General features: G+C 61.0%; 33 protein-coding genes, 3 rRNA genes and 2 pseudogenes (2 of these 38 cut by a window edge). 10 read left to right on the top strand and 28 right to left on the bottom strand.

Annotated elements, in window-relative coordinates; translation table 11 throughout:
• The 5 genes from AB5975_11000 to AB5975_10980 all read right to left on the bottom strand — a co-directional run.
• A protein-coding gene (locus tag AB5975_11000; protein XDR22284.1) for a heme biosynthesis protein HemY crosses the window boundary here: on the bottom strand, nt 1-561 show its beginning. The gene continues 678 nt to the left of window position 1, outside the view; the window shows 561 of its 1,239 coding nt (coding positions 1-561); it begins with the start codon at nt 559-561; the stop codon falls past the left edge of the window.
• Nucleotides 558-1,658, bottom strand: a complete 1,101-nt coding sequence (locus AB5975_10995) for a uroporphyrinogen-III C-methyltransferase (protein XDR22283.1) — start codon at nt 1,656-1,658, stop codon at nt 558-560. Before AB5975_10995 ends, AB5975_11000 begins: the two co-directional genes overlap by 4 nt.
• A 45-nt stretch (nt 1,659-1,703) precedes the next feature.
• Nucleotides 1,704-2,471 (bottom strand): uroporphyrinogen-III synthase, encoded by a 768-nt coding sequence (locus tag AB5975_10990; protein ID XDR22282.1) that lies wholly within the window; start codon nt 2,469-2,471, stop codon nt 1,704-1,706.
• A complete protein-coding gene (hemC, locus tag AB5975_10985; GenBank protein ID XDR22281.1) occupies nt 2,468-3,409 on the bottom strand; it encodes a hydroxymethylbilane synthase in 942 nt (313 codons plus the stop codon). Before hemC ends, AB5975_10990 begins: the two co-directional genes overlap by 4 nt.
• 175 nt (nt 3,410-3,584) lie before the next feature.
• The gene (locus tag AB5975_10980) at nt 3,585-4,328 is read right to left on the bottom strand and encodes a LytR/AlgR family response regulator transcription factor (protein ID XDR22280.1); all 744 of its coding nucleotides are present in this window, start codon (nt 4,326-4,328) and stop codon (nt 3,585-3,587) included.
• A gap of 296 nt (nt 4,329-4,624) precedes the next feature.
• On the opposite strand from AB5975_10980, the gene argH reads away from it, so the two are divergent.
• Nucleotides 4,625-6,019, top strand: coding sequence for an argininosuccinate lyase (gene argH / locus AB5975_10975; protein ID XDR22279.1), 1,395 nt, complete (start codon nt 4,625-4,627; stop codon nt 6,017-6,019).
• A gap of 34 nt (nt 6,020-6,053) precedes the next feature.
• Here argH and AB5975_10970 read toward each other — a convergent pair whose 3' ends face one another.
• Nucleotides 6,054-6,716, bottom strand: a complete 663-nt coding sequence (locus tag AB5975_10970) for a glutathione S-transferase (GenBank protein ID XDR22278.1) — start codon at nt 6,714-6,716, stop codon at nt 6,054-6,056.
• A 148-nt stretch (nt 6,717-6,864) separates the two neighbouring features.
• On the opposite strand from AB5975_10970, the gene AB5975_10965 reads away from it, so the two are divergent.
• On the top strand, nt 6,865-7,164 hold the full coding sequence (locus AB5975_10965) for a hypothetical protein (GenBank protein XDR22277.1): 300 nt from the start codon (nt 6,865-6,867) through the stop codon (nt 7,162-7,164).
• A gap of 69 nt (nt 7,165-7,233) precedes the next feature.
• Nucleotides 7,234-7,479, top strand: coding sequence for a TIGR02647 family protein (locus tag AB5975_10960; GenBank protein XDR22276.1), 246 nt, complete (start codon nt 7,234-7,236; stop codon nt 7,477-7,479).
• A 37-nt stretch (nt 7,480-7,516) separates the two neighbouring features.
• Here AB5975_10960 and AB5975_10955 read toward each other — a convergent pair whose 3' ends face one another.
• From AB5975_10955 to AB5975_10925, 7 genes are all read right to left on the bottom strand, one after another.
• The gene (locus AB5975_10955) at nt 7,517-9,460 is read right to left on the bottom strand and encodes an FTR1 family protein (protein ID XDR22275.1); all 1,944 of its coding nucleotides are present in this window, start codon (nt 9,458-9,460) and stop codon (nt 7,517-7,519) included.
• A 108-nt stretch (nt 9,461-9,568) separates the two neighbouring features.
• The gene (locus tag AB5975_10950) at nt 9,569-10,987 is read right to left on the bottom strand and encodes an efflux transporter outer membrane subunit (protein XDR22274.1); all 1,419 of its coding nucleotides are present in this window, start codon (nt 10,985-10,987) and stop codon (nt 9,569-9,571) included.
• Nucleotides 10,984-11,859, bottom strand: a complete 876-nt coding sequence (locus AB5975_10945) for an efflux RND transporter periplasmic adaptor subunit (protein XDR22273.1) — start codon at nt 11,857-11,859, stop codon at nt 10,984-10,986. Before AB5975_10945 ends, AB5975_10950 begins: the two co-directional genes overlap by 4 nt.
• Nucleotides 11,856-12,068, bottom strand: coding sequence for a DUF1656 domain-containing protein (locus AB5975_10940; protein XDR22272.1), 213 nt, complete (start codon nt 12,066-12,068; stop codon nt 11,856-11,858). Before AB5975_10940 ends, AB5975_10945 begins: the two co-directional genes overlap by 4 nt.
• Nucleotides 12,065-14,152 carry an FUSC family protein gene (locus tag AB5975_10935; GenBank protein XDR22271.1) on the bottom strand — a complete coding sequence of 696 codons (2,088 nt, stop codon included), beginning with the start codon at nt 14,150-14,152 and terminating at the stop codon, nt 12,065-12,067. The genes AB5975_10940 and AB5975_10935 overlap by 4 nt, the downstream gene beginning before the upstream one ends.
• Nucleotides 14,149-14,601 (bottom strand): MarR family winged helix-turn-helix transcriptional regulator, encoded by a 453-nt coding sequence (locus AB5975_10930; protein ID XDR22270.1) that lies wholly within the window; start codon nt 14,599-14,601, stop codon nt 14,149-14,151. Before AB5975_10930 ends, AB5975_10935 begins: the two co-directional genes overlap by 4 nt.
• Nucleotides 14,602-14,745: 144 nt before the next feature.
• Nucleotides 14,746-15,540, bottom strand: a complete 795-nt coding sequence (locus AB5975_10925; protein XDR22269.1) for a tetratricopeptide repeat protein — start codon at nt 15,538-15,540, stop codon at nt 14,746-14,748.
• A 206-nt stretch (nt 15,541-15,746) separates the two neighbouring features.
• On the opposite strand from AB5975_10925, the gene AB5975_10920 reads away from it, so the two are divergent.
• A complete protein-coding gene (locus AB5975_10920) occupies nt 15,747-16,310 on the top strand; it encodes a WYL domain-containing protein (GenBank protein XDR22268.1) in 564 nt (187 codons plus the stop codon).
• A 291-nt stretch (nt 16,311-16,601) separates the two neighbouring features.
• Here AB5975_10920 and AB5975_10915 read toward each other — a convergent pair whose 3' ends face one another.
• From AB5975_10915 to AB5975_10870, 10 genes and pseudogenes are all read right to left on the bottom strand, one after another.
• Nucleotides 16,602-16,961: a hypothetical protein gene (locus AB5975_10915; GenBank protein ID XDR22267.1), complete on the bottom strand. Its 360-nt coding sequence runs from the start codon at nt 16,959-16,961 to the stop codon at nt 16,602-16,604.
• Nucleotides 16,958-17,581, bottom strand: a complete 624-nt coding sequence (locus AB5975_10910) for a hypothetical protein (GenBank protein XDR22266.1) — start codon at nt 17,579-17,581, stop codon at nt 16,958-16,960. The genes AB5975_10915 and AB5975_10910 overlap by 4 nt, the downstream gene beginning before the upstream one ends.
• Before the next feature lie 448 nt (nt 17,582-18,029).
• Nucleotides 18,030-19,013: a hypothetical protein gene (locus tag AB5975_10905; protein XDR22265.1), complete on the bottom strand. Its 984-nt coding sequence runs from the start codon at nt 19,011-19,013 to the stop codon at nt 18,030-18,032.
• A gap of 9 nt (nt 19,014-19,022) precedes the next feature.
• Nucleotides 19,023-19,511 (bottom strand): Hcp family type VI secretion system effector, encoded by a 489-nt coding sequence (locus AB5975_10900; GenBank protein XDR22264.1) that lies wholly within the window; start codon nt 19,509-19,511, stop codon nt 19,023-19,025.
• Nucleotides 19,512-19,721: 210 nt separating this feature from the next.
• Complete coding sequence (locus AB5975_10895; protein ID XDR22263.1) at nt 19,722-20,585, bottom strand: ABC transporter permease; 864 nt, start codon at nt 20,583-20,585, stop codon at nt 19,722-19,724.
• Nucleotides 20,586-20,599: 14 nt separating this feature from the next.
• Nucleotides 20,600-21,463: an ABC transporter ATP-binding protein gene (locus AB5975_10890; protein XDR22262.1), complete on the bottom strand. Its 864-nt coding sequence runs from the start codon at nt 21,461-21,463 to the stop codon at nt 20,600-20,602.
• 6 nt (nt 21,464-21,469) lie between these two features.
• Nucleotides 21,470-22,489 (bottom strand): ABC transporter substrate-binding protein, encoded by a 1,020-nt coding sequence (locus AB5975_10885; protein ID XDR22261.1) that lies wholly within the window; start codon nt 22,487-22,489, stop codon nt 21,470-21,472.
• An 18-nt stretch (nt 22,490-22,507) separates the two neighbouring features.
• Entirely contained in the window at nt 22,508-23,407 is a 900-nt protein-coding gene (locus AB5975_10880) for a TauD/TfdA dioxygenase family protein (protein XDR22260.1), read from the bottom strand.
• A gap of 198 nt (nt 23,408-23,605) precedes the next feature.
• Entirely contained in the window at nt 23,606-23,947 is a 342-nt protein-coding gene (locus AB5975_10875) for a tryptophan synthase subunit beta (GenBank protein ID XDR22958.1), read from the bottom strand.
• A gap of 143 nt (nt 23,948-24,090) precedes the next feature.
• A pseudogene (locus AB5975_10870) lies at nt 24,091-44,374 on the bottom strand (retention module-containing protein).
• A gap of 1,004 nt (nt 44,375-45,378) precedes the next feature.
• On the opposite strand from AB5975_10870, the gene AB5975_10865 reads away from it, so the two are divergent.
• Nucleotides 45,379-47,535 (top strand): type I secretion system permease/ATPase, encoded by a 2,157-nt coding sequence (locus tag AB5975_10865; GenBank protein ID XDR22259.1) that lies wholly within the window; start codon nt 45,379-45,381, stop codon nt 47,533-47,535.
• Between the two features lie 7 nt (nt 47,536-47,542).
• Nucleotides 47,543-48,901, top strand: a complete 1,359-nt coding sequence (locus tag AB5975_10860) for an HlyD family type I secretion periplasmic adaptor subunit (GenBank protein ID XDR22957.1) — start codon at nt 47,543-47,545, stop codon at nt 48,899-48,901.
• A gap of 198 nt (nt 48,902-49,099) precedes the next feature.
• On the opposite strand, the gene lapD is transcribed toward AB5975_10860, so the two are convergent.
• Together lapD and lapG are read right to left on the bottom strand one after the other, a co-directional pair.
• Nucleotides 49,100-51,046, bottom strand: coding sequence for a cyclic di-GMP receptor LapD (gene lapD / locus AB5975_10855; GenBank protein ID XDR22258.1), 1,947 nt, complete (start codon nt 51,044-51,046; stop codon nt 49,100-49,102).
• A 10-nt stretch (nt 51,047-51,056) separates the two neighbouring features.
• Nucleotides 51,057-51,818 carry a cysteine protease LapG gene (lapG, locus tag AB5975_10850; GenBank protein XDR22257.1) on the bottom strand — a complete coding sequence of 254 codons (762 nt, stop codon included), beginning with the start codon at nt 51,816-51,818 and terminating at the stop codon, nt 51,057-51,059.
• 204 nt (nt 51,819-52,022) lie between these two features.
• Here lapG and AB5975_10845 point away from each other — a divergent pair, with 204 nt between their 5' ends.
• The 4 genes and pseudogenes from AB5975_10845 to AB5975_10830 all read left to right on the top strand — a co-directional run bounded on the left by AB5975_10845 (nt 52,023) and on the right by AB5975_10830 (nt 56,867).
• Nucleotides 52,023-52,712, top strand: coding sequence for a GntR family transcriptional regulator (locus tag AB5975_10845; GenBank protein XDR22256.1), 690 nt, complete (start codon nt 52,023-52,025; stop codon nt 52,710-52,712).
• Between the two features lie 111 nt (nt 52,713-52,823).
• Entirely contained in the window at nt 52,824-53,327 is a 504-nt protein-coding gene (locus AB5975_10840) for a sigma-70 family RNA polymerase sigma factor (protein XDR22255.1), read from the top strand.
• A gap of 4 nt (nt 53,328-53,331) precedes the next feature.
• Nucleotides 53,332-54,288: a FecR domain-containing protein gene (locus tag AB5975_10835; GenBank protein XDR22254.1), complete on the top strand. Its 957-nt coding sequence runs from the start codon at nt 53,332-53,334 to the stop codon at nt 54,286-54,288.
• Between the two features lie 205 nt (nt 54,289-54,493).
• Nucleotides 54,494-56,867: pseudogene (locus AB5975_10830) on the top strand (TonB-dependent siderophore receptor).
• Between the two features lie 66 nt (nt 56,868-56,933).
• Here the strand turns inward: AB5975_10830 and rrf (AB5975_10825) are convergent.
• The 3 genes from rrf (AB5975_10825) to AB5975_10815 all read right to left on the bottom strand — a co-directional run.
• Nucleotides 56,934-57,049, bottom strand: a 5S ribosomal RNA gene (gene rrf, locus AB5975_10825).
• 109 nt (nt 57,050-57,158) lie between these two features.
• A 5S ribosomal RNA gene (gene rrf / locus AB5975_10820) occupies nt 57,159-57,274 on the bottom strand.
• A 136-nt stretch (nt 57,275-57,410) separates the two neighbouring features.
• Nucleotides 57,411-57,671: ribosomal RNA gene (locus AB5975_10815) — 23S ribosomal RNA — on the bottom strand; it runs 2,631 nt beyond the window's last position.

Raw genomic sequence — 57,671 nt, 5'->3', positions numbered from 1 at the left:
GTTGTGCGGGTGGCGCTCCTGCATGGCCAGCAGGGTTTCCAGAGCCCCATCGGTTTCACCACGGTCCATCTGCAACTGGGCATGGGTCAGGGCAATGGCCAGTTCCGCTTGCGGCTGGCGCTCCAAGGCACGCTCCAGCAGGTTGTCGCTGTCTTCGGTGCGGCCTTGCTCGTTGGCAGCACGCGCGGCACCGAGGTAATACAGCAGCGGTTGGCGCTCGGCCTCGGCGGCGCGGTGCAGGTGACGCTGAGCGCTGGCCCAGCGACCCTCGGCGAGATCGAGCTGGCCCTGCTCGATGGCTACGCGGATGCGCCGGCTGCGGTTACGCCGCGACCACGGGTTGACCACACCGCTGGAGGTCAGCACCAGGCCGACCAGGTAGCGCAACAGCCACAACAGCGCGACCACGGCCAGCAAGCCGGCCAGGGCCGCCCACAGCCCCGATTGATAGCGGAAACCACCATAGGAAATCAGCACGTAACCGCTGTGCTTGGCGACTGCGATGCCCAGCGCGGCGGCAACCACGATTGCCAGCACGGCCAGCAGGTAGACACGCTTCATGGCTTGCCCCCTTCAGCCTCGGCCGGCAGATGACGCCGCTGAATGTAGGCCTGCACTGCCGCCAGGCTTTCGCTGAGGTCGGGGGTAACCACGGACACGGGCTGATCGGCCAACGCATTGAGGCTGTCGAGCATGGCCTTGCTTTGCGGGTTGTCGGCGTTGAAGTTCGCCAGCAGCACGCTGCGGGCATCATCCAGCGCCTGTGTGTAGACCTTGGCGTCACCATTGAGCGCCGCCCACTGGGCCTGTTCGATGGTCAGGCTCAGGGCCAGGCGCAGCTGGTTCAGCTGCTGCCCGGCCAGCAGTGGCCGCACGTTTTCATCGGCGTTGAAGTCGATCTGGAAGTACTTGGAAATTTCTGCCCACCACTGCGACAGCCGGCTGGCACCATCACCATCGGCGGTCAGGGCGCCAAGCGCATCGGCATTGGTGTCGAATTCGGGCGACTGGGCGCTTAGCTGCTGTACCAGCTCACGCTGTGCTGCCAGTTTCAGGAACAGGCCAGTACGGTCCGGTTGCTGGGTGCTGCCGAGCGTGGCCAGGCTGCGTGCCAGTTGCTCCCGGGCGGCGAAAGCACCCGGGTCGCTCTGCTCGCGCAGAATTTCGTCGGCGCCTTCGACCAAGGCTTTGGCACTGGTGATGTCCTGCAAGGCCGAAAGGCGCAGGGTAGCCAGGCGCAAGAGGTGCTCGGCTTCTGCCAGGCGCCACTCCTTGCGGCTTTCTCCCAGCACGGTTTCCAGGCGCTGGCTGAGGCGCTGCTGGTCGCCCTGCAATTGCGCCACCAGGCGTCGGCGGTCTTCCAGCTCGCTGGCTGCAGGCAAGCTGGCCAGTTGCGCGCTGATCTGCTGTTCGCGCTGCTGCAGGGCTTCGGCGCGCTGGGTCAGCGCCTCGATGTGCTGGCCCTGGTTGAACTCGCTGCCTTGCAGTTGACGCACCTGCCAGACACCCCAGCCACCTACCGCCACCCCGGCCGCGCCAAGCAACAGGGCCAGCGCTGCCAGGCCACTGCCGGAGCGCTTGGCAGGTGGGGCGGTAACGGGTTCCGCCGGCGTCTGTGCCGACGGCTGATCGTTATTGGACAAGACAGTCTCGCTCACGTATCCATCCTTTGCATGGGGGCGCATCGCGTACAGCTTAGCGCCTTAAGAGGCAGGTGCAGCGCTACGCTGCACGGCTGCCAGCAAGGCCGTGGCACTGGCGCCACGGCAATCCACAACCTGTTGGGCCCCGGCGGCCCTGGCCTGCTCGGCGACCCGTGGGCTGGGCACGAACAGCGGCAGGCGTGCCAGCTGCGGCCAATCCGCACCGGCCAGCTGCTGCAAATGTTCAAAACCCTGCCCACTGCTGACCACCAGGCCATTGAGGCGTTCCGCTTCGATGCGGCGCATCAGCGTACCCGCCGGGTATACCGGCAGGCAGCGACGATACAGTTCCAGATATTCGACACTAGCACCTTGCTCTGCAAGACGCTCTGCCAGCAGTTCGCGACCTCCGACGCCGCGAACGATCAACACACGCGGTGCCGGCGCGGCAACTGCCTGGCGCAGGGCCGGCAGCGCCAGCAAGGCTTCGCTGTCATCGCCACGCGGCGGAGCGCTCACCTCCAACCCCGCCCCCTGCAGCACCGCAGCGGTTGCCTCGCCCACCGTGAACCAGCCTTGGCGTGGCGGCTGAAGGCTGGCCTTGGCCAGTTGCTCAAGCAACAGGCGGGCGGCCGGCTTGCTAACCACGATGATTGCCTGGAAGCCGTGCAGGCCTTCCAGTAACAATCGCTGCGGGGTCTCTAACGTAACGGGCTCAATCGCCAGCAGTGGCAGGCAACTGCTGCCCACGCCCTCCTCCGCCAGGCTTTGCGCCAGTGCCGCGCAGTCCTCGGCAGGCCGGGTCAGCAACAGGCGCCATTGGCTCACGGGTGGCCGGCCTCGCCATAGACTTCCTTGAGGATGGCCTCGGCGCCCTGGCTCAGTAAGTCCTCGGCTACCTGTACGCCCAAGGTTTCGGCAGCAGTGCGAGGGGCGCGGGCATCGGCCACCAGCAGCGTTCCGCCACTCGGCTGGCCGACCAGGCCACGCAGCCACAGCTGGTCGCCTTCAAGCACCGCATAGCAGGCGATCGGCACCTGGCAGCCGCCATTCAGGTGCTTGTTCAGGGCACGTTCGGCCACCACCCGGTCGGCGGTATCGGCATGGTGCAGTGGCGCCAGCAATGCATGAGTCTCAACGTCGGCACTGCGGCACTCGATACCCACGGCGCCCTGGCCGCCAGCCGGCAGGCTGTCATCGACGCTGATGGTGAAGGTGATGCGGTCTTCGAAGCCCAGACGGATCAGGCCTGCGGCGGCGAGGATGATGGCGTCGTACTCGCCGGCATCCAGCTTGGCCAGGCGGGTGTTGACGTTGCCCCGCAGAAAGCGGATTTGCAGGTCTGGCCGGCGCGCCAGCAGCTGGGCCTGGCGGCGCAGGCTGGAGGTGCCGACGATGCTGCCGGCAGGTAGTGCTTCGAGGCTGTCGAACGTATTGGAAACGAAGGCGTCACGCGGGTCTTCACGCTCGCAGATGCAGTACAGGCCCAGGCCTTCGGGGAAGTCCATTGGCACGTCCTTCATCGAATGCACGGCGATGTCGGCTTCGTTGTCCAGCAGGGCGGTTTCCAGCTCCTTGACGAACAGGCCTTTGCCGCCGATTTTCGCCAGCGGCGCGTCGAGTAGCTTGTCACCACGGCTGACCATGGGCACCAAGGTCACCAGCAGACCCGGGTGAGCCTGCTCGAGACGGGCTTTGACGTATTCGGCCTGCCACAGGGCCAAGGCACTTTTACGGGTGGCAATGCGGATTTCGCGAGTGGACATGGAACGCCCCGATCCAGAGAAATACCACCGATGATAACAGCATCGCCGGTATCGCTTGCAGATACGGATCAACAGGTCATGTGCGGCTTTGTGTGAAAGCGGCCTTGCGGCCCTTTCGCGACACAAGGCCGCTCCCACAAGGGCAGAACCAGGCCACAGGTTTGCGCAGACGGCCTCAGAGCGTCTGCATCATCTTGCGCACCCCAGCCACATGCCGGCGGCTGACGGTCAGGGCGTCGCCGTCCAGGCCTTTCAGGTACAGCTGAAAGTGCCCCAGCGGGGTTCGCTGCAGGCGTTCGATGCGCTCGCGGGCGACCAACGCATTGCGGTGGATGCGCACGAAGCGTTCGCCAAACTCGTCTTCCAGGGCCTTGAGTGGCTCATCGAGCAGTACTTCCCCGGCTTCGTGGCGCAAGGTCACGTACTTGTGGTCGGCGATGAAATAGATCACCTGGGGTATAGGGATCAATTCGATGCCTTTACGTGTACGGGCACTGATGTGGCTGCGTGGGCCACCACCTTCGTTGGCTGGCCGGGTAAGCGCCGCCAATTGGGCACGGTTGGGTTTTTCGGCCTTGCGCAAGGCATCGCGCAACGCCTGGGGCTGGAAAGGCTTGGTCACATGGCTGAGGGTACTGTCCTTGAATGCCTCGGCACCGTATTCATCGTCCCCGGTGCAAAACACCACCGCCGGCGGCGCCTCGCGTTCGCACAGGCGAGCGGCGACCTGCAGGCCATCCAGGCCTGGCATGCCGATGTCCAGCAGGACCACATCGGGCTTGAGGCTTTCGATCAGCGCCAGGGCCTCCTCGCCGTTGGTGGCGCTGGGCTCCAGCACGGTGTAACCCTCCAGTTCGCCGAGCAGCCGGGTGAGGCGTTCACGGCCTTGGGGTTCGTCATCAACGATCAGGACATTCATAATTGCGCTGGATTCCTGAATGAGTCTCGCACAGGTATAGCGTAGACAGGTGTGGTTCGAGCGACACTGCGGTCACGCTCTAGACCGGTGCGATGGCCAAAGATTCACTCGGACGGCAGATTCACCGCCAGTCCCTTGTCCAACTGTAGACGGTCCGTGGAACACTGCCGTTCATTCCTTAAAATCCTTCTCTGCCATTTTCCGGGCATTTCTCTCGACCGGCGCCCTGCGGCAGCCAGCCCAACCCTGCTATTATCGGCGCCACTTTTTCGTTCACGCCTGCAATGAGTGAATCCATGAGCACCGACAAGACCAATCAGTCCTGGGGCGGCCGCTTCAGTGAGCCCGTCGACGCCTTCGTCGCCCGTTTCACCGCCTCGGTCGATTTCGACAAGCGCCTGTACCGCCACGACATCATGGGTTCGATCGCCCATGCCACCATGCTGGCGCAGGTCGGCGTGCTCAGCGATGCCGAGCGCGACACCATCATCGATGGCCTGAAAACCATCCAGGGCGAGATCGAAGCCGGTAACTTCGACTGGCGCGTCGACCTCGAAGACGTGCACATGAACATCGAAGCACGCCTGACCGACCGCATCGGCATCACCGGTAAGAAGCTGCACACAGGCCGTAGCCGCAACGACCAGGTGGCCACCGACATCCGCCTGTGGCTGCGCGACGAAATCGACCTGATCCTGGCCGAAATAACCCGCCTGCAGCAGGGCCTGCTGGAGCAGGCCGAGCGCGAAGCCGAAACCATCATGCCCGGCTTCACTCACCTGCAAACCGCGCAGCCGGTCACCTTCGGCCACCACCTGCTGGCCTGGTTCGAAATGCTCAGCCGCGACTACGAGCGCCTGGTCGACTGCCGCAAGCGCGCCAATCGCATGCCACTGGGCAGCGCGGCGTTGGCTGGCACCACCTACCCGATCGACCGCGAGCTCACCTGCAAGCTGCTGGGCTTCGAAGCCGTGGCCGGCAACTCGCTGGACGGCGTGTCGGACCGTGACTTCGCCATCGAATTCTGCGCTGCTGCCAGCGTGGCGATGATGCACCTGTCGCGCTTCTCCGAAGAGCTGGTGCTGTGGACCAGCGCGCAGTTCCAGTTCATCGACCTGCCCGACCGCTTCTGCACCGGCAGCTCGATCATGCCGCAGAAAAAGAACCCGGACGTGCCAGAGCTGGTGCGCGGCAAGACCGGCCGCGTGTTTGGCGCTTTGACCGGCCTGCTGACCCTGATGAAAGGCCAGCCGTTGGCCTACAACAAGGACAACCAGGAAGACAAGGAACCGCTGTTCGACGCCGCCGACACCCTGCGCGACTCGCTGCGTGCCTTTGCCGACATGATCCCGGCGATCAAGCCCAAGCACGCCATCATGCGTGAAGCGGCCCTGCGCGGCTTCTCCACCGCCACCGACCTGGCCGACTACCTGGTACGCCGTGGCCTGCCGTTCCGTGACTGCCACGAAATCGTTGGCCACGCGGTGAAGTATGGTGTGGACACCGGCAAGGACCTGGCCGAGATGAGCCTGGACGAACTGCGCCAGTTCAGCGACCAGATCGAGCAAGACGTGTTTGCCGTGCTCACTCTGGAAGGCTCGGTGAATGCCCGTAACCACATTGGTGGTACGGCGCCAGCGCAAGTGCGTGCGGCGGTGGTTCGCGGCAAGGCGCTGCTGGCTTCGCGCTGATCAGAGCCTGGGGCCGCTTTGCGGCCCCCGGCCGTTAGCGTTTACCGCTACGAATCATCTCCATGAAGGCCGGCATCGCCGCCTCTTTGTCCGCCACGACCCGCGCCATGTGCGGGTTCTCGTTCATCAGCTGCAGCAACGCCTTGGCCTGCGGGAAGTCCGCCAGGAAGTCGATGTTCAGCACCTTCTTGCCCACGGCATACGCCAGGTCGACCGAGAAGCAGAACATCAGGTCTGCCAGCGTCAGTTGCTCACCCGCTACATAAGGTGCGAAACGCCCATTGCGTTTGAGGGTGGCAAAGCCAGCCAGCAGGTCGGCACGGGCTTTCTCCTTGATCAGTGGCTCCACCGACATGCCAAAGAACGCCTCGGCATAGCAGGTTCGTGCCGGCAGTTCGATATACAACTCGATTTCCTTGCGTAGCTCACGCACCTTGGCCTGCCCGAATGGGTCGGCCGGCAACAGCGCCTTGCCCCCCTGGGTCTGCTCGATGTAGTCGAGGATCACACTGGTTTCGCTGAGGAAGCCATGTTCGGTTTCAAGCACCGGCACCTTGCCACGTGGGCTTACTTTCAGTGCCTGTGGCGCCTGGCCGCCATAGAATGTGACTTCCTCGAAGGGCAGGCCTTTTTCCAGCAGGGCCAGTTTGACCATGTTGTAGTAGTTGCTGACCGAGAATCCATAAAGCTTGAGCATGAGGTAACAGCCTCCAGGCCGTAAGGGGTTGGCCCGGCTTTTATAGACCGTACGCCCGCCCCTGACTAGCGTCATGCACCCCATCAATGCCCAGGCATTGCCGCCACGGGCGTGGCACACTGTCGTATCCCATCACAGGAGTACCGCCATGAGCGAGCCCACCGACCTCGACAATGACGACGAAGCCTTCGCCGAGGCAACGCTGACCCAGGCCATCGAAAACCAGATCGAAAGCGGCGAACCGCCAGCGGCCAAAGCCACTTACAACAAGCTGACCCTGGTCGGCTATGAGCGTGAAGACATTCTCAACCTGATGGCCCATGTGCTGGCCTTCGAGATCGACAACATGCTGGTAGAGGACCGCGCGTTCAACGGCGAGTGGTATGAAAACGCTTTGCGGGCGCTGCCGGAGCTGCCGCCTGAGATGGATCAAGGCGAGGACGAATAACCCGACTACACTCGAAGATCAGGCACCGCTGACGGTGCCGCCATCCTTGTCTGGAAGTCAGGAGCTGCCATGCCTTTTACCCCCGATCTGATCGACGAACTGGAAGTACTCGCGCTGTTCAAACACGACAGCAGCCAGGAAGGCATCAAGATTAACAGTACCGCCGCCCCTGCCCTGATCGCGGCAGCGCAACGCCTGCATGAAAAGGGGCTGACCGATCAACCTGATGGCGGCTACCTGACCAGCCTGGGTCATGACGCCGTTGAAAGCGTGCAATTGCTGCAGAACATTCTCAAGGCGCCACAGCCGGCCTGAGCCGAGATTGAAAAGGGGCTGCCATGCAGCCCCTCGCTCAGTTTGCAGTTGCCCTGCGCTTTTCCGCCAGACGCGAACGCCCGTACAGGAACACGATGGCCAGCAAGGCCACCGCCTGCGCCGACAACGAGTAGGCGTCGGCATGAATCCCCAACCAGTCGAACTCGAAGAACGCTACCGGTCGTGTGCCCAGCACCCCGGCCTCTTGCAGCGCCTTCACGCCATGCCCGGCGAACACCACCGACAGCGCGCACAGCAGCGCGGCGTTGATGCTGAAGAACAGCGAAAGCGGCAGCTTCGCAGAGCCACGCAGAATCACCCAAGCCAAGCCCACCAACAGCACCAGTGCCGTGGCGCCACCCGCCAGCACAGCCTGATGCCCAGCAGGGCCTGCCTGCAACCACAGGGTTTCGTAGAACAGGATCACTTCGAACAGTTCGCGGTACACCGAGAAAAACGCCAGCAGGGCGAAGCCGAAACGCCCGCCGCCGCTAACCAGGCTGCTCTTGATGTAGTTCTGCCAGGCAGCGGCGTGTCGACGGTCGTGCATCCATACCCCTAGCCACAACACCATCACCGCAGCGAACAAGGCCGTGCAGCCTTCCAGCAGCTCGCGCTGAGCCCCACCCACATCGATCACATAGGCCGCCAGCGCCCAGGTGGCGAAGCCGGCAACCAGCGCCAGGCCCCAGCCTATGTTGACGCTGCGTACCGCCGACTGCTGCCCGGTGTTACGCAGGAAGGCCAGAATCGCCGCCAGCACCAGAATCGCTTCCAGCCCTTCGCGCAACAGGATCAGCAAACCGGAGATATAGCTAAGCGACCAGCTCAGGCCATCGCTGCCCAACAGCTTGGCGGCCTGGTCCAGCTTGCGCTTGGCTTCGGCCAGCCGTTGCTCGGCCTGAGCCACGGGCAACCCGTCCTGCAGCGATTGGCGGTAGGCCATGAGGGATTTTTCGGTGTCCTTGCGCGCCTGGGTGTCGATATTGTCCAGTGAGCTTTCCACCAACTCGAAACCTTCCAGGTAGGCCGCCACCGACAGGTCATAGGCCTGGTCATGGTCACCTGCGCGGTAGGCCGCCAGGCTCTTGTCCAGCGTGCTGGCGGTGTATTCGAGCAGTTGCGCCGGGCCACGTTTGACCTGCGGCGGCTGGGCACGCTGCGCGCGGAATGCTTCCAGCACCGCCGCGCCTTCATTGGCAGCGACCTCAGCCGGGGTCTGGCGGGCCAGGTCGGCGATGTTCCAGGTCTTGTCACCTTTGCCAGCTTCTGGCTTGGCGGTGAAGCTGGCGATATAAGCGGCCACATCCCAGCGCTGGCGGTCGTCCAACTGGTCGGCAAAGGACGGCATTTCGGTACCGTCGATGCCCAGGGCCAGTGTGTTGTACAGGTCGAACAAGCTCAACTGGTCGAGGCGTGCCGCATCACGCAGGTTGGCCGGGGCAGGCTCCAGGCCCACGCCAGCCGGTCCGTCGCCAGCCCCCGTGTCACCGTGGCAGATGGCGCAGTTTTGCGCATACAGCGCCGCGCCACGGGCAGGGTCCGGGGTGATCACCGGGGCCTGACTGACCTCGTAGGCTACAGCCAGGCGCGCGCCCAGCTGGCGGGCCTGCTTGGCGACCGCTGTGCCCTCTTGGCGCTGATCGATGGCCTGGCGCAATGCCTGGACGCCCTGCTCCAGTGCCGCTTGCTCGGCATTTGCGGGAAGGCCTTTGACCAGGTCGCCCAATACCGCGCCAAACTCCTGTTGCTCGCGGTATTCACCCTCGTCGATCACCTTGCCTTCTTGAACGGTCGGTGGGTAATCGGCGCCAATGTAGTCCAGCAGGTGCAAGGCTTTTGCGGCCTCGGCGGGCGACTCGGCCAGCGCCAAGGTGCTACACAGCGCCAGCACCGGGCCGAGCAATAGAGCCGGCAGCCAGGTGAGCAGACGGGAACGGGTATTCATGGCCAGTCTCGAAGGGAATGCGAAAGAGAACATTGTTCACTCCGACTTGGCTTCCCTCAAGGGTGCAGGGCGGATTTCATGAAAAATCTTGGTACAAATCAGATGAAGTGGGGCATGAACATCCACCCCACAAGGATCTCATCAGTGCTTGGCGGTGTCCTTCCAGCCCCCGCCCAACGCCAGGAATACCCCGATTTGCCCCATCGCCACCTGGCTATTGGCCGCCGCCAGCTGAGCACGCATATCAGTGTAAGTCCGCGTCGCCTGCAAATCCGCCAGGAACGACTCACGCCCTGCCTGGTAATAGCGGTGCGTCTGGTCCGCCGCTTCCTTGGCCGATTTCTCCGCCTCGGCCAGCGCATCACGCCGGTCCAGTAGGGCGCTGTACTGCGCCAGGCGCGTCTGAGTTTCGCGAATGGCGTTCAGCACCACCCCATCGAAGTTCGCCAAGGCTGCCTGGGTAGAAGCTTCGGCCATGCGAATGCGCGCGCGGGTACCGTTGGTGGGGATACTCCAGCTGATCTGCGGGCCGAAGCCCCAGCGGTTGGTTGCAGGCTCGCCGAGGTTTTCCAGGATACCGATAGTGCCCACCTGAGCGCCGATGCTGATGTCCGGGTACAGTGCGCCCGTGGCGACGCCGATGGAGGCCGTGGCAGCAGCCAGCTGACGCTCGGCCTGGCGCACGTCGGGGCGGCGCTTGAGCAACGCGGCGCCATCGCCTACCGGAACCAGCTGGTTCAGGTGCGGCAGTTCGGCACAATCGGCGGTGCCTGCAGGCAGCTGGTCGACGGGTTTGGCCAACAGAGCCGCCAGGGTATACATGCCGGTCTCGCGCTCGGCTTTGAAACGTGGCAGTTCGGCGCGCAGGGATTTGAACTGAGTCTGCGAGCGGGTGACCTGGGTTTCATCACCACGCCCGGCATCACGCAGGCGCTGGTTGAGCGTCACGCTCTGTTCCTGCAAGTCGAGCGACTCGCGGGCAATGTGGTACTCCTCGTTGGCCGAGCACACCTGGGTGTAGGCCTTGACCACGTCTGCCACCAAGGTAATACGAGCAGTATCGGCAGCGGCCTGCACTGCGTCGGCGTTGGCCTTGGCCGCTTCGGTGCCGCGCTTGAAGGTGCCCCACAAGTCGAACTGGTACGAGGCGCTGATGATGGCCTCACCGATGTTGGCCACCGGTACTTTTTCCGGCAACAGGAAGGCTTCGCCCGACTCCTGCAGGCGCTGGGCGCCAAGCTTGACGCCACCGTTGAAGCCGCCTTGCGATTCGGCCACCTCCACTTGGGCCCGGGCCTTGGCGATGTTGGCCGCGGCCACGCGCAGCTCGGTGTTGGCACTCAGTGCCTGACGCACCAGCTCGTTCAGCCGTTGGTCCTGATACAGCTGCCACCAGTCTTCGGGCACCGGTGCCGAAACCACGCTGTCGGCATCCTGGCGCAGCGGGCCGTTCAGGTCGCTGCGTTGCACCGCCGCATCCTTCGGCACCTCATAGTCGGGCCCCACCATCATGCAGGCCCCCAACGACAGGCACAGGCCAGCCAGGATCAGCTGTTTCATGGGCGCTGGCCCTCGATGATCGACACCGTGGCAGTACGCCCGGCGATCATGCGGAAGTCTTGCGGCACTTCGTCAAAGGCGATGCGCACCGGAATGCGCTGAGCCAGGCGCACCCAGCTGAAGGCCGGGTTGACGTTGGGCAGCAGGTTGGCACCGCTGCTGCGGTCGCGGTCTTCGATGCCAGCGGCAAAGCTCTGTACGTGGCCGCGCAGCCGGGTGTTGTCGCCCATGACGCGGATGTCCACGGCGTCGCCGATTTGGATGCCACCCAGCTTGGTTTCTTCGAAATAACCGTCGACGTGGTATGAGGCACTGTCGACCACCGACAGCACCGGGCGGCCAGCGGTGACGAACTCGTGGTTACGCGGCGCGCGGTCGTTGAGGTAGCCATCCACCGGGCTGCGCACGACCGAACGGTCAAGGTTGAGCTGGGCAGTATCGACCGCCACCTGCGCCTCGCTGACGGCCGAACGGGCGCGGGCCTCGCGAGACTGGCTTTCTTCCAATTGCTCGGCGGCCACCAGGTTGCCCAGCTTGCGGTTGCGCTGCGCTTCGCGCGAAGCCTGGGCCAGGGTTTCCTGGCGTTCGCCGAGGGTTGCCTTGGCCTGGCGCAGGGCCAGGCTGAAGCGGTCCTGGTCGATGGTGAACAGCACGTCGCCGCGCTTGACGGTCTGGTTGTCGCGCACCTCGACCTTCTGGATCAACCCCGACACGTCCGGGGCGATCTGGATCACGTCGGCGCGGATGTGGCCGTCGCGGGTCCAGGGGGCAAACATGTAGTACACCACCATCTGCCACACGAGCACGGCGGCGAAGGTCACTACCAGCAAGGTCAGGACCACACGGCCCAGGGTCAGCAAAGGTTTTTTCATGGCAGCATCAAGTTTCGGCAAAAGTGGTCCACCGCGCCAAGCAGCACGGCATACAGGGCAACGTTGAACAACGCCCGGTGCCAGACCAGGCGGTAGAAGTGCAGGCGCACCAGCACCGCATGCACCCCCAGGAACAGCAGGTAGGTGCCAAACATCATCACCAGCAGCGTAGGCAGGAACACCCCGCTGATATCCAGTTCACCAATCACAGGGGTGCTCCGTCGAGGCCGGGGGGCAGTTGCGGTTGTTCGGCGGGTTCGAGCATCACCTCCACACCTGGCAGCAACGCCAGGCGCAGGCCGCTCAGGGCATGCAGCAGGTGGGTGCGGGCATCGCCGCGCTCGTACAGCTCATCCAGGTTCAGCGCCAGCCGGGCGCGCTCCATGTTGCGCAGCAGCGCGGCTGGTGCGTGCAGGCGCTCGCCGGCACGCAGGCAGGCTGCATAGTGCGCGCCGACTTCCTCGACCACCGTGCTCAGGCGCTCGCGGGCCTGCTGGCCGGCGCGCGGCATATAGGCCAGCAGGTCGAGCAGGTTCAGCCCCACACGCAGGTCACGCAGTGCCACACCACTGTCCTGGCCGGTTTGCGACAGGCGCGGCAGGTGCTGCATCAGGCGGTCGAGCATCTGCACGCCAACCTGGCGGTGTTCGGCCAGGGTCGCCGGCTCGGTCATTTCGACGATGTCACGCCAGGCGAAGCGGGTCATGCGCTTGGCCGCCAGCTCCACGCCGAACGGGCGCATCACCAGGGTCCAGATGAAGGCGAACAACAAGCCAACGGGACCGGCAAGGTTGGAGTTGAGGAAGGTGAAGAAGTCGGCGTCGTAGGCGCCCTGGATGCTGATGAAGGTCGAGGTGTTGACGATGGTCAGCAAGGTGCCCAGGTAAAACCTCGGCTGCACGGTGAGGGTGCCGATGCAGATGAACGGCACGGCGAAAGCCAGCACCAGCATCGGGAAGTCGTGCAGGTTGGGCAACACCAGGAACAGGTACAGGCTGGAGAAGATGACCGACATCAGCGTCCAGAAGAAAAACCGGTAGATCTGCGGCGCCGGGTCGTCCATGGCGGCGAAGAAGCTGCACGACACGGCCGCGAGGATCACCGCGCTGGCGCCGTCGTTCCAGCCCAGGCCGATCCACAGGCCGCAAGCGACGACGATCGCCAATACGGTGGAGGCCACCGAATACAGCATCAGGCCACGGTCGAAGAAGGCCGTCAGGCGGCCCAGGCGCCAGTGGCGGTACACCGCGCGCCAGGGCTTGGCATCATCGGTACGCAGGGCGTGCTGCAGGGTGCAGCAGTCCTGCCACAGGTCAGCCCATTCGGTCAGGCGGTACAGGGCGTTGGACAGCAGCAGCTCGGCGCGCTGGTCTAGGGCCGCAGCACCTGGCTGCAGGCGGTCGATCTGCTCGTGCAGCGTGGTCCAGCGTGCGACCGAGGGGCTGTCGGCAGTGCCTTTCAGCCATTCGCGAGCGGCCTCAAGCACAGGTTGAAGCTGAGCGAACTGGGCCGGGGCGCGGCCTTCCAGGGCCACCAGGGCGTCGTCGAGCGCGTCGATCACCGGCAGCAGGTGAATCATCCGCCCACGCAACTCGCGGGCGTTCTTCACGGTATGCGGGCCGGCACCTTCGTGGCCGAGCTGACCGATCATCAGCTCCAGCGAGTTGAAGGTAGCAACCATCGCCCCACGCATACCGCCGATCTTGTCGGCGCTGACCTCACGGGCCAGGTAGATGTCGCTGTAGCGGATCGCCTCGGTGAACCAGTTACTGGTGGCGCCGACCACCACCGGCGCCAGCCGGCGCGGCCAGAAAATGGCCCCGACCACCGCCGCGCAGACGATACCCAGGCATATTTCCTGGGCGCGAGAAGACGCTACGTCGAACACCGCCAACGGGTTATCCACTACCGCCAGCGCGATCATCGGCAGGGTGTAGCCGGCCAGCATCAGCACGTAGTTGTTGGCCGTGCGCAGGTTCAGCGAAAGGAACAGCAAGGTGCCTGTCCACAGGGCAATGGCGATGCTCAGCAGCAACGGTGACTGCACCAGCGGCGGCACCAGGAAAATGGCCCCACCGGCGCCAAGCAACGTGCCCACGGCGCGGTACAGCGCCTTTGAGCTGGTCGGGCCGACGAACGGGCTGGAGACGATGTACACCGTGGCCATCGCCCAATAGGGGCGCGGCAGCTGCATGAGCAACGCGATGTACAAGGCGATCATGGAGGCAGCGAAAGTACGCACGCCGTAGAACCAGTCGCGGGCCGGGGGAACCGAGCTGAAGAAGCCGTTCATGCCGCCCCGCCCGAGCTGCCCAGGCCTGCAGCCTCGAAGGCGCGCAGCACGCGCAAGGCGGCTTCCAGGTCGGCCTGGTCGATACCGTGCAGCACATCGCGGCGCAGGCGCACCAGTTCGGCCTCGATGGCTTCGGCCAAGGCACGGCCTTCGGCGGTCAGGCTCAGGGCCTTGGCGCGGCGATCCAGTGGATCCTCGCTGCGGCACACCAGGCCGGCCTTGCACAGTTGATCGAGCAGACGCACCAGAGAAGGGCTTTCCAGGCCGGCAGCCTGTGCCACGGCCACCTGGTGCACACCGTCACCCAGGCGCACGATCATCAGCAGCGGCGCGGCGCAGGCCTCGGAAATGCCGTAACCGGTCAGGGCGGTATGGCAGATGCGCCGCCAGTGGCGGGCCGCAACCACCATGCCACTGCTGACTTGCAGGCGCAGGAGATCAAGGGACATGAGGGGAACCAAGCATATTCATAGTTTGCTAACTATCAATATACGCCTTGCCCTCCCCCCGCCGTCAACAGGGGGTGACGAGGGGTATGGATGAATTGTTGTTCATGCTGGAGCTTTTTACCTGCCGGCACAGGCTGCAGAAGATCAGGATTGGATCTGATCTTCCAACTTCATGGTCAAAGCCAAGGTGCTACCCATTTGCACTGCCCGGTCCCGCCACTCCTGGTAGCGCACCACGTCACGGCTGCTGAAATGCACTGCCAATTCCTCTGCCGCCTGCACGACTCCCGCCGCTGCCGCCAGCTCCAGCCAGTACAGCGCCGCCTTGAGGTCGGCCTCTACATACAGGCCGTGCATCAACCGGTAGCCCACCTCGAAACGGCAACGCGCCTCGCCCCGCTCGGCCCCGCGCAGGAACCACTGGTAGGCCTGCACCAGGTCTACCTGCCAATCCAGGTCGCCATCGCACACCTCCTCCTCATACAGGTCTCCCAGCGCCGCCGCGGCATGCAGCATCCCGCGCTCGAAGGCCTGGCGGTAGCACTCCGCCGCCTGCACGTAGGAAGGCTCGATGCCCTTGCCGAAGTAGTGCTGCTGCCCAAGGTTGAACCAGGCAGCAGCATTGCCCTGCAGGGCCGCCATGCGCAACAGGTGCCCGGCCAATTCGGTATCGGCGCGCCAGTACTTGCCGTTGAGCCAGATCCAGCCAAGGTCATTCAGTGCCGCCACACTGCCTTGCAACGCCTGACGGCGAAGGTCGACATACACTGCCTGCAGGTCGCTGGCCTCATCCAGGCGGTTGACCAGCAGCGACCGCTGGCTGGGCAAGCCCACACCGGCAAACAGCCGCTGTCGCCTCCCGACGGGAGCCGGTGGGGCGATGACCCGCTCGGGTAGAAGGCGGGCAAGCAGCGAATGGATATTGCTGGCAGCAGACATGTTCATCCTCATTGAACGACGCACAACCCAACCTTCGGTTGTGATGAGGCGTGATTCTGCGTGACGTCACGTCAAAACCTGTCGCGAACGATTCGGCACGAGGCAACCAAATGCGACTTCCTTGATCTGAGCGGGCTGTGGCCAATTGCCACGCCCCTCGCGTGCCGCCATCCTATTGCGGCAAGCCTAGACAAGGACGTTATCTTTTGCCGTTCGCCACCACTCGCGCCACCCTCAGCCGACAGTGGGCGCTGCTGCGCCAGCTGCCCAGCCGCTCTCCAGGCATTACCAGCGCCGAGTTGGTGTGGCGCCTGCGTGACGTGGGCTTTACGGTCAGCAAACGCACCGTCGAGCGCGACCTCAATGAGCTGTCGCTGATCTTTCCGCTGGAACGTAATGACAAGAGTATTCCGTTTGGCTGGCACTGGTCGGCCAGTGCCGTGGGCGAGTTGCGCGGTAACTTCGACTTGCTCACGCATCTGCGAGGGGATGCGTTGCAACCGGCGCAGGGAGAAGGCATGGAGTTGGTGGCACGGATCAGCGATGCACTGGCGCGGCAGTTGCGGGTTGCCCCCTTGAGCAGCGATATGCAGCTGACAGCGCTGGAGCATGGGCATCGGTTACGCGCCACGGTGAGCGATGGTTGGCCATTGCGCTGGTGGCTGTTGAGCCATGGGGATGGGGTGGTGGTGGAGCAGCCTGCTGACTTGCGTGAAGAGATTGGCAAGATCCTGAGCAGTGCGGCGGCTCAGTACCAGAGTAGCCTCTGAGATAGCGCACTGCCCGAGCGGAATGTTGCACGCACTCCCTCAGTACCCGTCTAAAACCGTGCCAGCCCGACATTCCGTACCTAACCGGATAACTGCAGCGCAATCAGCGATTAAAAAGGCAAACCGAAAAACTTCATCACACCATTGAAAAAAGAAACAAGATTGTGAAAATCAACCCGTGGGGAGTGTCACATCCAACGCAACCCCGCTATAGGCACGTGTTTTGGTCTGAACCGCAGTCTTCCACCTCCATGTTTGCGTCACGAGTTCCTTCAAATTATTACCGCCCTTCTAAAAAGAACCGAGAAACAGGAAGACCATAGAAGAGATAAACATTGTGCACCATGCCCCGACCAAAACCCTTTTTATCGAATTTGGAAAATCTCGCAACTGATCCACATCAACCAATCTTCTACGCGCAAATACACCCGGCATCGTCAATACTGTTGATATGGTACAGATACGCATTATTTTTCCTATAACTCCTGCTGGCGCATAGAGTTTTTTGTTCCCGGAAACATAAACACTCTTCGACAGTAACTCTTCAATCTCATCAAGATACCGCACAGCCACGAACACAAGCACCAACAGCGCTGCCATACCCAAGAAGAAGAAACCCACAGCAACTAAGTTCATCTCAAATTGATTCACGATTTTTTATTCTCGTAGATAATTTCCCCGAGCCACTCGCCGCCCTCTTTACCTTTGTCACCGCCTACTTCACCTCCAACAACTCCACCGACAACGGCGCATACTAGAGCACCAGGCCCGCCAGTCGGTAGTCCGAATACTACCGTGCATATCAGGGACGCTGTGGCACCTCCCAAAGCACCCAGCATAGCGCTTCCACCTAGGCCCCCGATTAAGCCACTCCCCTCTATATACTTGGCTTTTCTGCATTCTTCCTCACGCCCAATGGTGCACGCCTTATGAATGGATAAACCTGTCGCGGCCACATCCAATGCAATGCCAATATAGGCTCCTTTCTTGATCAGACTCGCAGCCTTCGCCACTCCCGTTACCTTCTCGGCATATCCGGAAATCTCCCCGGTACTCAGATAGCGCTTGGTGGATAGCTGCAGCATCCGCTTGATCGATCCCTGATTGCGTAGACCAGAACCGTAAGCGGCAGTCTTCCCCAGCTGCTCATCCAACGTCCTGAACAGCGCTGCACGTTTGGCGTAGAACTCTTCTCGTACCCTGAACGCACCACCACTCATATGCACGTGGTGCAGTTGCTCGATCTGCTCCAGCGGTAATCGGCTGTTCATCGATTGCTGATCAGGAATGCTTTGCTGCAGCCGGCAGGGGTCGATACTTTTGGGGCGACTCTTGCTATGTGCAGCACCGGCCAGTGTAAGCTAACGCAAGTACAGCCAGGCGCGGAACACTAACATGGATAGGATTTCGATAGTCAAAGCCAGCCAGAGCCCAATGAGTGTCCGTTTCATTTTTAGTGGGAAATTGTTTACTTCCTTCATGTTGATGAGCCCGCGACGGGCATAAATAGCCGGCATTGTCATCATGCAAGCAATACAGCATGTGCGTAAGACTTTCCCTGGTAGTCCAGCCCGGAGAAAGGTGCTCCTTATTCCTTGTATATAGCTTGATTTTTCTAGTAAGGATTCAATTCGTTCAACGTAAAAATGAGCAATATAAATAAGCAAAATTAGGATTATCAGCCCTGGGCTAAAAACAAGCAGCGCCACCCAACCGGGCTCAATTGGTATCATCTGAGACCTTGCGATAAATCAGATCGCCAATAAATTCTCCACCCGCATTTCCTATTTCGCCTCCAACGGCACCCCCTACTGCTCCGCCCACAACCCCACAGACTAGAGCACCAGGTCCGGTCACTGCACCAAGGACAACTGCGCAACCGGTCGTGGCAATTGCGCCACCGAATGCACCGCCTAGACTGCCTCCCGTCAAGCCTAATACTAATGAGCTACCTTCGACATATTTTGCTCTGGTGCATTCTTCTTCTCGCCCAAGTATACAAGCTTTGTGAATTTCCAACCCCGTAGCGGCGACATCCAATGCGACCCCGAGGTATCCCCCTTTCTTGATCATATCCGCAGCCCTAGCGACTCCGGCTACCTTGTCGGCATATTTTGAAATTTCCCCGGTACTCAAGTAGCTTTTGCTAGAGAGCTGCAACATCCGCTTGATCGACCCATGATTCTTTAGCCCTGTGCCGTATGCAGCGGCCCACCCGAGCTGTTCATCCAGGGTTCCGAACAACACCGCGCGCTTTGCATAAAACTCTTCGCGCTCCCTGAATGCACCCCCGCTCATATGCGCGCGGTGCAGTTGCTCGATCTGCTCCAGCGTCTTCTTGATCGCATCCAGATGCCTGGCCCAGCCATCGCTCGCTGCCCCTGCCCCTATCGACGCATGGGCCAGTAGACTCTGTAGCATCTCGAAGTTTTCCAGCAAGAACCCGTCGACACCGCCACCGTTGAGCATGATGTCGCGGTGGATGCCCGCCGCCTTGGCCATTAGAAAGGCTTCATGGCTGGTGCAGTAGGAAGTGTCGGGATCACCGACGATTACCAGTTCACCGGCCAAGACCACCGTATTGACGATATGCGCATTGAGCACATCGAACTTGGCCTGCTGGTTGGCGCTCATGGGCGTGCCATTTTTCAGGGTCGCGTAGTTCTGCGCCCTTGGATTTATAAAGCTGCGTGCCTCGGACATGGTCGTTCCTCACGCAAACTTCTTGTTGGCAATTCGGTCCCAGCCACCGGTCACATTGCCGCCAGCACTGCCGTCGACGCGCTGCTGCCGGGTGTAGGTAGTCTTGATACGGCCGTAGTTGAGCTGAACGATTTCAGTCGGCACACCGGCATGCGCGCTTTGTGCGTAGTCGGCGATGATCACTTCCTCGAGCACCACTTCGTAGTACTTGAGCTTGTCGCTACCGGCGCGGCAGACGACCAGCTTCACTTCCTTCAGGTGCTGCCCCGCGCAACTGGCTTCGAGCAGTTTGCAACTGGCGTTGTCCAGGTACTTGGTGAAGGTCAGATTGCTCAGCGTGGTGCGCCCGAAAGTGGCGCCGCCTGCAGAACTCGCGGTGACGGAGGTGCTTTGGCTGGCACCAAATGTGTAACCGAGGATCTCGATCCAGTTGCTGTATTGCTCGTCTTTTGCTTCGCCAGCGATTTCCGCGATTTGAATATAGGCATCGAAAGCCATGATTACTGCTCCTTGTAAATGACGGAGCGGAACAGGCTAGGCTCGGGAAAGAACGGCCGCAATCTTTCTATGGAGATCGATGCAAGATTCAGAAGTTTCCTACGAATTTCACGATCTTTTTGGATAACAGATGTTTGAAAGTATTTCTGGATTTGGTTAGCGGCCCGCACGCCGCAACAAACCTGCGTACGGCCGCCATGACGATACCGTTTACCGCTGCATCCCCCAACGCCGCACGGTCAGCCGCTCCAGTGTATTGAACACCAACCCTTCCACCAGCAAACCAATCAGGATCACCACCGCCAACCCGGCAAACACCTTGTCGGTATATAGCTCATTGCGGTTCTGGAAGATGTACCAGCCCAGCCCGCCTTTGCCGCTGCTGGCACCAAACACCAACTCGGCAGCGATCAGCGTGCGCCAGGCGAACGCCCAGCCGATCTTCAACCCCGACAAGATCGACGGCAAGGCTGCCGGCACCAGGATGTGCAGCACTAGCCGCAACCCTTTGAGGCCATAGTTACGCCCAGCCATGCGCAGCGTTTCCGACACACCAAGGAAACCGGCATAGGTATTCAGCGCCAGCGCCCACAGCACCGAATGCACCAGCACGAAGATCAGGCTGTTATCACCCAGCCCAAACCACAGCAAGGCCAACGGCAACAGGGCAATGGCCGGCAATGGGTTGAACATCGAGGTTAACGTGCCCAGCAAGTCCCGCCCCAGTTGGGTCGAAACCGCCAGGCTGGTCAAGCCGAAAGCCAGGACGATACCCAGCACATAGCCCTTGAGCAGTATCACCAGCGAAACCCCGACCTTGGCGGGCAGCTCGCCACTCACAAGGCCGTCCCACAGGGCCGCGGCGGTTTGCAGGAAGCTCGGCAACAGCAGGTCATTATCCTGATAGCGAGCAACGGCCTCCCATAGCACAGCGATTACCAGCAGGATCAGCGCCTTGCGCAGCCAGCCTTGCTGCCACAGGCGTTGGGCCAAGGGGAGTTGGCGTTCCAGGGGTACACTGAGCAGGGGCTCCAGCTGCACCTCGTATTCCTGGCGTACAGGTGTAGTGGTCATGGCTGAAGCTCCTGTCAGTAGGCGATGCGGATATCGTTGAAACCAAGGTCGTCGGGCTGTTCCGGGACGTCTGCCTCATCGAACAGCAAGCGGTGGATACGCCTTGCACTGGCCTGGAAATCGCTGCCGCCCAGGCTGCCCAGATCATATTGATGGCTGTGCACTTCCGCCCTCACCCGCCCCGGGTGCGGCGACAGCAGCAGGATGCGGTTGCCCACTACCAGCGCTTCTTCGATGGAATGGGTAACGAACAACAGGGTGAAACGCACCTCTTCCCACAGCAGCAGCAGTTCTTCCTGCATCTTGCGCCGGGTCAGCGCATCCAGTGCAGCGAACGGCTCATCCATCAGCAGGATCTTCGGCTGGGTGGCCAACGCCCTGGCAATCGCCACACGTGCCTTCATACCACCCGACAGGGTGTGTGGATAAGCATCGGCAAAGGCGGCCAGACCAACCTTTTCCAGGTAATGCAGCGCCCGCTCTTCGGCTTCGGCGCGCTTGAGCTGGCCTGCCACCAGCAACGGGAACATGACGTTCTGCTTCACCGTTTTCCACGGCGGCAGTTGGTCGAACTCCTGAAACACCACGATGCGGTCTGGACCTGGGCCATGCACCGCTTGGCCCTGCAGCAGAATCTGCCCTTCCTGCGGTTGAATGAAACCGGCGACGGCTTTGAGCAAGGTGGACTTGCCGCAACCAGAAGGCCCGAGCAGCACGAAACGGTCGGCACGGTCGACTTCGAAGCTGACCTGGTGGGTGGCCCGCACCACGCGCTGCGCGGTGCGGTATTCGAGGCTGAGGTTATCCACCTTGAGCAAAGGTGGCGTGGCGACACGGCTCAGGTTGCTGGCCGTGTGGCCTGGCAAAGGGGCGGTCATGATCGGTCAGCTCCCCTGCAGCGGGCGTTCGTCCTGGAAGAAGTAGTCCTTCCACGATGCCGGCTTGTTCTTGATAGCGCCTACCCGATAGAGGAAGTCGGCCAGCTTGTAGGTGTTCTTTGGCGTGACGGTGAACTCGTACTGCGGGTTGTCGATCAGCTTGATCAGCGCGTCGCGGTCGATCTTGGCCTTGGTCACGCGGATGTAGGTATCGGCTGCGGCGGCTTTGTCCTTCTGAGCGAAGTCTGCGGCTTCGGCCAGGGCGTCGACAAAGGCCTTGTAGGTTTTGGGGTTGTCCTTGCGGAATTTCTCGGTAGCGAAAAGCAAGGTCGGCGAGTTGGGGCCAAGCAGGTCGTAGCTGTTGAGCACCACATGCACGTCCTTGTTGGCCAGCACCTGGTCCTGGAACGGTGGGTTGGAGAAGTGCCCGTTCAGCTCAGTGCCACCGGCCAGCAGCGCGGCAGTGGCATCCGGGTGCGGTACGGCCAGGGTGTATTTGTCGAGGCGGTTGTATTCCTTGTCGCCCCACTGCTGGGCGGCGGCGTACTGCAGGAAGCGCGACTGCACCGAAACACCTACCGCGGGCACGGCGATGCGGTCCTTGTCGGAGATGTCGGCGATGGTCTTCACGTTGGGGTTGCTGCTGACCAGGTAGTATGGAAAGTTACCCAGCGAAGCCACAGCCTTGACGTTCTGCCGCCCCTTGGTGCGGTCCCACACAGTAAGCAGCGGGCCGACGCCGGCACCGGCGATGTCCACCGAGCCGGACAGCAGTGCATCGTTGATGGCCGAACCACCCGACAACTGCGCCCAGTCGACATCGATGTCGATGCCCTGCTCCTTGCCGTGCTTCTCGATCAGGTGCTGGTCACGCACCACGTTGAGCAGCAGGTAAACGATGCCGAACTGCTCGGCAATGCGGATTTTGCCTTCGGCCTGGGCCGCAGCGGGGGCGGCCAGGCTGCCGATGACCAGGCTCGCGCCGAGGCCGATGCTTGCCGCCAGGCGGCTGATGGAATTGCGCATGATGGGGTTCCTCAGTCGTCAGAACGGGGCATCGCCCTGGATGGTGGTGCGGTACAGCTTGCGCCGCAGGTGTGCGGGGCAGCCGGTGGCCAGGTGGATCAGCGAGCGGTTGTCCCAGAAGACCAGGTCGTGGGGCTGCCACTGGTGGCGGTAGATGTTCTTCTCCAGCACGCTCAAGGCGTACAGCTGTTGCAGCACGTCGCGGCTTTCGTCGTCTGGCAGGCCGACGATGCGGGTGGTGAAGCCTTCGCTGACGAACAGGGCCTTGCGGTCGTTTTCCGGGTGGGTGCGGACCACCGGGTGGATGACTTCCTGTACCTGCGCCAATTGCTCGGCGGTCAGGGTCGGGCGCCAGTTGCCTTCGAATTTGGTCTCGGCGTAACGGGCGGTGTAGGAGTGAGCAGCGCTGCGGCCCTCAACCACTTTGCGCAAGGCGTCGGGTACGGCGTCCCAGGCTTTGTGCATGTCCGCGAACAGGGTGTCGCCGCCTTCGCTGGGCAGCTCCTGGGCATGCAGCATGGAGCCGAGGCTGGGCAGCGCTTTGTACGACAGGTCCGAGTGCCAGAACTTGCCGGCATCACCCAGACCAATGTTTTGACCGTTTTCGACGATGTTGGAAACGATCAGGATCTCGGGATGGCCTGTAAGCAGGAACTGCTTGAGCACATGGATCTGCAACTCACCGAAGCGGCGGCTGAACGTAATCTGCTGTTGCGGGCTGATGCGCTGGTCGCGGAACACCAGTACATGGTGGTCGAGGTGGGCGCGATGAATACGGGCGAAATCCTCGACGTTGACCGGTCTGGCCAGGTCCAGGCCGATGATCTCGGCGCCGACGGCACCGGAGAACGGGCGGATTTCGAAGCATTGCGGCTGGGCGCTGTCGATGGTCGACAAGGCGTTCGAGGCGGCTGACATTTTTCACTCCCACGCAGTGCGCGACTTCAACGGCGCGCAACGATCAGAAACGCACGGGGATTTCCCGTGTGGGTTCAAGTCGTGCGGCGCATCGATTGGTCGACGGGTACGCAGTGGAAGTGACTATAAAGTCATAAGAGCTATATTTTAAATACCTTTAAAGAATAACCATAGCACTGGGATTTGCTCGGTTCGCAATCAGATCAGCCCGCCCTGCTCTTCTTCATCGATGAGGTTGTTCAGGCTGCTGAGTGCCTTGCGCGCCGTGGAGCGGTTGAGCAGCTTGGCCTGGGCACCGGCGGGTAGGTCAGTGATCTTGAATACGCCTTTGGCAGTCAGCACATCGATCAGGTCCTCAAGCACGCGGATCATGTCCAGGTCGCTTTGCTTGAGCTGGTTGAGGCTGTTTTCCACGACGTCGTCGGCAAACCACTCCTGGATATCGGCATGGTCGGCAGGGAGCATTTCGGTGAACTGGTCAAAGGCGGCTGCTTCTACCCGCAGCAACTGGCCGGCAGCGTCGCGTTGCACGTAGAACATGGCGGTGTCCCTCGTCACGTTGGTTCCTTGTTGGTAGACAGCAGCATAGGCAAAGATCGCCGGGCACGCAGGCCCGGCGCCAGAGTATGCGCTGTTGGCGAAAGGCAGGAAAGAGCCGGGGCCGCTACGCGGCCCCGGGTCCATCAGTTGTCCTTGTTGTGAATGATGATGGTCGGGTCAGCACCGCTGATCAACGAATTGATCGTGGTGTTGGACCAGTTCACCCCTTCCAGCTTGATGGTCACATCGGCATTTGCCAGGCCACCGGCGGCGTTGAGCTTGCCTTCGCTGCTGACCTGCAGCGTCGTCGTGCCGTCCACCGTAGTGAGCTTCAGGTAATTGTCGATGGTGCTGCCTTTCTCACCCTGCAGCAGATCGCTCAAGTCGATCTTGTCCTTGTCGCTCAGCTTGAAGTCCTTGATGACGTCGTTGCCGAAGTCGCCAGCCTTCCAAACGAAGGTGTCGGCACCGCTGCCACCGATCAGGATATCGTCGCCGTGGCCACCGATGAGGGTGTCATTGCCACTACCGCCCAGCAGGATGTCGTTACCTCTGCCACCATCGAGGGTGTCGTTACCACCTTGGCCGAAGAGGATATCGTTGCCGTTGCCGCCGGACAGAATGTCATTGCCGTCTTTGGCACCGGAGATATCGAACTCGGTGTAGTGCTCGGTGATGTACTGGTGGACATTGCTGGTGGTGACGGAGCTGACCTCGACACCGCTCTTCTGCGCAACGTAGGTCTGCAGGGCCTGGTAGCCCTCGCTGACAACGCCGTTGAGGGTGATCAAGTCACCGAAGATGATGTCGTTGCCGTTGCCACCGTCGATGGTGTCGGCACCTGGCACCGTTGCTTCGGAGTGGCCAAGAATCGCCTTCGCCAAGTCGGACGGATCGATGTTGGTCTGTGGCTTGCCAGCGCTGTCGTAAGGTTTCAGGTCGTTCAGCGTGACATCGCTGTTCAGGCCGATGGCCTGCACCTTACTCAAGCCGTTGGTGCCGCCCAGCACTGCGAAACTCGCAGTGGAACCCGCCGCCGAATCCACGTAGTTCCAGTAGTCGGCGTAGCCAGTACCACCCAGGCTGGAGAATTCATAGGTGCCATCCCCCTGTGCATGCAAGGTGCCAACCGTCTTGGTGGAGTCATACACCAACTCGCCTTTTTTCTCGGTGTAGGTCAGCACTTTGACTACGCCACTGCTACTGATCTCGACCTTGTGAGTGCTGTCGGCCCAGGCACTGAAGGTATCGCCCATCTTGTAGTTGTTGACGTTGACCACATCATCCAGGTTCTTGCCATTCTTCCACAGGCTAGGGTTGGTGGACTCCCCGCTCTGGTAATAGGTTGGCTTACCGTCGGTGATGAAGTAGGTCAGGTTCTCCGCACCTTTGTTGCTGGTGGCCATGGTGCTGTTGAAGAAGTTGGACGTGGTCTTGAACGCGTCTTCATAGTTGGTGCCGCCACCGTAGTAGCCACCCACCATCGAGTTCAATACCGCCTGCAGCTTGCTCAAGGCATCAGGGTCGGCAAGGTTGACCGCCACGTTCTTGTTCACCTGGGTATCGAAGTCCACCAGGAAGATGTTCACGGTACCGGAGGTGTCGGAACCCAGGCTGGCCTTGAGCGAATTGAACACCGAGGCCAACTGCGTCTTCGCATCGGCAATCGACTTGTCACTCATACTGCCCGAGCTGTCGACCATGAAGGCAATGTTGTAGTTCTTGCCCTGCACCACGTTCAGGCCCGACACGTCGGCGACGATGATGTCGTTGCCTTCGCTGCCGATCATGGTGTCATTGCCCGTGGTACCCACGCTGGCCTTGTAGGTCGCAGCGTATACCGTCACCGGGATGTTGCCGGTGGTGATGGCTGACCCGCCCAGGCTTTCGGTGGCCGTCGAGGTGACAGTGATGTCGAACGAGCCTTTGTAGTAGGCCGGCGGCGTGAGGGTCAACCCGCTGAGTTTCCAGCCAGTCACATCGACCGGGGTGCTGCCTACTGTGACGGTATGGCCTGCACCGTCACTCAGCACGGTACCTTTCGGAATACCGCTGAGGGTCACGTTCAGGGTTTCGGAGCCATCGGTATCGGTCAGGGCGGTGGTAATGCCGACCAGTTTCACCGAGCCACCTTCCGGCCCTTCGTTGAGTTTGTAGCCGTCGTAGTAGCTCTGACCATTGACGGTATGCAGGTCGGACACGCCCAGGCCAGCGTTGGCCATCTCGGTCACGTTCTGGTACATCTTGACGTTCGAGCTGCTCAGGTCGGTGACAGCACCCGAGCCTACCTGGATGTTCAGGTCATAGCTGCCTGGACCAGACTGGTTGGCATGGTAGACCTCGATCGGGTAGTAGCCGCTGGTGTTCGGAGTGAAGGTGCCCGAAACCTGGCCACCCGCGCCCCAGGTGGCCGTGACCACAGTCTTGCCACCGATGGTGACCACGAAGCTGTCGTCAGCCGTACCGCTGAAGGTGTAGGTCTTGCCGGCTTCCAGGTAGATCAGGCCCGACGTTTTCGAGCCGGTGCCAGCGGTGACGCTGCCATCGGACTGCACATTGGTGGTGGTGCTACTGGAGTTGGCATTGCCAGAGTTGGCAAATACTGCCTTCAGGTCCTCGCCGGTTATGCCATTGCCGCCCGTACCCAGGCCTTTGAGGCTGGTCCAGACTTCCTTGGTCAGGCCTTTGGAGTCGATATCCGCACTGCCGAAGCTCAGGGTCGGTTTATCGGCAACCGGGCTGATGTCGACCTTCATGGTCACTTCGCTGCCCAGGTTGGTGCCATCGTTCGGCTTGAACTTGAACTGCGCGTAGTCAGCCTGTTGGTTACCTACACCATTACCACCGTAGTTGTCCGCACCCGACTGGTTGAGGGCCGGGACGAACTTGAGGTTATTGGCAGTAATGTCAGCCTGGCTGATCACCTGGTTGACGGCCACATTCACCCACGCAGTACCGTTGAAGAACTGCAGGCTGCCAGCGGCCGGGAGTGAGGTAATGGTCACGAACAGGCCAGTGTTGCCATCGGCATCAGTGACTTTGAAATCGCTCCAGGCGAACACGTAGTCGGTGTCCTCCACGCCAAATACCGCACCGCCAGGCGAAACAGGCAGGTGGTCGTTGTCGAGGATAGTGGTCGTCACGCTCGACTTGCTGCTATCGACCTGCAGGTTCTCGAAGTTGCCACCGGTGGCAGTTTCGATTTTCACCACGAAGTTCTCGGTACCTTCGACCAGCTTGTCGTCGATGGTAGCGATGTTGAACGTCGTACCGGTGCTGTTGGCCGGGATCTTCACGGTGGTGACACCGCTGAAGTCCTCACCGTTTTTGGCGGTGCCGCTGTAGCTGAGGGTGATGGTGACTTCGGCCTTGGACGCGTTGCTCAGGGTCAGCGTGTACTGGCCGGTTTCGCCTTCGGTCAGCGAAGAGGTGCCAGTGATGCCAACTGTGGTGACGTCGCCCTGGTTGCCGGTACCCGGAGTACCCGAACCTGGCTCGTCGGTGACGCTGGTCGTGACCGAAGTCTTGTCCAGGGTCAGCTTCTCGAACTTGTCCACATCCGTCCCACTGACCGTAGCAATCGACTTGATCACAGGGTCGTTGGCACCGACGTAGACGTTGTCCGGGGCAATCACGGTGGCAGTGCCCACGGTACCGTTGGCCGGCACGGTGATGGTGGTCTTGCCATCGCTCAGCGTGAAAGTCAGCGCCGAGTGGTTGTTGATCGGCAGGCCGTCTTTATTGGTCAGCGTCACGGTGTAGGTGATCACGCCGCCTTCGGTGACCGATGGGGTCGCGGTCAGTTTCGCGATCACTTCGTCGGTGGTGTCGGTGACACTGACCTTCGCCGCGTCGCCCAGTTGCAGGTTCTCGAACGGACGGTTGCCGATGTCGGCGGCCGACTTGATGCCCAGGCTGATTTCACCGGCATCTTTGTAGACGTCGTCGCCCTGCGCCGCGTGCTCGTACTTGACGCTGGTGTCGCCGGCTTTGATGGTGACCTGAGCGTTGTTGCTCAGGGTCACGACCAAGTCGTTGGCCAGCGCTTGGTTGATGTGCACGGTGAACGTCGGTTTGACGTTCTCGGCCACCGAGGCTTGGTCGGCGGTGATGGTGACCTTGACCAGGTCGCCCTGGTTGTTGTCGCCAGGCACACCCGAGCCAGGCTCGTCGGTTACCGAGGTGCTGACCGAGCTCTTGTCCAGGGTCAGCTTCTCGAACTTGTCCACATCAACGCCGCTGACCGTGGCGATCGCTTTGACGATCGCTGGGTTGGTGCCGACGTAGACGTTGTCCGGGGCGGTGACCGTGGCGGTGCCAGAAGTACCGTTGGCTGGGATGGTGATGGTGGTTTTGCCATCGTCCAGGGTAAAGGTCAGCGCTGCGTGCTTGTCGATCGGCAGGCCGTCTTTGTTGGTCAGCGTCACGGTGTAGGTGATCACGCCGCCTTCGGTGACCGATGGAGTCGCGGTCAGTTTCGCGATCACTTCGTCGGTGGTGTCGGTGACATCCACTTTCGCCGCGCCGCCCAACTCCAGGTTCTCGAAGGTGCGGCCGTCGACGTCCACAGCCGACTTGATGCCGAGGCTGATTTCGCCGCTGTCCAGGTAGACGTCATCACCTTGCGCTGCGTGCTCGTACTTGACACTGGTGTCGCCCGCTTTGATGGTGACCGTGGCGTTGTTGCTCAGGGTCACGACCAGGTCGTGGTCCAGTGGCTGGTTGACGTGCACGGTGAACGTCGGTTTGACGTTCTCGGCGACCGAGGCTTGGTCGGCGGTGATGGTGACCTTGACCAGGTCGCCCTCGTTGGTGCCGCCTGGGTTGCCTGGGGTACCTGGCTCGTCGGTAACGGTGGTTTTGACCTCGGTTTTATCCAGGGTCAGTTTCTCGAACTTGTCGACATCCACGCCTTCAACAGTCGCGATCGATTTGATCACAGGGTCGTTGGTACCGGTGTAGACGTTGTCCGGCGCGATGACCGTGACCGAACCGGTGGTGCCGTTGGCCGGCACGGTGATGACGGTCTTGCCGTCGCTCAGCGTGAAGGTCAGCGCGCCGTGGTTGTTGATCAACAGACCGTCTTTGTTGGTCAGCGTGATGGTGTAGGTGATCTCGCCGCCTTCGGTGACCGAAGGCGTAGCGGTCAACTTGGCCACGACCTCGTCAGTGGTGTCGGTGACATCTACCTTCGCAGCGCCGCCCAACTCCAGGTTCTCGAAGGTGCGACCGTCGATATCCACAGCCGACTTGATGCCGAGGCTGATTTCGCCGCTGTCCAGGTAGACGTCATCGCCTTGCGCTGCGTGCTCGTACTTGACGCTGGTGTCGCCCGCTTTGATGGTGACCGTGGCGTTGTTGCTCAGGGTCACGACCAGGTCGTGGTCCAGTGGCTGATTGACGTGCACGGTGAACGTCGGTTTGACGTTCTCGGCGACCGAGGTTTGGTCGGCGGTGATAGTGACTTTGACCAAGTCGCCTTCGTTGGTGCCGCCTGGGTTGCCTGGGGTACCTGGCTCGTCGGTAACGGTGGTTTTGACCTCGGTTTTATCCAGGGTCAGCTTCTCGAACTTGTCGACATCCACGCCTTCAACGGTCGCGATCGATTTGATCACAGGGTCGTTGGTGCCGGTGTAGACGTTGTCCGGCGCGATGACCGTGACCGAACCGGTGGTGCCGTTGGCCGGCACGGTGATGACAGTCTTGCCGTCGCTCAGCGTGAAGGTCAGCGCGCCGTGGTTGTTGATCAGCAGGCCATCTTTGTTGGTCAGCGTGATGGTGTAGGTGATCTCGCCGCCTTCGGTGACCGAAGGCGTAGCGGTCAACTTGGCCACGACTTCGTCAGTGGTGTCGGTGACATCTACCTTCGCAGCGCCGCCCAACTCCAGGTTCTCGAAGGTGCGACCGTCGATATCCACCGCCGACTTGATGCCGAGGCTGATTTCGCCGCTGTCCAGATAAACGTCATCGCCCTGCGCCGCGTGTTCGTACTTGACGCTGGTGTCGCCGGCTTTGATGGTGACCTGAGCATTGTTGCTCAGGGTCACGACCAGGTCGTGATCCAACGGCTGGTTGACGTGCACGGTGAACGTCGGTTTGACGTTCTCGGCGACCGAGGCTTGGTCGGCGGTGATGGTGACCTTGACCAGGTCGCCCTCGTTGGTGCCGCCTGGGTTGCCTGGGGTACCTGGCTCGTCGGTAACGGTGGTTTTGACCTCGGTTTTATCCAGGGTCAGTTTCTCGAACTTGTCGACATCCACGCCTTCAACAGTCGCGATCGATTTGATCACAGGGTCGTTGGTGCCGGTGTAGACGTTGTCCGGCGCGATGACCGTGACCGAACCGGTGGTGCCGTTGGCCGGCACGGTGATGACGGTCTTGCCGTCGCTCAGCGTGAAGGTCAGCGCGCCGTGGTTGTTGATCAGCAGGCCATCTTTGTTGGTCAGCGTGATGGTGTAGGTGATCTCGCCGCCTTCGGTGACCGATGGAGTCGCGGTCAGTTTCGCGATCACTTCGTCGGTGGTGTCGGTGACATCCACTTTCGCCGCGCCGCCCAGCTCCAGGTTCTCGAAGGTACGGCCATCGACGTCCACCGCCGACTTGATGCCGAGGCTGATTTCGCCGCTGTCCAGGTAGACGTCATCGCCTTGCGCCGCGTGTTCGTACTTGACGCTGGTGTCGCCGGCTTTGATGGTGACCTGAGCATTGTTGCTCAGGGTCACGACCAGGTCGTGGTCCAGTGGCTGGTTGACGTGCACGGTGAAGGTCGGTTTGACGTTCTCGGCGACCGAGGCTTGGTCGGCGGTGATGGTGACCTTGACCAGGTCGCCTTCGTTGGTGCCGCCTGGGTTGCCTGGGGTACCTGGCTCGTCGGTAACGGTGGTCTTGACCTCGGTTTTATCCAGGGTCAGTTTCTCGAACTTGTCGACATCCACGCCTTCAACGGTCGCGATCGATTTGATCACAGGGTCGTTGGTGCCGGTGTAGACGTTGTCCGGCGCGATGACCGTGACCGAACCGGTGGTGCCGTTGGCCGGCACGGTGATGACAGTCTTGCCGTCGCTCAGCGTGAAGGTCAGCGCGCCGTGGTTATTGATCAGCAGGCCATCTTTGTTGGTCAGCGTGATGGTGTAGGTGATCTCGCCGCCTTCGGTGACCGAAGGCGTAGCGGTCAACTTGGCCACGACTTCGTCAGTGGTGTCGGTGACATCTACCTTCGCAGCGCCGCCCAACTCCAGGTTCTCGAAGGTGCGACCGTCGATATCCACAGCCGACTTGATGCCGAGGCTGATTTCGCCGCTGTCCAGATAAACGTCATCGCCCTGCGCCGCGTGCTCGTACTTGACGCTGGTGTCGCCGGCTTTGATGGTGACCGTGGCGTTGTTGCTCAGGGTCACGACCAGGTCGTGGTCCAGTGGCTGGTTGACGTGCACGGTGAACGTCGGTTTGACGTTTTCGGCCACCGAGGTTTGGTCGGCGGTGATGGTGACCTTGACCAGGTCGCCTTCGTTGGTGCCGCCTGGGTTGCCTGGGGTACCTGGCTCGTCGGTAACGGTGGTTTTGACCTCGGTTTTATCCAGGGTCAACTTCTCGAACTTGTCGACATCCACGCCTTCAACAGTTGCGATCGACTTGACGATCGGGTCGTTGGCACCAACGTAGACGTTGTCCGGTGCAGCCACGGTGACCGAACCGGTGGTGCCGTTGGCCGGCACGGTGATGACGGTTTTGCCGTCGCTCAGCGTGAAGGTCAGGGCGCCGTGGTTGTTGATCAGCAGGCCATCTTTGTTGGTCAGCGTGATGGTGTAGGTGATCTCGCCGCCTTCGGTGACCGAAGGCGTAGCGGTCAACTTGGCCACGACTTCGTCAGTGGTGTCGGTGACATCTACCTTCGCAGCGCCGCCCAACTCCAGGTTCTCGAAGGTGCGACCGTCGATATCCACAGCCGACTTGATGCCGAGGCTGATTTCGCCGCTGTCCAGATAAACGTCATCGCCCTGCGCCGCGTGCTCGTACTTGACGCTGGTGTCGCCGGCTTTGATGGTGACCGTGGCGTTGTTGCTCAGGGTCACGACCAGGTCGTGGTCCAGTGGCTGGTTGACGTGCACGGTGAACGTCGGTTTGACGTTTTCGGCCACCGAGGTTTGGTCGGCGGTGATGGTGACCTTGACCAGGTCGCCTTCGTTGGTGCCGCCTGGGTTGCCTGGGGTACCTGGCTCGTCGGTAACGGTGGTTTTGACCTCGGTTTTATCCAGGGTCAACTTCTCGAACTTGTCGACATCCACGCCTTCAACAGTTGCGATCGACTTGACGATCGGGTCGTTGGCACCAACGTAGACGTTGTCCGGTGCAGCCACGGTGACCGAACCGGTGGTGCCGTTGGCCGGCACGGTGATGACGGTTTTGCCGTCGCTCAGCGTGAAGGTCAGGGCGCCGTGGTTGTTGATCAGCAGGCCATCTTTGTTGGTCAGCGTGATGGTGTAGGTGATCTCGCCGCCTTCGGTGACCGAAGGCGTAGCGGTCAACTTGGCCACGACTTCGTCAGTGGTGTCGGTGACATCTACCTTCGCAGCGCCGCCCAACTCCAGGTTCTCGAAGGTGCGACCGTCGATATCCACAGCCGACTTGATGCCGAGGCTGATTTCGCCGCTGTCCAGATAAACGTCATCGCCCTGCGCCGCGTGCTCGTACTTGACGCTGGTGTCGCCGGCTTTGATGGTGACCGTGGCGTTGTTGCTCAGGGTCACGACCAGGTCGTGGTCCAGTGGCTGGTTGACGTGCACGGTGAACGTCGGTTTGACGTTTTCGGCCACCGAGGTTTGGTCGGCGGTGATGGTGACCTTGACCAGGTCGCCTTCGTTGCCGGAGTACCTGGCTCGTCAGTGACAGTGGTCTTGACCTCGGTTTTATCCAGGGTCAGTTTCTCGAACTTGTCGACATCCGCGCCTTCAACGGTTGCGATCGACTTGACGATCGGGTCGTTGGCACCAACGTAGACGTTGTCCGGTGCAGCCACGGTGACCGAACCGGTGGTGCCGTTGGCCGGCACGGTGATGACGGTTTTGCCGTCGCTCAGCGTGAAGGTCAGGGCGCCGTGGTTGTTGATCAGCAGGCCATCTTTGTTGGTCAGCGTGATGGTGTAGGTGATCTCGCCGCCTTCGGTCACGGACTCGGTGGCCGTCAGTTTCGCGATCACTTCGTCGGTGGTGTCGGTGACATCGACTTTCGCCGCGCCGCCCAACTCCAGGTTCTCGAAGGTGCGACCGTCGACGTCCACAGCCGACTTGATGCCGAGGCTGATTTCGCCGCTGTCCAGATAAACGTCATCGCCCTGCGCCGCGTGCTCGTACTTGACGCTGGTGTCGCCGGCTTTGATGGTGACCGTGGCGTTGTTGCTCAGGGTCACGACCAGGTCGTGATCCAGTGGCTGGTTGACGTGCACGGTGAAGGTCGGTTTGACGTTCTCGGCGACCGAAGTTTGGTCGGCGGTGATGGTGACCTTGACCAGGTCGCCTTCGTTGCCCCTGAGTACCTGGCTCGTCGGTAACAGTGGTCTTGACCTCGGTTTTATCCAGGGTCAGCTTCTCGAACTTATCGACATCCGCGCCTTCAACGGTCGCGATCGATTTGATCACAGGGTCGTTGGTGCCGGTGTAGACGTTGTCCGGCGCGATGACCGTGACCGAACCGGTGGTGCCGTTGGCCGGCACGGTGATGACAGTCTTGCCGTCGCTCAGCGTGAAGGTCAGCGCGCCGTGGTTGTTGATCAGCAGGCCATCTTTGTTGGTCAGCGTGATGGTGTAGGTGATCTCGCCGCCTTCGGTGACCGAAGGCGTAGCGGTCAACTTGGCCACGACTTCGTCAGTGGTGTCGGTGACATCTACCTTCGCAGCGCCGCCCAACTCCAGGTTCTCGAAGGTGCGACCGTCGATATCCACCGCCGACTTGATGCCGAGGCTGATTTCGCCGCTGTCCAGATAAACGTCATCGCCCTGCGCCGCGTGTTCGTACTTGACGCTGGTGTCGCCGGCTTTGATGGTGACCTGGCATTGTTGCTCAGGGTCACGACCAGGTCGTGATCCAACGGCTGGTTGACGTGCACGGTGAACGTCGGTTTGACGTTCTCGGCGACCGAGGTTTGGTCGGCGGTGATGGTGACCTTGACCAGGTCGCCCTCGTTGGTGCCGCCTGGGTTGCCTGGGGTACCTGGCTCGTCGGTAACGGTGGTTTTGACCTCGGTTTTATCCAGGGTCAGTTTCTCGAACTTGTCGACATCCACGCCTTCAACAGTTGCGATCGATTTGATCATCAGGGTCGTTGGTGCCGGTGTAGACGTTGTCCGGTGCAGCCACCGTGACCGAACCGGTGGTGCCGTTGGCCGGCACGGTGATGACGGTCTTGCCGTCGCTCAGCGTGAAGGTCAGGGCGCCGTGGTTGTTGATCAGCAGGCCATCTTTGTTGGTCAGCGTGATGGTGTAGGTGATCTCGCCGCCTTCGGTGACCGAAGGCGTCGCGGTCAACTTTCGCCATCACTTCGTCAGTGGTGTCGGTGACATCTACCTTCGCAGCGCCGCCCAACTCCAGGTTCTCGAAGGTGCGACCATCGACGTCCACAGCCGACTTGATGCCGAGGCTGATTTCGCCGCTGTCCAGGTAAACGTCATCGCCCTGCGCCGCGTGCTCGTACTTGACGCTGGTGTCGCCGGCTTTGATGGTGACCGTGGCGTTGTTGCTCAGGGTCACGACCAGGTCGTGGTCCAGTGGCTGGTTGACGTGCACGGTGAACGTCGGTTTGACGTTTTCGGCCACCGAGGTTTGGTCGGCGGTGATGGTGACCTTGACCAGGTCGCCTTCGTTGGTGCCGCCTGGGTTACCTGGCTGGCTCGTCAGTGACAGTGGTCTTGACCTCGGTTTTATCCAGGGTCAGTTTCTCGAACTTGTCGACATCCGCGCCTTCAACGGTTGCGATCGACTTGACGATCGGGTCGTTGGCACCGGTGTAGACGTTGTCCGGTGCAGCCACGGTGACCGAACCGGTGGTGCCGTTGGCCGGCACGGTGATGACGGTTTTGCCGTCGCTCAGCGTGAAGGTCAGGGCGCCGTGGTTGTTGATCAGCAGGCCATCTTTGTTGGTCAGGGTGATGGTGTAGGTGATCTCGCCGCCTTCGGTGACCGAAGGCGTAGCGGTCAACTTGGCCACGACTTCGTCGGTGGTGTCGGTGACGTCGACTTTCGCCGCGCCGCCCAGCTCCAGGTTCTCGAAGGTGCGACCGTCGATATCCACAGCCGACTTGATGCCGAGGCTGATTTCGCCGCTGTCCAGATAAACGTCATCGCCCTGCGCTGCGTGCTCGTACTTGACGCTGGTGTCGCCGGCTTTGATGGTGACCGTGGCGTTGTTGCTCAGGGTCACGACCAGGTCGTGATCCAGCGGCTGGTTGACGTGCACGGTGAACGTCGGTTTGACGTTCTCGGCCACCGAAGTTTGGTCGGCGGTGATAGTGACTTTGACCAGGTCGCCTTCGTTGGTGCCGCCCGGGTTGCCTGGATTGCCCGGAGTGCCAGGTTCGTCGGTAATAGTGGTCTTGACCTCGGTTTTATCCAGGGTCAACTTCTCGAACTTGTCGACATCCGCGCCTTCAACGGTTGCGATCGACTTGACGATCGGGTCGTTGGCACCAACGTAGACGTTGTCCGGGCGGTGACCGTGGCGGTGCCAGAAGTACCGTTGGCTGGGATGGTGATGGTGGTTTTGCCATCGTCCAGGGTAAAGGTCAGCGCTGCGTGCTTGTCGATCGGCAGGCCGTCTTTGTTGGTCAGCGTCACGGTGTAGGTGATCACGCCGCCTTCGGTGACCGATGGAGTCGCGGTCAGTTTCGCGATCACTTCGTCGGTGGTGTCGGTGACATCCACTTTCGCCGCGCCGCCCAGCTCCAGGTTCTCGAAGGTGCGGCCGTCGACGTCCACCGCCGACTTGATGCCGAGGCTGATTTCGCCGCTGTCCAGGTAGACGTCATCACCTTGCGCCGCGTGCTCGTACTTGACGCTGGTGTCGCCGGCTTTGATGGTGACCGTGGCGTTGTTGCTCAGGGTCACGACCAGGTCGTGGTCCAACGGCTGGTTGACGTGCACGGTGAAGGTCGGTTTGACGTTCTCGGCGACCGAGGCTTGGTCGGCGGTGATGGTGACCTTGACCAGGTCGCCTTCGTTGGTGCCGCCTGGGTTGCCTGGGGTACCTGGCTCGTCGGTAACGGTGGTTTTGACCTCGGTTTTATCCAGGGTCAACTTCTCGAACTTGTCGACATCCGCGCCTTCAACGGTTGCGATCGACTTGACGATCGGGTCGTTGGCACCAACGTAGACGTTGTCCGGTGCAGCCACGGTGACCGAACCGGTGGTGCCATTGGCCGGTACGGTGATGACGGTCTTGCCGTCGCTCAGCGTGAAGGTCAGCGCGCCGTGGTTGTTGATCAGCAGACCGTCTTTGTTGGTCAGGGTGATGGTGTAGGTGATCTCGCCGCCTTCGGTCACGGACTCGGTGGCCGTCAGTTTCGCGATCACTTCGTCGGTGGTGTCGGTGACGTCGACTTTCGCAGCGCCGCCCAACTCCAGGTTCTCGAAGGTGCGACCGTCGATATCCACAGCCGACTTGATGCCGAGGCTGATTTCGCCGCTGTCCAGATAAACGTCATCGCCCTGCGCCGCGTGCTCGTACTTGACGCTGGTGTCGCCGGCTTTGATGGTGACCTGAGCATTGTTGCTCAGGGTCACGACCAGGTCGTGGTCCAGCGGCTGGTTGACGTGCACGGTGAAGGTCGGTTTGACGTTCTCGGCCACCGAGGCTTGGTCGGCGGTGATAGTGACTTTGACCAAGTCGCCTTCGTTGCCCGGAGTGCCTGGCTCGTCGGTTACCTGGGTGCTGACCTCGGTCTTGTCCAAGTTCAGGTTTTCGAACTTCCACGCATCTGCACCGCTGACCGCGTCAATGGCATTGACCACTGGCGGGTTAGCGCCGACATAGACGTTATCCGGCGCGATTACAGTGGCGGAACCTGTGGTGCTGTTGGCTGCGACGACGACAGTCGTACCATCGGTCAGCTTGAAGTACAGCTCCGAGTGGTTGTTGATCGGCAGGCCGTCTTTGTTGGTCAGCGTGATGGTGTAAGTGATCTCGCCGCCTTCGGTGACCGAAGGCGTTGCGGTCAGCTTGGCTACCACTTCGTCGATGGTGTCGGTCACTTTGACCGAAGCATCACCACCCAACTGCAGGTTCTCGAAGGTAGCGCCCGTGGCGTCCACCGCCGACTTGATGCCCAGGCTGATTTCGCCAGCGTCTTGGTAGACGTCGTCACCTTGTGCAGCGTGCTCGTACGGCGCACTGGTCTCCCCAGCCTTGATGGTGACCGTGGCATTGTTGCTCAGGGTCACGACCAGGTCGTGATCCAGCGGCTGATTGACGTGTACGGTGAAGGTCGGCTTCACGTTCTCGGCGACCGATACCTGGTCAGCCGTAATGGTGACCTTAACGATATCGCCTTCGTTGCCTGGCGTACCTGGCTCATCAGTGACCTGGGTGCTGACCGGAGTCTTGTCCAGGTTCAGGTTTTCGAACTTCCACGCATCTGCACCGCTGACCGCATCGATGGCGTTGACCACTGGCGGGTTAGCGCCGACATAGACGTTATCCGGCGCGATTGCAGTGGCGGAACCGGTGGTGCTGTTGGCTGCGACGACGACAGTCGTACCATCGGTCAGCTTGAAGTACAGCTCCGAGTGGTTGTTGATCGGCAGGCCGTCTTTGTTGGTCAGGGTGATGGTGTAAGTGATCTCGCCGCCTTCGGTGACCGAAGGCGTGGCGGTCAGTTTGGCTACCACTTCGTCGATGGTGTCGGTCACTTTGACCGAAGCATCACCACCCAACTGCAGGTTCTCGAAGGTAGCGCCCGTGGCGTCCACCGCCGACTTGATGCCCAGGCTGATTTCGCCAGCGTCTTGGTAGACGTCGTCACCTTGTGCAGCGTGCTCGTACGGCGCACTGGTTTCGCCCGCCTTGATGGTGACCTGGGCATTGTTGCTCAGGGTCACGACCAGGTCGTGATCCAGCGGCTGATTGACGTGCACGGTGAAGGTCGGCTTCACGTTCTCGGCGACCGATACCTGGTCAGCCGTAATGGTGACCTTAACGATATCGCCTTCGTTGCCTGGCGTACCTGGCTCATCAGTGACCTGGGTGCTGACCGGAGTCTTGTCCAGGTTCAGGTTTTCGAACTTCCACGCATCTGCACCGCTGACCGCATCGATGGCGTTGACCACTGGCTGGTTAGCGCCGACATAGACGTTATCCGGCGCGATTGCAGTGGCGGAACCGGTGGTGCTGTTGGCTGCGACAACGACCGTGGTGCCATCGGTCAGCTTGAAGTACAGCTCCGAGTGGTTGTTGATCGGCAGGCCGTCTTTGTTGGTCAGGGTGATGGTGTAAGTGATCTCGCCGCCTTCGGTGACCGAAGGCGTGGCGGTCAGTTTGGCCACGACTTCGTCGAGGGTGTCGGTCACCTGAACCGAAGCATCGCCGCCCAGTTGCAGGTTTTCGAAGGTACGGCCATCGACATCCACGGCCGACTTGATGCCGAGGGTGATTTCGCCGCTGTCCAGATAGACGTCATCGCCCTGTGCCGCGTGCTCGTAAGGCGCGCTGGTCTCGCCAGCCTTGATGGTGACCTGGGCATTGTTGCTCAGGGTCACGACCAGGTCGTGCGCCAGGGCGGTGTTGATGTGAACGGTGAAGGTCGGCTTGACGTTCTCGGCCACCGAAGCCTGATCGGCTGTAATAGTGACCTTGACCAAATCGCCTTCGTTGCCCGGAGTACCCGGTTCGTCGGTGACGGTGGTGCTGACCTGGGTTTTATCCAGGGTCAGTTGCTCGAACTTGTCGACGTCTGCGCCTTCAACGGTGGCGATGGACTTCACGACGGGGTCATTAGCACCGACATAGACGTTGTCAGGCGCGGTGACGGTGACCGAAGCCGTGGTGCCGTTGGCCGGGATGGTGATGACGGTAGTGCCGTCGCTCAACGTGAAGGTCAGGGCGCCGTGGTTGTTGATCGGCAGACCGTCTTTGTTGGTCAGGGTGATGGTGTAGGTGATCTCACCGCCTTCGGTGACCGAAGGCGTAGCGGTCAGCTTGGCCACGACTTCGTCGGTGGTGTCGGTCACCTGAACCGAAGCATCGCCGCCCAGTTGCAGGTTTTCGAAGGTACGGCCATCGACATCCACCGCCGACTTGATACCCAGGCTGATCTCGCCCGAGTCTTTGTAGACGTCGTCGCCCTGTGCATCGTGGGTGTACGGCGCGCTGGTTTCGCCCGCCTTGATGGTGACCTGAGCATTGTTGCTCAGGGTCACGACCAGGTCGTGCGCCAGGGCGGTGTTGATGTGAACGGTGAAGGTCGGTTTGACGTTCTCGGCCACCGAGGTTTGGTCGGCGGTGATAGTGACTTTGACCAAGTCGCCTTCGTTGCCCGGAGTGCCTGGCTCGTCGGTTACCTGGGTGCTGACCTCGGTCTTGTCCAAGTTCAGGTTTTCGAACTTCCACGCATCTGCACCGCTGACTGCGTCAATGGCATTGACCACTGGCGGGTTAGCGCCGACATAGACGTTATCCGGCGCGATTACAGTGGCGGAACCTGTGGTGCTGTTGGCTGCGACGACGACAGTCGTACCATCGGTCAGCTTGAAGTACAGCTCCGAGTGGTTGTTGATCGGCAGACCGTCTTTGTTGGTCAGCGTGATGGTGTAGGTGATCTCGCCGCCTTCGGTGACCGAAGGCGTTGCGGTCAGCTTGGCTACCACTTCGTCGATGGTGTCGGTCACTTTGACCGAAGCATCACCACCCAACTGCAGGTTCTCGAAGGTAGCGCCCGTGGCGTCCACCGCCGACTTGATGCCCAGGCTGATTTCGCCAGCGTCTTGGTAGACGTCGTCACCTTGTGCCGCGTGCTCGTACGGCGCGCTGGTCTCGCCCGCCTTGATGGTGACCTGGGCATTGTTGCTCAGGGTCACGACCAGGTCGTGATCCAGCGGCTGATTGACGTGCACGGTGAAGGTCGGCTTCACGTTCTCGGCGACCGATACCTGGTCAGCCGTAATGGTGACCTTAACGATATCGCCTTCGTTGCCTGGCGTACCTGGCTCGTCAGTGACCTGGGTGCTGACCGGAGTCTTGTCCAGGTTCAGGTTTTCGAACTTCCACGCATCTGCACCGCTGACCGCATCGATGGCGTTGACCACTGGCTGGTTAGCACCGACATAGACGTTATCCGGCGCGATTACGGTGGCGGAACCGGTGGTGCTGTTGGCTGCGACGACGACCGTGGTGCCATCGGTCAGCTTGAAGTACAGCTCCGAGTGGTTGTTGATCGGCAGACCGTCTTTGTTGGTCAGGGTGATGGTGTAAGTGATCTCGCCACCTTCGGTCACCGAAGGCGTGGCGGTCAGTTTGGCCACGACTTCGTCGAGGGTGTCGGTCACTTGAACCGAAGCATCACCGCCCAATTGCAGGTTTTCGAAGGTACGGCCGTCGATATCCACAGCCGACTTGATGCCGAGGCTGATTTCACCGCTGTCCAGGTAGACGTCATCGCCCTGTGCCGCGTGTTCGTAAGGCGCGCTGGTCTCGCCAGCCTTGATGGTGACCTGGGCATTGTTGCTCAGGGTCACGACCAGGTCGTGGTCCAGTGGCTGATTGATGTGCACGGTGAAGGTCGGTTTGACGTTTTCAGCCACCGAAGCTTGATCGGCCGTGATGGTGACCTTGACCAGATCACCTTCGTTGCTGCCGCCTGGGTTGCCTGGAGTACCAGGCTCGTCAGTGACGGTAGTGCTGACCGGGGTCTTGTCCAGGGTCAGCTGTTCGAACTTGCCGACGTCGGCGCCGACAACGGTCGCGATCGACTGCACCACTGGGGGGTTGCTGCCGACGTAGACGTTGTCCGGGGCAGTCACGGTGATCGAACCGGTGGTGCTGTTGGCCGGCACGGTGATGACGGTCTTGCCGTCGCTCAACGTGAACGTCAGGGCGCCGTGGTTGTTGATCGGCAAGCCGTCTTTGTTGGTCAGCGTGATGGTGTAAGTGATCTCGCCGCCCTCGGTCACCGAAGGCGTGGCGGTCAGCTTGGCCACAACCTCACTGATGGTGTCCGAAATTTCAACAGTGGCCGGGCCACCCAAGGCCAGCTTCTCGAAGGTGGCACCCGGAACTGTAGCGTCGGTAACGCTGAGGGTGATGGAGCCGGCGTCGTGATAGACGTCATCGCCCTGAGCCGGAGTCTTGTACTCGACTTCGGTCTTGCCAGCTTCGATCGTCACTGTGTCGCCGTTCGACAGGGTTACGGTCAACGGACGGTCCAGCGCCTGGCTTACTTTCACCGTAAAGGAAGGTTGCTGGTCTTCGGTCACATTGCCATTGCTGACGATGCTTACGGTAACAGTGTCGATGCTGTCATTGATGACAGTCGAGGCTGGGGTCGGGTTCGGCGTCAACTGCTCGAAGTTACCGCCCGTGGCGTTCTCGATGGTGACACTGACAGTCGAACCGTTGTTGTAGACGTCGTTCGCCGGGGTCTGGAAGTCGACACTGCCCTGGGTCTTGCCTGCTTCAACGGTGATGGTCTGGCCGTTGGACAGGGTCACGGTTACCGGAGTCTGGGCAGGGTTGCTCAGGGTCACGGTGTAGGTGATCACGCCGCCTTCGGTCACGCTAGGCGACGCAGTCAGGGTCGCGGTAGTGGTGTCGACCGAATCGTTGATCGTGGTCTGAGCCGGGGTCGGATTCGGGGTCAGCTGCTCGAAGTTACCGCCCGTGGCGTTCTCGATGGTGACGCTGACGGTCGAGCCGTTGTTGTAGACGTCGTTGGCCGGGGTCTGGAAGTCGACACTGCCCTGGGTCTTGCCCGCTTCAACGGTGATGGTCTGGCCGTTGGACAGGGTCACGGTTACCGGAGTCTGGGCAGGGTTGCTCAGGGTCACGGTGTAGGTGATCACGCCACCTTCGGTCACCGACGGGTTCGCAGTCAGGGTCGCGGTAGTGGTGTCGACCGAATCGTTGATCGTGGTCTGAGCCGGGGTCGGATTCGGGGTCAGCTGCTCGAAGTTACCGCCCGTGGCGTTCTCGATGGTGACACTGACGGTCGAGCCGTTGTTGTAGACGTCGTTCGCCGGGGTCTGGAAGTCGACACTGCCCTGGGTCTTGCCCGCTTCAACGGTGATGGTCTGGCCGTTGGACAGGGTCACGGTTACCGGAGTCTGGGCAGGGTTGCTCAGGGTCACGGTGTAGGTGATCACGCCACCTTCGGTCACCGACGGGTTCGCCGTCAGGGTCGCGGTAGTGGTGTCGACCGAATCGTTGATCGTGGTCTGAGCCGGGGTCGGATTCGGGGTCAGCTGCTCGAAGTTACCGCCCGTGGCGGTCTCGATGGTGACGCTGACGGTCGAGCCGTTGTTGTAGACGTCGTTCGCCGGGGTCTGGAAGTCGACGCTGCCCTGGGTCTTGCCTGCTTCAACGGTGATGGTCTGGCCGTTGGACAGGGTCACGGTTACCGGAGTCTGAGCAGGGTTACTCAGGGTCACGGTGTAGGTGATCACGCCACCTTCGGTCACCGACGGGTTCGCCGTCAGGGTCGCGGTAGTGGTGTCGACCGAATCGTTGATCGTGGTCTGAGCCGGGGTCGGATTCGGGGTCAGCTGCTCGAAGTTGCCGCCCGTGGCGGTCTCGATGGTGACGCTGACGGTCGAGCCGTTGTTGTAGACGTCGTTGGCCGGGGTCTGGAAGTCGACACTGCCCTGGGTCTTGCCTGCTTCAACGGTGATGGTCTGGCCGTTGGACAGGGTCACGGTTACCGGAGTCTGGGCAGGGTTGCTCAGGGTCACGGTGTAGGTGATCACGCCACCTTCGGTCACCGACGGGTTCGCCGTCAGGGTCGCGGTAGTGGTGTCGACCGAATCGTTGATCGTGGTCTGAGCCGGGGTCGGATTCGGGGTCAGCTGCTCGAAGTTACCGCCCGTGGCGTTCTCGATGGTGACGCTGACGGTCGAGCCGTTGTTGTAGACGTCGTTCGCCGGGGTCTGGAAGTCGACACTGCCCTGGGTCTTGCCCGCTTCAACGGTGATGGTTTGGCCGTTGGACAGGGTCACGGTTACCGGAGTCTGGGCAGGGTTGCTCAGGGTCACGGTGTAGGTGATCACGCCGCCTTCGGTCACCGACGGGTTCGCCGTCAGGGTCGCGGTAGTGGTGTCGACCGAATCGTTGATCGTGGTCTGAGCCGGGGTCGGATTCGGGGTCAGCTGCTCGAAGTTACCGCCCGTGGCGTTCTCGATGGTGACACTGACGGTCGAGCCGTTGTTGTAGACGTCGTTCGCCGGGGTCTGGAAGTCGACGCTGCCCTGGGTCTTGCCTGCTTCAACGGTGATGGTCTGGCCGTTGGACAGGGTCACGGTTACCGGAGTCTGGGCAGGGTTGCTCAGGGTCACGGTATAGGTGATCACGCCACCTTCGGTCACGCTAGGCGACGCAGTCAGGGTAGCCGTGGTGGTGTCGATGGTATCCGTCACCTGGGTAACCGCAGGCGTTTGCGGCAATGTTACCGTCAGCCCGCCACCACCGGTGCTACCTGTCACGGTCGCCGAAATCTGGCCACCGTCGATATATGGGGTGTCATTTGCCGGGACCACGACATTGACGCTACCGCTGGTCTGCCCGGCCGGAATGACGATCACAGCACCATTGGACAGGGTAACGACCAGGTTGGTGGTCGGTGCCTGGCCAACCGTGGCGGTATAAACGATTACGCCACCCGCCTCGCTGATCGAAGGGGTAGCGCCAAGAATCAGGTCCGTAGCAACGTTGGTGTCCGTCGTCGGTGGGATCACCAGGTTGTTGCCGTTGGTGTCCAGCAGGCCCACTTCCTCGCTATCGAGCGCAGCGGCAAAGCCCAAGCCGTCAGTCGGGAAGCCAACCGTCGGGTCGACCCGGCCCGCCGTTTCTTCGAGCATCACGAAGCTATGACCACCGCCCAGCGCACCACCACCGCCCGCTGCCGACGGGCCAGCTGCGGTAGCTTCAAGCTCTGTAGTCGGGTCGACACCCGCAGCAATCGCCTGCTGCAGCTCTTCCACCGACGGCGCAGCCTGGGCAGTCGCCTGGCTCAGATCGGTGCTGCTGTCAGGTGCTTCAGCGCTCCATTGGCTATCGCGACCCAGATCGAGCAGACGGCCATCAGCCAGTTCCAGAGTAACCGCGCCACCAGGACCAGTGAGCACTTCTTCACCGGTCAATAGACGGTCACCCTCGATGAGTACACGCCGGATGCCCTCTGGGGATACCGCAATAACCTGGCCGACAATACTTTTGACGATGGCTACAACGCTGCTCATTGGACTCTCCGTGTGACCCGATGGGGTACTTCCCTGCCAGAGCGGCGCTTGCTAGCCACTTCAGGCGGAACTATGTAGATGATCTCTTGACGTTTTTTGACGTCAATATTCCGTCTATAACTATTTGGAATTGCTTAACTGCCAAACTATTGACCTTATACATGCCATCCTAAACAATCGGCAATGTAATGTCACATTGATATTTGTACCTTAGCCAAGCGTTTCTCAAGGACAAATGTCGTACATCATCTAAAGCCTGTTTATCCCTCGATCCAGGTACTTATTTACACACCTGGGCCGCCATGGATGATGCGGCGAGGCCATCGTTCATCGGGCGCGGTCAGTGTTATTGGCGTCAACATTCAAACCACTGTCAATCGCCCCGGCACTGCATGTCCATAAAGCACAAACCTTGCCGGGTTGCGGCTTGCCAGCGGACTGAAAGCAGGTTGAATCGCGAATGCGTTGCACGCTCAAGCCGCACAGGTTTTCAATTGTGCATACACCACGAGCAGCGAATTGTCGCAAATCAAAGAGATGCTGCACGGGTGCGCCAATACTGCCGCCCCACTCATGGGAAACCGCTTGCGATTATCGAACGCTGACGGCCCAGGGATCTGCTTTCTATAGATGAATTTTGACTAACAAGTTACAACCAAACGCCAATTAACCAGCGCCTGTTTACTGACAATGACTAAGCTGGATATCGAAGCCCCTGCCGCCGCAGGCTGGATGGCAGGCTATGCTGCAACTTGGCGCCAAGCCTAATGGCTGGATCAAAAATGAAACATTCATAGCGCCGCTACGTCTGGTAAAAATGAAGCACCTAGAATTGTTTACTCAACACCGATTCAGGGCGACCATTGGCCAGTTGCACAAGCCTCAGGGTGTCATAGCCCTTATCCGCACAGCTTGGTAGCACCATAGATTGCCAGGGTGAGCCGGCCTGACCTTTGACGGCCGCACACCTACCCCACCCACCACAAGGATGAAGAGAGCGCCGCGTGGAATCCGAAGTCAGTCGAGTCCAACTCAGCCACGATCCACGCAGTCAGCATGACGATCCCCTGCTGGATAGTCTGTTGAGCCTGTGTGTGCTGCACCAGAAACCCGCCAGCCGGGTCATGTTGACCACAGGCCTGCCGCTGCCCGCCCAGCGCCTGAGCCCCGAGCTGCTGCCCCGTGCCGCCGCCCGGGCAGGCCTGCAAGGGCGCCTGCTGCAGCGCAAGCTGGAGCAGATCCCGAGCATCGCCATGCCGGCCATGCTGCTGCTCAAGGAAGGCCGCAGCGCCGTTCTGCTGGGCTGGGAAAATGAGGACACCGCACGCCTGCTGCTCAGCGAGAGCGATGGTGGCGAGGTGCACGTCAGCCGTGAAGCGCTGCAAAGCGACTACAGCGGCCGCGTGTTCTTTGCGCAGCCGCAGCACAAGTTCGACGTCAACCACGGCAACCTCATCCCACGGGCGAAGTCGTGGTTCCGCGACACCCTGCTGCGCAGCAAGTGGCTGTACATCGACGCGATCGCCGCCAGCCTGGTGATCAACCTGATCGCCCTGGCCGCGCCGCTGTTCGTGATGAACGTGTATGACCGGGTGGTGCCCAACCAGGCCACCTCGACGCTCTGGGTGCTGGCCATCGGTATCGCCGGCGCGTATATCTTCGACCTGATACTCAAGGGCCTGCGCGGCCTGTGCCTGGACCTGGCCGGCAAAAAGACCGACCTGATCATCTCGGCAACGCTGTTCGAGCGCATCGTCGGCATGTCGATGAAGTACCGGCCTGCACGGGTCGGCAGCTTTGCTCAGAACATTCACGAGTTCCAGGGCCTGCGCGACTTCCTTGCCTCGCTGACCCTGACCAGCCTGATCGACCTGCCTTTCACCATCCTCATCCTGATCGTCATCGCCATCATTGGCGGGCACCTCGTATGGATCCCGATTATTGCCTTCCCGCTGGCCCTGGGCATCGGCTACGCCCTGCAACGGCCGCTGATGGCGACCATGGAACGGACCATGGCCCTGGCCTCTGAGCGCCAGTCCAGCCTGATCGAGACACTGGCCGGCCTGGATGCGGTGAAGGTCAACAACGCCGAAAGCGAGCGTCAGTACATGTGGGAGCAGACCCTCGGCACCCTCAGCCGCCTGGAACTGCGTGTAAAGGTGCTGTCGAGCCTGGCGATGAATATCACCCTGCTGATCCAGCAACTGGCAGGCGTGGCAATGATCTGCGTCGGCGTGTACCTGATCATCGACGGCAACCTGAGCATGGGCGGCCTGGTGGCCTGCTACATGCTCAGCGGCCGCGCCCTCGGCCCGCTGGGCCAGCTCAATGGCCTGCTCGCCCGCTATCAGCAAGCCAAGGTGACCATGGTCTCCACCGACCATATGATGGAGCTGCCGCAAGAGCGCAACTTCGAAGAGCGCCCGCTGAGCCGCAAGGTGCTGCAGGGTAGCGTCGAGTTCCGTGGGGTCGACTTCACCTACCCGAACCAGCAGAACCTGGCCCTGAAGAACATCAACCTCACCATCCGCCCTGGCGAGAAGGTCGGCATCATCGGCCGCAGCGGCTCGGGCAAGAGCTCGCTGGCCAAGCTTATCGTCGGCCTGTACGAGGCCGATGGTGGCTCACTGCTGGTCGATGGCGTGGACATTCGCCAGATCGATGTCAGCGAACTGCGCCACAATATCGGCTACGTCCCGCAGGACATCCAGCTATTGGCCGGCACCTTGCGTGACAACCTGGTCAGCGGCGCCCGCTACATCGAAGACGAATTGATCCTGCAAGCCGCCGAACTGGCGGGCGTGCATGAGTTCGCCCGGCTGCACCCGGACGGCTATGAGCTGCAAGTGGGTGAACGCGGTCAGAACCTGTCCGGCGGCCAGCGGCAGAACGTCGCCCTGGGCCGTGCGCTGCTGCTCAACCCACAGATACTGCTGCTGGACGAGCCGACCAGCGCCATGGACAACACCGGTGAAGAACGCCTCAAGCAGCGCCTGCAAGCGGTGGTGGAAGGCAAGACGGTGCTACTGGTCACGCACCGTGCCTCGCTGCTGTCGCTGGTGGACCGGCTGATTGTGATCGATCGCGGGCAGATCGTCGCCGACGGCCCGAAAGCCGCGGTCATGGATGCGCTGAAGAAGGGGCAAATCAGTGTTGCATAAGCTGGATATGGGGCAGTTCAAGGACGGCCTGCGGCGCTATTTCAAAGGCAGTGACTCGCTTGGCGGCCAGCCGCTGCCGGAGGTCAACAAGGCCCTTATCGAGGATGCGCCGCGGGTGGTGCGGCTGACCATTTGGGGCGTGATCCTGTTCTTCGTGTTCTTGATCGTGTGGGCCAGCGTTGCGCCCATCGACGAAGTCACACGGGGTGAAGGCAAGGCCATTCCGTCGTCCAAGGTGCAGAAGATCCAGAACCTGGAGGGCGGCATCGTAGCTGAAATTTTCGCAAAGGAAGGGGAGATCGTCGAAGTCGGCCAGCCATTGCTACGCCTGGATGAAACCCGCTTCGCCTCCAACGTGGGTGAAACCGAGGCCGACCGCCTGGCCATGGCCCTGCGGGTCGAACGCTTGAGCGCCGAGGTCCAGGACAGCCCGCTGAAGATCGACGAAGAACTGCGCAAAGCCGCGCCAAGCCAGGCGGCCAGTGAAGAGTCGCTGTACCAGAGCCGGCGCCAGCAACTGCAGGATGAAATTGGCGGCCTGCAGCAGCAGCTGGTCCAACGCCAGCAGGAACTGCGCGAATACAGCTCCAAGCGCGCCCAGTACGCTAACAGCCTTGAGCTGCTGCGCAAGGAAATCGGCATGTCCGAACCGCTGGTGGCGACCGGCGCGATTTCCCAGGTTGAGGTGCTGCGCCTGCGCCGTGCTGAAGTGGAAAACCGCGGTCAGCTGGACTCCACCGCACTGGCCATCCCGCGTGCCGAGGCTGCCATCCGCGAGGTGCAAAGCAAGATCGAAGAGACCCGTGGCAAGTTCCGCAGCGAAGCGCTAACCCAGCTGAACGAAGCGCGCACCGAACTGAACAAGGCCACCGCCACCAGCAAAGCGCTGGACGACCGGGTTCACCGCACCATGGTCACTTCGCCGGTGCGCGGTATCGTCAAGCAACTGCTGGTGAACACCATTGGCGGTGTAATCCAGCCTGGCAGCGATATCATCGAGATCGTGCCACTGGACGACACGCTGGTCATCGAGGCGAAGATCCTGCCCAAAGACATCGCCTTCCTGCACCCTGGCCAGGAAGCGACAGTCAAGTTCACGGCGTATGACTACACCATCTACGGTGGGCTGAAGGCCAAGCTTGAGCAGATCGGCGCCGACACCATCACCGATGAAGACAAGAAGACCACTTACTACCTGATCAAGCTGCGCACCGATCGCAGCCACCTGGGGACGGACGAGAAGCCGCTGCTGATCATTCCGGGGATGGTGGCGACGGTGGACATCATGACCGGCAAGAAGACCATCATGAGCTACCTGCTCAAGCCGATCATGAAGGCGCGTTCGGAAGCGCTGCGCGAGCGCTAGAAGGCAGACTCAAGGCCGCGTGCTTTCTCTGTGGGAGCGGCCTTGTGTCGCGAAAGGGCCGCAACGCGGCCCCGGGATTTTCGCATTACTGCATAAACTACTGGGGCTGCCATGCAGCCCTTTTCGCGACACAAGGCCGCTCCCACATGCACAGCGTCAGGCCTGGGAGTCAGATCAGGCAACTGGCAGGAAAGCTCTTTAGCGCCAGGGCGCAGGCTCACCGACCAGCTGGCCCTGAATCCCACCTACGCCCATCTCCTGCAACACCCGCCGCTCCCCTTCGGTCTCGACCCGCTCGGCAATCAGCGGCAAATCGATGCTGTGGGCCGCACGCTGAATCGCTTCGATGAACAACCGCTTGTGCTGCTCATGGTCGATGTTGCGGATGTAGCTGCCGTCAATCTTCAGGTACGCCAGGCCCAGGTGCGCCAGGTTGCCGATCATGCTGAAGCGCCCGCCAAAGCGCTGCAGCGCCAGGCCGAAGCCAAGCCCGTGCAGGCGCCGGGTGAGCTGCTCCAAGGCGGCCTGTTCAGGCAACTGCTCCTCGCCAATTTCAAAAACCAGCCGCGGGCCGAGCGCCGCGTTCTGGCCCAGCAGCTCGAAGACGCGCTGCAGGGCCTTGGGGTCGGCCAGGGTGGCGGCGGACAGGTTCAGCGCCAGCACCTGGTCGTGCCCTCGTAGGTGCGCCAACACTTTCTCCAGCACCAGCACATCCAGCCGTGGCATCCAGCCGAAGCGCTCCAACCAGGGCAGGAAGCGGCCCGCTGGCAACGCCTCGCCCTGGCCATCCTGCAAACGCGAAATCACTTTGTGGTGCAGTACCCGTTGCGCTGAAGCACAATCCACCACTGGCTGGAAGAACAGCTCGAAATGCCCATTGCCGAATGCCTGATCGAGCCGCTCGTGCCAGGCATGTTGGCTGTCCCCAGCCACTGCGGCAACGCCTTGCTCAAGGCACACCCAGCCCGGCGTTGGCTGGTTCTCGGCACGGGCCAGAGCCTCGTCGGCGAGTTTCAGCAACGCCTGCGGTGAGTCACCGGGGCTGAACGGCGCCAGGCCGATACAAGCGACCGGGTCGATATCACTGGCACCCGTTTCGTGCAGGCTCTGCAGCGTCGCCTCCAGGGCCTGGGCAAGTTGCACAGCCTCTTCATGCACCATGCCCGGCGCCAGCACGGCAAACTCGCCACCGCGGCTGCGGGAAATCAGGTCATTGGTTTCCGGGTAGCTTGCACAGGTGCGGCGCAACTGTTCGCCTACTGCCTGCAGCAACTGGTCGGTACGCTGGCCGCCAAGGCGGGCATTCAGGCCGGCCAGGCCCTGAACCCGCAGCAACAGCAGGTAGCCGGCGCGCGCCTCTTCCAGGTTGCTCACCCGGGTGTTCAGTTGCATTTCGAAATACCGGCGGTTGGACAGCCCGGTCAGGCTGTCCTGGTAGGACTCGGCACGCAGCCGCTCACTGCGCTCGGCCTGCTCGGTGAACAGCGCTTTGAGTTTCTCGACCATCTGGTTCATCGCCTGCACCACACGGCGTAACTCTGGCGTGCGCGGCAGCTCTGGAAGGCTGAGGAATTCGCGGCGGGCAATCGCGTGGGATTGCTCGACCATATAGTCCAGCGGCCGCAACTGGCGGCGCAACAGCAATGCACCGAGCACAGCACTGGCCGCACCACACAACAGCAACCAACCCAGGCTGCCCAGAGCACTTTGCCAAAGTTTGGCAATGGCGAACATCGGGTGGCTGATCACTTCAACGCGCGCGGCCTGTTGCCAGCCACGGCTGACGATGGCATCGCCACCAGCAGCCTCAAGGCCGATCAAGTGCACGAACCATCGCGGTACGCCACCTGGGTCCGGCTCAGCGTGGCGCTCCACCAGCACAGCATTGGAGCCCAGGTCGACGACCTTGATGCTTGCATAGTAACCACTGTCGAAGATCGAGCTAACCATCAGTTCGACCATCGCCGGGTCGTCGATATTCGGCGTCAGCGACAGCGCCAGCGCGGTCGCCGCGTCCTGGGCGTGCGAGCGCAACTGGTTGACATACTGGCTGCGCGAGCTTTCCAGGCTGACCATGAAACTGCCACTGAAGGCGACCACCAGGAACAGGCAAATGGCCAACAGCAATTGTTTGAACAGTGACATCTGTGCTCCTTCAGTAAACCGGCTCGGCCGGGAACCCTTCGGCCTGCATTTTCTTCAACAAATCCTGCCAGCGTGACAGCCGCTTGGTATCGCCGACCTTCTTGTTCCCGGCAGCGCCCGTCAGCCACAGCCCCTCGCCATTGAAGGCGTACACCGGCAACAGGTCGGTACGTTGGCTTGCCGGCTTGATGGCGTCCATCAGGCTGTCGAGCACCAAAGGCTGGGCCTGTGGGCTTGAATAATAGGTCAGGACCATGTGTGCCCGGTTCTGTCGCAGCGCCTTGACGTAGGTAATGCGCAGTTTTTCACTGGGGATACCCATGCGCCGCAGGCTGAAATATTTGGCGATGGCGTAGTCCTCGCAATCCCCTGCACCTTTGATCAGTGCCTGCACAGGCGTGGCCCAGTAATCGACTTCATGCCACAGGTCGATGTCTTCGACATAGCGCAATTGCTGGTTGAAGAAGCGGTTGACCACTTGCAGCCGCTCAAGCTCAGTCCCCTGCTTCTGCGTAGCCATCAGGTTCTGCCAGGCATCGATACGGCCCTGCCCGGCACCCAACGGGCCGTAGAGCGCCTGCGACTTGCGGCTGATCTGGGAAAAATCCCAATCCGCGTGCAAGCCGCCCAGCAGCAGACTGCCCAGCAGCGCGGCAAAGCCGACACGTCGCACAACGGTTTTCAGCAACCAGGATATCGCCACTGCGAAGCCCTGTTCAGACCAGTCGAAAGCAGCGATGGTGGGGCTTGCCACAACAAAAGACAATGGCACCCTGCAATCATGCACCCGCCTGTCAGGCCGCCTACACTTTCTAGTTATATCCTTCTGAAGGGCGCTTCCTTTGGCAGACGACTTCATCCACCATAGCCGCGCTTTTGGGGCGCCCGTACCCGTGCGGGTGCAGGTTTGACACCCTTACAAGCTGTTACTACTGTCATTGGATCCAACTTTAGTCATTGTTAAGGCAGACGTCGCGTGGCCGAGAAAATCAAACTGAGCAATGTGCTGGCAAGCGAACAGCTGCTGCCGCATCAGGCCCGTGGCGTGATCGAAGAGCGCCTGCGCAGTGCCATTCTCGATGGGCGCTTACCCCCAGGTACTGCCGTGCGCCAACAAGAACTCGCCACCTTGTTCGGTGTCAGCCGCATGCCCGTGCGCGAAGCCCTGCGCCAGCTCGAAGCGCAATCCCTGTTGAAAGTAGAGATGCACAAGGGCGCTGTGGTTGCGCCGCTGATCGGTGAGGATGCAGTGGACACCTATGCCCTGCGCGTATTGCTCGAGAGTGAGGCGCTGCGCCAGTCGATCCCGCTGCTCGATGCCAGCGACATCGCCAGCGCCCGCGGGTATATCCAGCAACTGGAGAATGAAACCCGTCACGCCGAAATCGGCCGCCTCAACCGCCTGTTCCACATGGCGCTATACAGCAGGGCACCAAACAAGAAGCTACTGCGCCTGATCGAGAACGAACTGAACGAGGAAGAGCGCTTCCTGCGCTTCCATCTTTCGTCCATGGGCTTGGGCAAGCTCACTCAGGACGATCACAACGCACTGGCGGATGCGGCCAGCGACAAACTGGTGGATGAGGCGGTAGCGGTGCTGGAACGGCATCTCAACAGCGGGGCGCGGGTAATTCGCAAGTACCTGGATACACAACTGGGGCGCTAACCCACTGCCGCCTAGCGCAGCGTGCGACCAGATGGGTTGCAAATTGATGCGGCGCCACCAACAATGAGACTAATTATCATTCATGTCCATTGATGCCGGCGCCCCTCCCCCATGCCCAGCAACGACTGCGTGCAAACGCTATACAGTGACCATCACGGCTGGCTGCATGCCTGGCTGCGCAGCAAGCTAGGCAATGCGGCCGATGCCGCCGACCTGGCCCAGGACACCTTCGTACGCTTGCTACAGCGCCGTGAACAATTGCAACTGAATGCACCCAGGGCCTTCCTGCGCACGGTAGCGCGCGGGTTGGTGATCGATCACTGGCGGCGCGAGGAACTGCACAGGGCTTACCTGGAGGCTTTGGCGCATGTGCCGGAAGCATTGGCCCCCTCTGCCGAAACCCGCGAGCTGCTACTGGAGTTGCTTGAGCGCATTGCACGCATGCTCGACGGCCTCAAACCCAAGGTACGTCGCGCATTCCTCCTGGCTCAATGCGAGGGGCTGAAGCACCAGGCCATCGCCGAACAGCTGGGGATCTCGGTGCGCACCGTAGAACGCTACATTGCCGATGCGCTCTATCACTGCTACGTGCTGCACTACCAGGACGAGTGCTGAGTCGATGACCGCCGCACGCCCTGATACGAAAGCGGTCAAGCAGGCCATCCAGTGGATGCTGCGGTTGCGCGAGAGTGGGCACGACCTGGCGTTGCAACAACAGTGTGCGCAATGGCGCAGTGCCCACCACGAACACGAACACGCCTGGCAGCGGGTGACGCACTTGCATCAAAACCTCGACCTACGCGCCATCCCCGGTGCCGGGCTGGCTTTGCAGACCCTGGAAACCAGCCAGCAGCGCCTGCGTCGAAGGCAGGCGTTGAAGCTGCTTGGGGGCGTTGTCATGGCGGGATCGGCGAGCTGGCTGGCTAAAGACCTCGATGCTGTCAGTGCCTGGGCATCGGACTATGCCACCGGCACGGGCGAACGGCGCGTCTTCACCCTGCCCGATGGCTCACTGATGCAACTCAACACCCGCAGTGCCGTGGACCTGGCCTTCATTGATCGGCAGCGTCTGGTCCGCCTGAAGCATGGCGAACTGATGATCACGTGTAATCCCCGGCATCCCGTGTTTGTACAAACCCGCGACGTGCTGCTGGAAGGCTTTGAAGGACGCTTTGTAGCCTATCAGGATAGCGACTGCACACGTGTCAGCGTCAGCCGCGGAAAAGTGGCGATACACCGGCCTGGCATTGCCCAACTGCAGTGGATCGAGAGTGGACAGAACTGGCGCCTGGATGCTCATGGCGCACAACGGATCGCACAGATGGACATGGACGCGATGGCATGGACTGAAGGGCTGATCGTCACTCAGAACATGCGCCTCGCGGATTTTCTCGCGCAGGTCAGCCGTTATCGCCATGGTTACCTGGGCTGCAGCAACGAGATTGCCGACCTGCGCCTGTCGGGCGTATTCCGCCTCGAAGACCCGGAACAATTGCTTCGGCTGCTACCGCAGACGCTGCCCGTACGGGTTCATCAACGTACACGCTGGTGGGTGCGTGTCGAAAGCACGACCTGATGAGGCCTTAACGTTTTTTTGTCGGGTTTTGAACCCCGGTCCGGCTAGGACAGTAAGCGACATCTTCTGCCCTCATCACTTCAACGGACCCTTCATGTTCATCAAGCCGGTGTTAAACCACACTTTCAGCCCGAATGATTTTCGACCAGTCCTGCAGTCCGCTTACTTACGCCATGCCATACGGGCTGCTCTGTTTGGTACCGCCATGGGCCTGGCAGCTGTTGCGCAACTGTCCGTTGCGGCTGAAACAGCCCAAGTGAGTCATCACTATGCAATACCGGCCGGCCAACTGGCCGATGTATTGAACCAGTTCGCTCGCCAGGCCGGCATCACCCTGTCCAGTACGCCTCAGTTGACCGATCGCCTGCAATCCAACGGCCTGCAGGGGCAATACGCCATTGATCACGCGCTGCGCCAGTTGCTTAATGGCAGCGGGCTGGAAGCTGTCAGCCAGGACGGACGCAACTATGTGCTGCAGGCACAGCATCAGGACGCAGCCCTGGCATTGCCAGACACCGATGTCCGTAGTTTCTCTCTGGGCAACGCCTTGGGCAGCATGGAGGGTTACAACGCCACGCATAGCCAAGTGGCGACCAAGACCAGCATGCCACTGGTGGAGACCTCCCAATCGGTCTCGGTAGTAACTCGCCAGCAGATGGACGATCAGGGCTCTCAGACCGTTGCCCAGGCCATGCGCTACACGCCTGGGGTACTGACCAACCCCTACGGTGCCACCCATCGCTACGACTATGTGGCCATGCGCGGCTTCAACGACGGCTCGGTGGATAACATCTACGTCGATGGGCTCAAGTCCATGGGCGACAATGGCACTTACAGCACCATGCAGGTGGACCCGTACTTCCTTGAGCGCATCGACATTCTCAAGGGGCCGTCTTCAGTACTCTATGGGCGAAGCTCGCCGGGCGGCCTGGTAGCCCTTACCACCAAGAAGCCACTGCTCACCCCTTTCCACCAGGTTCAAGCCACGGTCGGCACCCAGGGCCAGCGGAGCATGGGCTTCGACTTCAGTGGCCCTGTAGATGATGACAAGCGTATTGCGTATCGCCTGACAGGTTTGGCGGATGCTTCGGACACACAGTTCGACCACAACAAGGAAGAACGCTATACCATCGCCCCGGCCATCAGCGTCGACTTCACCGAGGACACCTCGCTCACACTGCAGGCTTACCTGCAGCACGACCCTAACGGCGGGTACCACGGCGGCAACCCTGCTGACGGTATGCTGCATAAGCGCAACGGCTTGCGCTTGTCGGACCACTTTTTCGAGGGTGAGCCGGGTATCGATAATTACGAGCGCACCCAGCAGTCCTTCAGCTACCAGTTCGAGCATCGCTTCAACGATGTGTTCACCGCGCGGCAGAACTTCCGCTACCAGGATTCCGACGTGTCCATGGACCAGGTGTACTCGGCCGGCTGGGCGGATGCCGACAGCAACATTCTCAACCGCGCCTATACCGGCGGCGACGAGCGCCTGCATTCGTACATCATCGACAATATGCTGCAGGCGGAATTCTTCACCGGCGCTGCCAAACACACCCTGCTGCTGGGCGCAGACTACCAGCGACGCAAAGCCGATGTCGCATGGTGCTATGGCACGGTCGACCCGCTGAACGCCGGCAACCCGCAATACGGCAATGGCAACCTTCAGGTACTGGGCGAAAACCGCTACCAGCGGCGCTTGCAGCAAACAGGTGTGTATCTGCAGGACCTGGTGGAGGTCGACCAGTGGCGATTCTCCCTTGGGCTTCGCCAGGACTGGGTGAAGGTGTCCGAGGAGAATCGCGACAGCGACACCAAGGTCAGCGATCAGCGCTCCAGGTTTACTACCCGGGCCGGGGTGCTCTACCTGTTCGAGAATGGCATTGCGCCTTATGTCAGCTACTCGGAGTCGTTCAATCCCAATACCGTGTCCGACCAGCAAGGCCGCCCGCTGGCACCGACCGAGGGCACTCAGTGGGAAGCCGGCATCAAGTATCAGCCTCCGGGCAGCGACAACCTGTTTACCGCATCGGTGTTCCGTATCGAGCAGGAAAACCTGGCTTCGAAGCAGCCTGACGAAAACTTTTATCGCCCGGTAGGTGAAGTACGCTCGCAAGGGCTGGAGCTAGAGGCTCATGTGCAGCTGAGCGACAGCCTGAAACTGCTGGGTGGCTATACCTTCACCGATATCGAGTACGCCAAGTCGATGCCGAGCCTGGTGTCGGCCAGCCTGGACAATGAAGGCAACGCGCCAACCCAGGCACCGAAACAGATGTTCTCGCTGTGGGCTGACTATAACTTCCACCAAGGGGCTCTGGATGGACTGCGGCTGGGCGGTGGGGTGCGATATGGGCTATAGCTGGGTGGATGCGGAAAACAGCATGAAGGTGCCTTCCTACACCCTGTTCGACGCTTCGATCGGCTATGACCTGGGGAAGGTGGGTCTGACGGGTGTGGATGTGCGGCTGAACGCAAACAACCTTACCAATGAAAGCTACATTACCTCATGTGCCAGCCTGAACTACTGCTACATGGGTGAAGAGCGCAATGTGAGCGCTACGGTCAGCTATCAGTTTTGAGCGTTATTGAAACTCGGAAAAGACAAAGCCCCTGTCTGCATCGCAGACAGGGGCTTTGGGTTTGAATCTTGACGATGACCTACTCTCACATGGGGAAACCCCACACTACCATCGGCGATGCATCGTTTCACTGCTGAGTTCGGGATGGGATCAGGTGGTTCCAATGCTCTATGGTCGTCAAGAAATTCTGTGTGCTGGCCCGTCCTTCGGACGTGCCTGCGAATCTCTGTAGTTCCTACTTAAAGACAAAACCCCTACCTGCATGTGCAGATAGGGGTTTTGCGAAATGAATCTTGACGATGACCTACTCTCACATGGGGAAACCCCACACTACCATCGGCGATGCATCGTTTCACTGCTGAGTTCGGGATGGGATCAGGTGGTTCCAATGCTCTATGGTCGTCAAGAAATTCTGTAGCCAGAATGTCCAGATGGACAGCCCAGCGAATTCGGATATGTGATTGTGTGGTTCGTTGCGAACTTTCGGTTCGTATCATCTTCACCACCGCAATTTGGCTGACGCGCAAATTGCTTGGGTGTTATATGGTCAAGCCTCACGGGCAATTAGTATTGGTTAGCTCAACGCCTCACAGCGCTTACACACCCAACCTATCAACGTCGTAGTCTTCGACGGCCCTTTAGGGGATTCAAGATCCCAGTGAGATCTCATCTTGAGGCAAGTTTCCCGCTTAGATGCTTTCAGCGGTTATCTCTTCCGAACATAGCTACCCGGCAATGCCACTGGCGTGACAACCGGAACACCAGAGGTTCGTCCACTCCGGTCCTCTCGTACTAGGAGCAGCC

The sequence above is a fragment of the Pseudomonas putida genome (genome assembly GCA_041071465.1).
Taxonomy (GTDB): Bacteria; Pseudomonadota; Gammaproteobacteria; order Pseudomonadales; family Pseudomonadaceae; genus Aquipseudomonas; species Aquipseudomonas putida_P.
This window is presented reverse-complemented; position numbering and strand designations above follow the sequence as displayed.

Excerpts from the sequence above, each read along its gene's own strand:
- AB5975_10925 (XDR22269.1), bottom strand. The coding sequence starts at position 15,540 with ATGTCTGCTGCCAGCAATATCCATTCGCTGCTTGCCCGCCTTCTACCC.
- AB5975_10905 (XDR22265.1), bottom strand. The coding sequence starts at position 19,013 with ATGTCCGAGGCACGCAGCTTTATAAATCCAAGGGCGCAGAACTACGCG.
- AB5975_10885 (XDR22261.1), bottom strand. The coding sequence starts at position 22,489 with ATGCGCAATTCCATCAGCCGCCTGGCGGCAAGCATCGGCCTCGGCGCG.
- AB5975_10955 (XDR22275.1), bottom strand. The coding sequence starts at position 9,460 with ATGTTCTCTTTCGCATTCCCTTCGAGACTGGCCATGAATACCCGTTCC.
- AB5975_10910 (XDR22266.1), bottom strand. The coding sequence starts at position 17,581 with ATGAACAGCCGATTACCGCTGGAGCAGATCGAGCAACTGCACCACGTG.
- AB5975_10960 (XDR22276.1), top strand. The coding sequence starts at position 7,234 with ATGCCTTTTACCCCCGATCTGATCGACGAACTGGAAGTACTCGCGCTG.
- AB5975_10970 (XDR22278.1), bottom strand. The coding sequence starts at position 6,716 with ATGCTCAAGCTTTATGGATTCTCGGTCAGCAACTACTACAACATGGTC.
- AB5975_10950 (XDR22274.1), bottom strand. The coding sequence starts at position 10,987 with ATGAAACAGCTGATCCTGGCTGGCCTGTGCCTGTCGTTGGGGGCCTGC.
- AB5975_10945 (XDR22273.1), bottom strand. The coding sequence starts at position 11,859 with ATGAAAAAACCTTTGCTGACCCTGGGCCGTGTGGTCCTGACCTTGCTG.
- AB5975_10875 (XDR22958.1), bottom strand. The coding sequence starts at position 23,947 with ATGTTCTACGTGCAACGCGACGCTGCCGGCCAGTTGCTGCGGGTAGAA.
- AB5975_10900 (XDR22264.1), bottom strand. The coding sequence starts at position 19,511 with ATGGCTTTCGATGCCTATATTCAAATCGCGGAAATCGCTGGCGAAGCA.
- AB5975_10935 (XDR22271.1), bottom strand. The coding sequence starts at position 14,152 with ATGAACGGCTTCTTCAGCTCGGTTCCCCCGGCCCGCGACTGGTTCTAC.
- AB5975_10980 (XDR22280.1), bottom strand. The coding sequence starts at position 4,328 with ATGAATGTCCTGATCGTTGATGACGAACCCCAAGGCCGTGAACGCCTC.
- AB5975_10835 (XDR22254.1), top strand. The coding sequence starts at position 53,332 with ATGACCGCCGCACGCCCTGATACGAAAGCGGTCAAGCAGGCCATCCAG.
- AB5975_10840 (XDR22255.1), top strand. The coding sequence starts at position 52,824 with ATGCCCAGCAACGACTGCGTGCAAACGCTATACAGTGACCATCACGGC.
- AB5975_10965 (XDR22277.1), top strand. The coding sequence starts at position 6,865 with ATGAGCGAGCCCACCGACCTCGACAATGACGACGAAGCCTTCGCCGAG.
- AB5975_10860 (XDR22957.1), top strand. The coding sequence starts at position 47,543 with ATGGGGCAGTTCAAGGACGGCCTGCGGCGCTATTTCAAAGGCAGTGAC.
- AB5975_10890 (XDR22262.1), bottom strand. The coding sequence starts at position 21,463 with ATGACCGCCCCTTTGCCAGGCCACACGGCCAGCAACCTGAGCCGTGTC.
- AB5975_10880 (XDR22260.1), bottom strand. The coding sequence starts at position 23,407 with ATGTCAGCCGCCTCGAACGCCTTGTCGACCATCGACAGCGCCCAGCCG.
- hemC (XDR22281.1), bottom strand. The coding sequence starts at position 3,409 with ATGTCCACTCGCGAAATCCGCATTGCCACCCGTAAAAGTGCCTTGGCC.
- lapD (XDR22258.1), bottom strand. The coding sequence starts at position 51,046 with ATGTCACTGTTCAAACAATTGCTGTTGGCCATTTGCCTGTTCCTGGTG.
- AB5975_10895 (XDR22263.1), bottom strand. The coding sequence starts at position 20,585 with ATGACCACTACACCTGTACGCCAGGAATACGAGGTGCAGCTGGAGCCC.
- argH (XDR22279.1), top strand. The coding sequence starts at position 4,625 with ATGAGCACCGACAAGACCAATCAGTCCTGGGGCGGCCGCTTCAGTGAG.
- AB5975_10930 (XDR22270.1), bottom strand. The coding sequence starts at position 14,601 with ATGTCCCTTGATCTCCTGCGCCTGCAAGTCAGCAGTGGCATGGTGGTT.